Source organism: Hydrogenophaga sp. LT287 (assembly GCF_055702805.1).
Window position 1 is genome coordinate 1 of sequence record NZ_JBVPZC010000024.1, and the last position, 57,415, is coordinate 57,415.

The 57,415-nt window shown below is 62.9% G+C and carries 47 protein-coding genes and 7 tRNA genes; 36 read left to right on the forward strand and 18 right to left on the reverse strand.

Annotated elements, in window-relative coordinates:
* Positions 1-76: 76 nt before the first annotated feature.
* On the forward strand, positions 77-1,039 hold the full coding sequence (locus AC0GNR_RS15080; protein WP_472900628.1) for an IS5 family transposase: 963 nt from the start codon (positions 77-79) through the stop codon (positions 1,037-1,039).
* Positions 1,040-1,358: 319 nt separating this feature from the next.
* Here the strand turns inward: AC0GNR_RS15080 and AC0GNR_RS15085 are convergent, their stop codons facing one another.
* From AC0GNR_RS15085 to apaG, 6 genes are read right to left on the reverse strand one after another with little or no spacing between them, the layout of a single operon-like run.
* The gene (locus AC0GNR_RS15085) at positions 1,359-2,504 is read right to left on the reverse strand and encodes a DNA alkylation repair protein (protein WP_472901732.1); all 1,146 of its coding nucleotides are present in this window, start codon (positions 2,502-2,504) and stop codon (positions 1,359-1,361) included.
* 42 nt (positions 2,505-2,546) lie between these two features.
* Positions 2,547-3,032 carry a CinA family protein gene (locus tag AC0GNR_RS15090; protein ID WP_472901733.1) on the reverse strand — a complete coding sequence of 162 codons (486 nt, stop codon included), beginning with the start codon at positions 3,030-3,032 and terminating at the stop codon, positions 2,547-2,549.
* Between the two features lies 1 nt (position 3,033).
* The gene (locus AC0GNR_RS15095) at positions 3,034-3,585 is read right to left on the reverse strand and encodes a phosphatidylglycerophosphatase A family protein (RefSeq protein ID WP_472901734.1); all 552 of its coding nucleotides are present in this window, start codon (positions 3,583-3,585) and stop codon (positions 3,034-3,036) included.
* A 47-nt stretch (positions 3,586-3,632) separates the two neighbouring features.
* The gene (thiL, locus tag AC0GNR_RS15100) at positions 3,633-4,607 is read right to left on the reverse strand and encodes a thiamine-phosphate kinase (RefSeq protein ID WP_472901735.1); all 975 of its coding nucleotides are present in this window, start codon (positions 4,605-4,607) and stop codon (positions 3,633-3,635) included.
* Positions 4,600-6,666, reverse strand: a complete 2,067-nt coding sequence (locus AC0GNR_RS15105) for a site-specific recombinase (protein ID WP_472901736.1) — start codon at positions 6,664-6,666, stop codon at positions 4,600-4,602. The genes thiL and AC0GNR_RS15105 overlap by 8 nt, the downstream gene beginning before the upstream one ends.
* Positions 6,667-6,705: 39 nt before the next feature.
* Positions 6,706-7,107 carry a Co2+/Mg2+ efflux protein ApaG gene (apaG, locus tag AC0GNR_RS15110; protein WP_472901773.1) on the reverse strand — a complete coding sequence of 134 codons (402 nt, stop codon included), beginning with the start codon at positions 7,105-7,107 and terminating at the stop codon, positions 6,706-6,708.
* Between the two features lie 92 nt (positions 7,108-7,199).
* On the opposite strand from apaG, the gene rpe reads away from it, so the two are divergent.
* Positions 7,200-7,880 (forward strand): ribulose-phosphate 3-epimerase, encoded by a 681-nt coding sequence (rpe, locus tag AC0GNR_RS15115; RefSeq protein WP_472901737.1) that lies wholly within the window; start codon positions 7,200-7,202, stop codon positions 7,878-7,880.
* The gene (gene gph / locus AC0GNR_RS15120) at positions 7,880-8,575 is read left to right on the forward strand and encodes a phosphoglycolate phosphatase (RefSeq protein ID WP_472901738.1); all 696 of its coding nucleotides are present in this window, start codon (positions 7,880-7,882) and stop codon (positions 8,573-8,575) included. The genes rpe and gph overlap by 1 nt, the downstream gene beginning before the upstream one ends.
* Positions 8,576-8,602: 27 nt before the next feature.
* Here the strand turns inward: gph and AC0GNR_RS15125 are convergent, their stop codons facing one another.
* On the reverse strand, positions 8,603-9,214 hold the full coding sequence (locus AC0GNR_RS15125; RefSeq protein ID WP_472901739.1) for a chalcone isomerase family protein: 612 nt from the start codon (positions 9,212-9,214) through the stop codon (positions 8,603-8,605).
* 419 nt (positions 9,215-9,633) lie between these two features.
* Between AC0GNR_RS15125 and trpE the strand changes: the two genes are divergently transcribed.
* The 31 genes from trpE to AC0GNR_RS15280 all read left to right on the forward strand — a co-directional run bounded on the left by trpE (position 9,634) and on the right by AC0GNR_RS15280 (position 40,119).
* Positions 9,634-11,133, forward strand: a complete 1,500-nt coding sequence (trpE, locus tag AC0GNR_RS15130) for an anthranilate synthase component I (RefSeq protein ID WP_472901740.1) — start codon at positions 9,634-9,636, stop codon at positions 11,131-11,133.
* Positions 11,134-11,147: 14 nt separating this feature from the next.
* Positions 11,148-12,953, forward strand: a complete 1,806-nt coding sequence (locus tag AC0GNR_RS15135) for a DUF262 domain-containing protein (protein WP_472901741.1) — start codon at positions 11,148-11,150, stop codon at positions 12,951-12,953.
* Positions 12,950-13,534: an anthranilate synthase component II gene (locus AC0GNR_RS15140; protein WP_472901742.1), complete on the forward strand. Its 585-nt coding sequence runs from the start codon at positions 12,950-12,952 to the stop codon at positions 13,532-13,534. Before AC0GNR_RS15135 ends, AC0GNR_RS15140 begins: the two co-directional genes overlap by 4 nt.
* Before the next feature lie 216 nt (positions 13,535-13,750).
* The gene (ltaE, locus tag AC0GNR_RS15145) at positions 13,751-14,821 is read left to right on the forward strand and encodes a low-specificity L-threonine aldolase (protein WP_472901743.1); all 1,071 of its coding nucleotides are present in this window, start codon (positions 13,751-13,753) and stop codon (positions 14,819-14,821) included.
* 20 nt (positions 14,822-14,841) lie between these two features.
* Complete coding sequence (locus tag AC0GNR_RS15150) at positions 14,842-15,492, forward strand: LysE family translocator (protein ID WP_472901744.1); 651 nt, start codon at positions 14,842-14,844, stop codon at positions 15,490-15,492.
* Positions 15,493-15,508: 16 nt separating this feature from the next.
* Positions 15,509-16,576, forward strand: coding sequence for an anthranilate phosphoribosyltransferase (gene trpD / locus AC0GNR_RS15155; RefSeq protein WP_472901745.1), 1,068 nt, complete (start codon positions 15,509-15,511; stop codon positions 16,574-16,576).
* Positions 16,577-16,590: 14 nt separating this feature from the next.
* Entirely contained in the window at positions 16,591-16,767 is a 177-nt protein-coding gene (locus AC0GNR_RS15160; protein WP_472901746.1) for a hypothetical protein, read from the forward strand.
* On the forward strand, positions 16,764-17,564 hold the full coding sequence (gene trpC, locus AC0GNR_RS15165) for an indole-3-glycerol phosphate synthase TrpC (RefSeq protein ID WP_472901747.1): 801 nt from the start codon (positions 16,764-16,766) through the stop codon (positions 17,562-17,564). The genes AC0GNR_RS15160 and trpC overlap by 4 nt, the downstream gene beginning before the upstream one ends.
* An 11-nt stretch (positions 17,565-17,575) precedes the next feature.
* Complete coding sequence (locus tag AC0GNR_RS15170) at positions 17,576-18,310, forward strand: uracil-DNA glycosylase (RefSeq protein WP_472901748.1); 735 nt, start codon at positions 17,576-17,578, stop codon at positions 18,308-18,310.
* Between the two features lie 68 nt (positions 18,311-18,378).
* Positions 18,379-18,464: transfer RNA gene (locus AC0GNR_RS15175), tRNA-Tyr, on the forward strand.
* A 76-nt stretch (positions 18,465-18,540) separates the two neighbouring features.
* Positions 18,541-18,614, forward strand: a tRNA-Gly gene (locus AC0GNR_RS15180).
* A gap of 78 nt (positions 18,615-18,692) precedes the next feature.
* Positions 18,693-18,767 (forward strand) — tRNA-Thr (locus AC0GNR_RS15185).
* 44 nt (positions 18,768-18,811) lie between these two features.
* Positions 18,812-20,002, forward strand: a complete 1,191-nt coding sequence (gene tuf, locus AC0GNR_RS15190) for an elongation factor Tu (RefSeq protein ID WP_472900126.1) — start codon at positions 18,812-18,814, stop codon at positions 20,000-20,002.
* A 25-nt stretch (positions 20,003-20,027) separates the two neighbouring features.
* A tRNA-Trp gene (locus AC0GNR_RS15195) sits at positions 20,028-20,103 on the forward strand.
* 144 nt (positions 20,104-20,247) lie between these two features.
* Positions 20,248-20,628, forward strand: coding sequence for a preprotein translocase subunit SecE (gene secE, locus AC0GNR_RS15200; RefSeq protein ID WP_472901749.1), 381 nt, complete (start codon positions 20,248-20,250; stop codon positions 20,626-20,628).
* 2 nt (positions 20,629-20,630) lie between these two features.
* Complete coding sequence (nusG, locus tag AC0GNR_RS15205; protein ID WP_472901750.1) at positions 20,631-21,206, forward strand: transcription termination/antitermination protein NusG; 576 nt, start codon at positions 20,631-20,633, stop codon at positions 21,204-21,206.
* A gap of 167 nt (positions 21,207-21,373) precedes the next feature.
* Positions 21,374-21,805 (forward strand): 50S ribosomal protein L11, encoded by a 432-nt coding sequence (gene rplK, locus AC0GNR_RS15210; RefSeq protein WP_304838858.1) that lies wholly within the window; start codon positions 21,374-21,376, stop codon positions 21,803-21,805.
* Positions 21,806-22,501 carry a 50S ribosomal protein L1 gene (gene rplA, locus AC0GNR_RS15215; protein WP_472901751.1) on the forward strand — a complete coding sequence of 232 codons (696 nt, stop codon included), beginning with the start codon at positions 21,806-21,808 and terminating at the stop codon, positions 22,499-22,501.
* Positions 22,502-22,771: 270 nt separating this feature from the next.
* A complete protein-coding gene (gene rplJ, locus AC0GNR_RS15220; protein ID WP_472901752.1) occupies positions 22,772-23,338 on the forward strand; it encodes a 50S ribosomal protein L10 in 567 nt (188 codons plus the stop codon).
* A 41-nt stretch (positions 23,339-23,379) separates the two neighbouring features.
* Complete coding sequence (gene rplL, locus AC0GNR_RS15225; RefSeq protein WP_472901753.1) at positions 23,380-23,754, forward strand: 50S ribosomal protein L7/L12; 375 nt, start codon at positions 23,380-23,382, stop codon at positions 23,752-23,754.
* A gap of 304 nt (positions 23,755-24,058) precedes the next feature.
* The gene (gene rpoB / locus AC0GNR_RS15230) at positions 24,059-28,183 is read left to right on the forward strand and encodes a DNA-directed RNA polymerase subunit beta (protein WP_472901754.1); all 4,125 of its coding nucleotides are present in this window, start codon (positions 24,059-24,061) and stop codon (positions 28,181-28,183) included.
* A gap of 148 nt (positions 28,184-28,331) precedes the next feature.
* On the forward strand, positions 28,332-32,555 hold the full coding sequence (rpoC, locus tag AC0GNR_RS15235) for a DNA-directed RNA polymerase subunit beta' (RefSeq protein WP_472901755.1): 4,224 nt from the start codon (positions 28,332-28,334) through the stop codon (positions 32,553-32,555).
* Positions 32,556-32,721: 166 nt separating this feature from the next.
* On the forward strand, positions 32,722-33,315 hold the full coding sequence (locus tag AC0GNR_RS15240; RefSeq protein WP_472901756.1) for a LemA family protein: 594 nt from the start codon (positions 32,722-32,724) through the stop codon (positions 33,313-33,315).
* A gap of 114 nt (positions 33,316-33,429) precedes the next feature.
* On the forward strand, positions 33,430-34,506 hold the full coding sequence (locus AC0GNR_RS15245; protein WP_472901774.1) for a M48 family metalloprotease: 1,077 nt from the start codon (positions 33,430-33,432) through the stop codon (positions 34,504-34,506).
* 52 nt (positions 34,507-34,558) lie between these two features.
* The gene (gene rsmB / locus AC0GNR_RS15250; RefSeq protein WP_472901757.1) at positions 34,559-36,004 is read left to right on the forward strand and encodes a 16S rRNA (cytosine(967)-C(5))-methyltransferase RsmB; all 1,446 of its coding nucleotides are present in this window, start codon (positions 34,559-34,561) and stop codon (positions 36,002-36,004) included.
* 22 nt (positions 36,005-36,026) lie between these two features.
* Positions 36,027-36,716, forward strand: a complete 690-nt coding sequence (locus tag AC0GNR_RS15255) for a DUF4390 domain-containing protein (RefSeq protein ID WP_472901758.1) — start codon at positions 36,027-36,029, stop codon at positions 36,714-36,716.
* Positions 36,717-36,758: 42 nt separating this feature from the next.
* On the forward strand, positions 36,759-39,008 hold the full coding sequence (locus tag AC0GNR_RS15260) for a sensor histidine kinase (protein ID WP_472901759.1): 2,250 nt from the start codon (positions 36,759-36,761) through the stop codon (positions 39,006-39,008).
* A 30-nt stretch (positions 39,009-39,038) separates the two neighbouring features.
* Positions 39,039-39,731, forward strand: a complete 693-nt coding sequence (locus AC0GNR_RS15265; protein ID WP_472901760.1) for a response regulator — start codon at positions 39,039-39,041, stop codon at positions 39,729-39,731.
* Between the two features lie 54 nt (positions 39,732-39,785).
* Positions 39,786-39,861, forward strand: a tRNA-Phe gene (locus AC0GNR_RS15270).
* A 100-nt stretch (positions 39,862-39,961) separates the two neighbouring features.
* A tRNA-Gly gene (locus tag AC0GNR_RS15275) sits at positions 39,962-40,037 on the forward strand.
* A 7-nt stretch (positions 40,038-40,044) separates the two neighbouring features.
* Positions 40,045-40,119, forward strand: a tRNA-Thr gene (locus tag AC0GNR_RS15280).
* Positions 40,120-40,708: 589 nt separating this feature from the next.
* On the opposite strand, the gene AC0GNR_RS15285 is transcribed toward AC0GNR_RS15280, so the two are convergent.
* The 4 genes from AC0GNR_RS15285 to AC0GNR_RS15300 form a co-directional block, all read right to left on the reverse strand.
* Positions 40,709-41,035, reverse strand: a complete 327-nt coding sequence (locus AC0GNR_RS15285; RefSeq protein ID WP_472901761.1) for a hypothetical protein — start codon at positions 41,033-41,035, stop codon at positions 40,709-40,711.
* A gap of 264 nt (positions 41,036-41,299) precedes the next feature.
* A complete protein-coding gene (locus AC0GNR_RS15290) occupies positions 41,300-42,238 on the reverse strand; it encodes a cytochrome-c peroxidase (protein ID WP_472901775.1) in 939 nt (312 codons plus the stop codon).
* Between the two features lie 298 nt (positions 42,239-42,536).
* The gene (locus AC0GNR_RS15295; protein ID WP_472901762.1) at positions 42,537-43,028 is read right to left on the reverse strand and encodes a hypothetical protein; all 492 of its coding nucleotides are present in this window, start codon (positions 43,026-43,028) and stop codon (positions 42,537-42,539) included.
* Positions 43,025-45,109 carry an ATP-dependent helicase gene (locus tag AC0GNR_RS15300; RefSeq protein ID WP_472901763.1) on the reverse strand — a complete coding sequence of 695 codons (2,085 nt, stop codon included), beginning with the start codon at positions 45,107-45,109 and terminating at the stop codon, positions 43,025-43,027. The genes AC0GNR_RS15295 and AC0GNR_RS15300 overlap by 4 nt, the downstream gene beginning before the upstream one ends.
* A gap of 336 nt (positions 45,110-45,445) precedes the next feature.
* On the opposite strand from AC0GNR_RS15300, the gene AC0GNR_RS15305 reads away from it, so the two are divergent.
* A complete protein-coding gene (locus AC0GNR_RS15305; RefSeq protein WP_472901764.1) occupies positions 45,446-46,108 on the forward strand; it encodes a DUF2202 domain-containing protein in 663 nt (220 codons plus the stop codon).
* A 114-nt stretch (positions 46,109-46,222) separates the two neighbouring features.
* Positions 46,223-47,464 carry an SO2930 family diheme c-type cytochrome gene (locus AC0GNR_RS15310; RefSeq protein ID WP_472901765.1) on the forward strand — a complete coding sequence of 414 codons (1,242 nt, stop codon included), beginning with the start codon at positions 46,223-46,225 and terminating at the stop codon, positions 47,462-47,464.
* Positions 47,465-47,486: 22 nt separating this feature from the next.
* On the opposite strand, the gene mrtJ is transcribed toward AC0GNR_RS15310, so the two are convergent.
* From mrtJ to AC0GNR_RS15345, 7 genes are all read right to left on the reverse strand, one after another.
* On the reverse strand, positions 47,487-47,984 hold the full coding sequence (gene mrtJ, locus AC0GNR_RS15315; protein ID WP_472901766.1) for a JDVT-CTERM system glutamic-type intramembrane protease MrtJ: 498 nt from the start codon (positions 47,982-47,984) through the stop codon (positions 47,487-47,489).
* Between the two features lie 175 nt (positions 47,985-48,159).
* Entirely contained in the window at positions 48,160-51,393 is a 3,234-nt protein-coding gene (locus AC0GNR_RS15320) for an LVIVD repeat-containing protein (RefSeq protein WP_472901767.1), read from the reverse strand.
* A 379-nt stretch (positions 51,394-51,772) separates the two neighbouring features.
* Positions 51,773-53,335, reverse strand: coding sequence for a choice-of-anchor F family protein (locus AC0GNR_RS15325; RefSeq protein WP_472901768.1), 1,563 nt, complete (start codon positions 53,333-53,335; stop codon positions 51,773-51,775).
* 230 nt (positions 53,336-53,565) lie between these two features.
* Entirely contained in the window at positions 53,566-55,914 is a 2,349-nt protein-coding gene (locus AC0GNR_RS15330) for a choice-of-anchor O protein (protein WP_472901769.1), read from the reverse strand.
* A gap of 368 nt (positions 55,915-56,282) precedes the next feature.
* A complete protein-coding gene (locus AC0GNR_RS15335; RefSeq protein WP_472901770.1) occupies positions 56,283-56,573 on the reverse strand; it encodes an RNA-binding protein in 291 nt (96 codons plus the stop codon).
* Between the two features lie 39 nt (positions 56,574-56,612).
* Positions 56,613-57,053, reverse strand: coding sequence for an Hsp20/alpha crystallin family protein (locus AC0GNR_RS15340; protein WP_472901771.1), 441 nt, complete (start codon positions 57,051-57,053; stop codon positions 56,613-56,615).
* 26 nt (positions 57,054-57,079) lie between these two features.
* A complete protein-coding gene (locus tag AC0GNR_RS15345; RefSeq protein WP_472901772.1) occupies positions 57,080-57,355 on the reverse strand; it encodes a hypothetical protein in 276 nt (91 codons plus the stop codon).
* Positions 57,356-57,415: the final 60 nt, after the last annotated feature.

Genomic DNA, 57,415 nt, shown 5'->3' on the forward strand with positions numbered 1-57,415 from the left:
GGCAACGCTGATTAAGTACTGCTCGAGCGTGGTGTTTACCTGTACCGTTGCAGTACAGACGAACAGGCAGATGAAGATGAAACAGCAAACCCTTGCCATGGCCGCCGATCAAGCTGAAGGTTTTGAGCCTTACCGCAGGCCGACCAGGCGCGATACCTTCCTGGCCACGATGCAGCAGATCGTGCCCTGGCAGGCGTTGTGCGCGGTGATCGAGCCTCACTACCCCAAGGCCGGCAACGGGCGTCCACCGATCGGGCTCGAGCGTATGCTGCGCATGTACTTCGTGCAGCACTGGTTCAACCTGGCCGATGAGGCCTGCGAGGATGCGCTACTCGACAGCACCGCGCTGCGGCGCTTTGTCGGCATAGACCTCGGGCGCGAGCGCGTGCCCGATGCGACCACGCTGCTGAAGTTTCGCCGCTTGCTGGAGACGCACCAACTGGGCGAGGCCTTGTTTGCCAAAGTGGGAGAGGTGCTGCAGGCGCAGGGCATGAAGGTCGGTACCGGCACCATCGTGGACGCCACCATCATCGGCGCACCGAGCTCGACCAAAAACGCAGACAAGCAACGTGACCCCGAGATGCACCAGACCAAGAAGGGTCAGCAGTGGTATTTCGGGATGAAGATGCACATCGGCGTGGACAGTCGCAGCGGGCTGGCGCACAGCGCCGTGGTGACAGCGGCCAACATGCACGACAAACACCCGCTGCCCGATTTGCTGCACGGCAACGAGCAGCGCGTGTACGGCGACAGCGCCTACGCTAGCCAGAAGACGCTGATCGCTTCCAGGGCGCCCAAGGCCAAAGACTTCACCAACCAGCGCGTGCGCAAGGGCGGTGAAGTCGATGAAGCCGAACGCTCGAAGAACCGCAACAAGTCCAGAATCCGGGCGCGGGTCGAACACGTCTTTGCAGTGGTCAAGCGGCTGTGGGGCTTTGCCAAGGTGCGCTACCGGGGGCTGGCCAAGAACGCCACGCGCTCGTTCGTGGCGCTGGGATTGGCCAACATCTACCTGGCGCGTCAGCGCCTCATGGGATGAGTGCGTCTGCAGCGCACGCCAAACGCGTGCACAAGGTCGAAATGGCCCTGAAACGGTACGAAATCCACTTGATTTGACCTTGCTTCTCGCATGGCGCAATCAGGAGGCAACGGGTCGCTGGATCGACCGCTTGTTCAGCGTTGCCTTAGGTGTTACACGGCGCGTGTTAGGCGGTGCAGGGCCAAAACGCGGGCGCACAGCCCCCGTACCGAGCGCAGGTGTGGCAAAACAGCATCAGCTTGTGCGAAATGTCGCAATTGCTGGTGGGGCCAGCGCCCCGTGTCCCAGCGGCTCGGGTCCCCGCCGCAACGTCCCGGCTTCAGGGCAGCAGTTCAAAGGTGGCGCTGGCGCACAGGTACCCGTTGATCTGCAGGTCGAGCCGGTGCGGGCCGGGGTAGAGCTGGCGGGTGGTGACGGGGCGCAGGCTGTGGCGTTTGTCCAGCGTTCGTGTGGCGCCGGGTTCCAGCACCAGCTTCCAGCCCTTGAACACCTTGGGGCTGGTGCTGCCGTTGGCGCGCACGTGGTGCACCGCGTAGTCCACCACCAGCGGCTGCGGCGCTGTTGCGGTAGAACGCAGCGTCACATGCAAGCCCACGTCTTCCCCCACGCGGGCGTGGTCGGTAGACAGGCTCAGCACGGCGTCACCCACCAAGCCCTGCCCCAGCCCCCAGGCCTGCAGGGTGGGCGCATGGCCTTGCTTGATGAGGCTGCGGCTGGCGTGGCGCAGCAGGGCGGTGCGCTCGGCGCTGGCACCTGGCTGGTGTTCACGCACCCAATCGGTCACCAGCTCGGGGTGGTCTTTGGCAATGTCGTTGAGGTGGTTGGCCACGCTGCGGCGCACGTAGGCGCTGGCGTCGTCTTGCAGCGCACGCAGCAGGGGCAGCGTGGGTGTGGGGTCGGCCACCAGCGCTTGCAACCGCAGGCCCCAGGGCAGGCGCGGGCGCGAGCCTTCGCTCACCAGCCGGCGCACATGCGCGCTGGGGTCGTTCACCCAGGTACCGAGGGTGGCCAGCGTGGTGTCGGGGTGTTGCTGGATGAACGGGCGAAGCGCGAATTCAGCTGAGAAGCGCTGCGTCAGCGCGTGCAGGCAGGCCAGCGCGCGGGGCACGTCGGCCATGCCTTGGCGGACCACAAATTCGCCCATGGACCAGACCACCCAGCCCGAAAGCCCGCTGTCACTTTGCACCCCGCTCAGACCGCTGGGCTCGCCCGCGGCATCGAGCGGTGTCGGGTCCGCCAGGCTGGCCTCCAGCACGGCGGCTGCGTCGGCAAAGTTGGCGGGCAGTGTGGCTTGCAGCGCGTCAGCCAGGTGCATGGCCCGGGCCTTGAATTCGAGCGCGTCCAGGCCGTGGTTCGCTTGCCGCTCAAATTGCTGGCGATCAAACGCGGGCCAGGCGCGGTGCAGATGCTCGCTGGCGCGTTCCACCGTGCGGTTGTTGATGAAATTTTTAAAGGGTTCGGCCATAGGGCGCCAGGTCTTTGCGATCGTGATCGGCCGGGGGCTGGCTCAAGGGTGTGCCAGCCGTTGCAACAAACCGGCCAGCGCGTGCGCCACCGTGGCCTGGCGCACGGCCGAGCGATCGCCCGCAAAATGCTGGCGTTCGGTGAACACGCCCGTGGGCGTGGCCCAGCCCAGCCACACCGTGCCCACCGGCTTTTCAGCGCTGCCGCCCGTGGGGCCGGCGATGCCGGTCACGGCCACCGACCAGTGCGCGTGGGCGTTGACCACCGCGCCGGCGGCCATGGCTCGCGCCACCGGCTCGCTCACCGCGCCGTGGGCCTCGATCAACGCGGCCGGCACGCCCAGCATCTCGCACTTGGCAGCGTTGGAATAGGTGACAAAACCACGCTCGAACCAGTCGCTGGAGCCGCTGAGGTCGGTGCAGGCGCCGGCGATGAGCCCGCCCGTGCAGCTCTCGGCGGTGGCCATGAACTGGCCTCGGGCTTTGAGCGCGGTGGCGAGTCGTGCGACCAGTTCGGGGATGGTGGACATGTCAGTATCTCCAGAGGGCAATGACCAGCAGCGTGCAGAGCGCCGCCGCAAAGTCGTCGAGCAAGATGCCAAAGCCACCGCGCGGGCCGAAGCCTTTGAAGGTCTGGTCAGCCCAGGCCATGGGGCCAAACTTCACCGCGTCAAAAAATCGAAACAGCGCAAACGCGGCCAACTGGCCCCAGAAACCGGTGGGCGACACCAGCCACAGCACCAGCCAGAACGCGACCACCTCGTCCCACACGATGTGGCCTGAATCGGCCACGCGCATGTGTTGCGCCGTGACGGTGCAGGCCCACCAGCCCACCAGCGTGCCCAGGCCGATCAGGGTGGCCCAGGCGGGGTCTGACATGAACGGCTGCAACACCACAAACGCTGCCCAGGCCCAGAGCGTGCCAGCGGTGCCGGGGGCGAAGCGGGACAAGCCCGACCCCGCGCCGAGCGCAATGAAGTGGGCCGGGTGGGCCAGCACGAAAGCCCAGGTGGGCCGGACCATGGGCGCCCTGGCCGCGCCAGGCTGTGCCGGCGTGCCGGTGGGGGTGTCGGGTTCAAGCATGCCTGTGATTATGGCGAGGTGGCCACGGTCGCCAGCGGCTCGGCTCGTCAGGCGAAGTGGTCAAAACCGCGCGACACCAGCGCCACCGGTTGCCCGGCCGCGTCCAGCAGCCGCAGGCCAGGCGCCGCCGTGATCTGCCCGATGCGCTGCACCGGTGTCTGGCTGGCCTGGGCGGCGGCTTCAATGGCGGTGCGGTCGGCGGGGGCGGCCGTGAACAGCAGTTCGTAATCGTCGCCGCCGTTGACCAGGCAGTCGAGCTGCAGCGCTGGCGGCAGGGTTTGCAGGTCGGGGGCCACGGGCAGGCGGGGCAGTTCAATGTGGGCGCCTACGCCGCTGGCTTGCAGCAGGTGGCCCAAGTCGCCAGCCAGGCCGTCGCTCAGGTCCAGCGCGGCATGGGCCAGGCCGGCCAGCGCCTGGCCCAGAGCCACGCGCGGCGTTGGGCGCTCGAGCCGCTCGCGCAGCCGGGGCAGGGCGCCGGCGGCGGTGTGTTGCAGCGCCCAGGGTGTGCCCAGCAGCAGCTCCAGCGCCAGCCGGGCTTCGCCGGTGCGCCCGCTCAGGTACAGGTCGTCGCCCGGTTGGGCCGCACCGCGCCGCAAGGCTTGACCGGGCCGCAGTTCGCCCAACACGGTGATGCAGATGTTGAGCGGGCCGCGGGTGGTGTCGCCGCCCACCAGCGGGCAGGCGTGCGCGTCGGCCAGGGCAAACAGGCCTTGCGCAAACGCGCTGAGCCAGGCGTCGTTGGCACTGGGCAAGGCCAGCGCCAACGTGAAGCCCAGCGGGCGGGCGCCCATGGCGGCCAGGTCGCTCAGATTCACGGCCAGCGACTTGTGGCCGAGCGAGGCCGGGTTCATGCCGGCAAAGAAGTGGCGCCCTTCCACGAGCATGTCGCAAGAGACGGCCAGCTGGTGGCCAGGCGCTGGCTGCAGCAGGGCGCAGTCGTCGCCAATGCCGAGCGCCACCTGCTCGGGCAGTGCCACACCCGGGCGCTGAAAGTGGCGCCGAATGAGTTCGAACTCACCCATGCTGCGCGGGGGTGGTGGCGGGTGGTACGTGGTCGTCCGCTGCGGGCGCAGGCAGGTCGCTGTCGGGTTCGTCGGGCAGCGGGCGCGGGGGCAGCAAGAAGCTCAGCGGCGCGATGCGGATGCGCCGCCAGATGGCCGCCCGGATGCGCTGGCGGTTGACTTCGCTGATGCTTTGCGCGCGCAGCGCCAGGCGAAACGCCAGGTAGAAGCTCACCGCCAGGTTGATCGGGCCCACCAGCGCGATGCCGGCCACGGCCCACCAGAAGGCGGGCTCGGTCAAAACCCCCAGGCCCAGCGCAGCGGCCGCGGCGGCGGCCTGCCCGGCCGACAGCGTGACGTGGCGCACGTCCAGTCCCAGCCCAAAAAAGGCGGCAAAGGCCGGCACCAGGCCGAGCATGAAACCCAGCGAAATATTGGCCGCCAGGCCCGACACGTTGCTGCGCAAAAACGTGGCCCAGCGAGCAGCGCGGGCCGGCCCCAGCACGCGGGTGAAGCGCGGGTTGTGCCGCACGGCCGAGTCCAGCTTGTGAAACACAAACCAGTTTTCGACCCAGCCCGCCACGATGCTGGACGCAAACAGCAGCACGCCCGTGAGCGCGGCGAACAGCAGGGTGGGGCCCAGCAGGTGCAGGTCGTGCAGCACATGCTGCGCTTTGTCGACGCTGATCATGGACGCGTCGGTGGCGAACTGCAGCCCCAGGCTGATCAGCAGCACCACCGGCATCACCAGGCCCACGTTGCCCACAATGGACGCTATTTGCGAGCGAAACAGGTTGGCCACTTCGTCCACAAAGCGGCGCACCGCACCCGGCTCTCGAATGTCTTTGAGCTTGGCCACCATGGCCGGGGCGGTGACCGCGGGTTGCTTGGTGGCCACGGTCAGGTGCAGCAGCTGGATCAGCACGAAAAAGAACGCGTAGTTCAGGCCCGCAGCAAAGCCCGCCCAGAACGCCGACAAACCCAGCGCATAGAGCGAAAACTTGACCCAGGTGGTGAGGCCAATCACCGCGCCGCCGCCCGCGGCCTTGCCCAGCATCTGGCGGTATTCGGCGGCGTCGCGGGTGATGTAGTGTTCGCCGCTTTCGGCGCTGCGTTCGGCCACTTTGGCCGCCGTCAGCTGCGAGCTGCTGGCAATGAGCGCGCGGATGCTGCGGTTGTCTTGCCCTACCTGCGCCAGGTCGGCCAGCAAGGCGGCGGTGGCGCGCTCGGGCTGCTCGGACTGCAGGCAGTCCAGCAGTTCCTTGATGCGCACAATGCGTTCGCGCAGCTGGCGCAGCCGAAACACAATGCCCACCGACACACCGTGCGCCTCCAGGTGCGAGTACACGGTGTAGGCGGCGTGGCGGCAGGCGTCGAGCTGGTCGCGCAGCTGCGCGGCCGCTGCCAGCGCCTGGGGGCTGTGTGGGCCGTGGTGCTGCACCGCCAGACGCAGTACTTCAAAAGACGAGGGCAGCTCATGAAACGGCCGCCCGGCCTGTGCCTCGGCCGACATGCGCACCCGGATTTCAGACGCAAAGCCGGTGGCGCTGACCTGGCTCACGCAGAAAATGAGCGCGTCCATGAGCGCGGTTTGCCAGAAACCGGCCGCTGCGGGGTTCGCGCCGTTGTGCGCCGCCTCGCCGGGCGCGATCAACAGCCGGCGCAGGCGCTCCAGCGTGGCGGTGTCCAGCGCCTTGAGCCACAGCACGTCAAACCGCGTGGGCAGCAGCAAGCCAAACAGTTCGGCCAGATCGGTGGTTTCGGGTGTGCCGGGCAGCACCTTGCGGCGCAAGCGGTGCGCCAGTTCGCTCAAAAACGCGGTGCGCGGGGCAAAACCGTAGTCGGCCAGCAGGGGCGTGGCGTCCACGCTGCCCACAAAGGTTCGCCACCAGGCGTGCCAGTCCGTTTGCCATTCGGGGCGGGCTTGCACCGCGTCCAGAAACAGGCGCACGCGCGCCACGCTGGCTTGGGGGTCTTGGGCGTCGCCGCGCACCCAGTGCAGCAGCTCGATCAGCCACAAATGGCGCTGCGCCAGCGGTGCTTTGGCGTCTAGCGCGTCAATCAGCTGGGTCAGTTCCATGCGGTGGGGGTGTGGGGGCGCTCCGAAGAGCGAGGGCCGTCAGTGCAGCACGCGGGCCGGGCCTTCACCCGTGCCTGACGCGTTGGCATGCAGCGCGAATTCGGGCACTGGGGCTTCGAAGCGTTCACCGTCTTCGGCCACGCAAAAAAAGCTGCCGCGCATGGTGCCATTGGGGGTGTGCAGTCGGGTGCCGCTGGTGTATTGAAACGATTCCCCCGGGCGCAGCAGCGGCTGGTTGCCCACCACGCCCAGGCCCTTCACCTCGTCGGTGTGGCCGCGCGCGTCGCCAACGACCCAGTGGCGCGCGATCAGCTGCGCCGTCACGTCGCCGGTGTTGGTGATCGTGATGGTGTAGGCAAAGGCGTACAAGTCCTCCTCGGGCGACGACTGCTCGCTGAGGTACTGGGGCTCGACTTCACAGGTGAACTGGTATTTCGACATGGTCGGCATGTTACCGCGCCGCAGCAAGACCTTGTCAGGCCTGCGAAAATGCGCGCTGTCGCCATTTCAACGCCACCCAAGCCACCCACGTCATGTCCCACACCTACCGCATTGCCCCGTCCATCCTGTCTGCCGACTTTGCCCGCTTGGGTGAAGAGGTGAAAAACGTCATCGCTGCGGGCGCCGACTGGATCCACTTCGACGTGATGGACAACCACTACGTGCCCAACCTGACCTTTGGACCCATGGTGTGCCAGGCGCTCAAGCCCCACGCCAAGAAGCCCGACGGCACGCCGGTGCCGATCGACGTGCACCTGATGATCCAGCCGGTGGACGCGCTGGCGGGTGCCTTCATTGACGCGGGCGCCGACCTGGTGAGTTTTCACCCGGATGCCAGCGCCCACGTGCACCGCAGCGTGCAGGCGATCAAGGCCAAGGGCTGCAAGGCCGGTCTCACCTTCAACCCGGCCCAGCCGCTGGACGTGCTGGACTACCTGATCGACGACATCGACCTGATTTTGATCATGAGCGTGAACCCGGGCTTTGGCGGCCAGAGTTTTATTGACTCGGCGCTGCGAAAGATTGAAGCCGCCCGCAAACGCATCGAAGCCAGCGGCAAGGACATCCGCCTGGAGGTGGACGGCGGCATCAAGGCCGACAACATCCGCCGCGTGGCCGATGCCGGTGCCGACACGTTTGTGGCCGGCAGCGCCATTTTTGGCAAGCCGGACTACAAGCGCGTGATCGACGACATGCGCCAGGCCCTGGCCTGATGTTGTCCAACATCCAAGCCGTGATCGTCGACCTGGACGGCACGATGGTCGATACCCTGGGCGACTTCGAGGTGGCGCTCAACCGCACCATGGCCGACCTGGGCCTGCCCGGCGTGGACCGTGCGGCTGTCGAGCGCACGGTGGGCAAGGGCTCGGAGCACCTGATCCGCAGTTTGCTGGCCGAGCAATTGCGCCGGCCCGAGGTGATCGGCTGCGGCGAAGCGTGCCCGGCCATGAGCGTGGACGCGCTCTTTGATCGCGCCTGGCGCCAGTACCAGCACCACTACCTGAGCATCAACGGCCAGTTTTCTGATGTGTTCGCGGGCGTGGAAGAGGGCTTGCGCGCCATGCAGGCGGCTGGCCTCGGCATGGCGTGTCTGACCAACAAGCCTTTGGCGTTTGCGCAAGACCTGCTCAAGGCCAAGGGGCTGGACGGCTTTTTCAGCCAGGTGTTTGGCGGTGACAGTTTCGAGCGCAAAAAACCCGACCCGTTGCCCCTGCTCAAAACCTGCGAAGCGCTGGGCTCGCTGCCCGCACGCACCGTGATGGTGGGTGACTCGCAAAACGATGCCCTGGCGGCCCGGGCCGCCGGTTGCCCGGTGGTGCTGGTCACCTACGGCTACAACCACGCCCAGCCAATTGCCGACGCGCCACACGATCGCTTGATCGGTTCGCTGGCCGATTTGCTGAGCTGACCGCTGACCGCGCAGCGTGGAGGCTCTTCAGGGCTTCTTGCCGCCCAGCAGCGCGTCTCTCAGCTGCCAGTCGGCCGGCTTCGGCCCGAGCCAGATGCGCATCAGCGCGTTGAAAAACTCCGGCTCCTTGAACGGCTCGCCTTCAACCTGGCCCTTCACGGTGAGCACCGTGCCGGTGCCGGGCACCCAGTCCAGCACAAAGGTTTCGCCTTCTTTGAGTCGCTTGTGGTCGGTGAACACCTGGCTCATGCGCATCACGCCCGGGATCAGCTTGGAAAAAGCCGAGCGGTCCATGTTGTCTTCCATGCCGCGTGAAAACAGTTTGCCGAGTTCGCCCGAATCGATGTCGCGCAGCATGGTGATGGTCAGGCGCTTGGGGCCGGGAGCGGCCAACACGCCGTCGGTGGTGGTGGCTTTCTGGCTCAGGTACAGGCCGGCGGTGTACACCTTGAACACCGCCTTGTAGCGCACCCCGGCGCCGTTGAGCTGCAGGGTGCTGCCGTGGGCGGTGATGCGGTCTTCCAGCTGCACGCCGCTCACCTCCACCGTGGCGGCGTCTCCGGCACCGGGTGCCCAAGCCAGACACAGCGCCAGCAGCGGGGCCAGCAGCGAGAAACGGGGTGTGTTGGGGTGTGTCATCGTCGTGGGGTCTGCCGAGAAGCAGCCGGAAAGTTGCATAAAAACGAACGGTCGTTCGTAAAACTGCATTTTGACCAGCCGGGCCCCTGAAATCAACAGGGTTTTGCCGGGGGGCGCTGCGGGTGGCCTGAAAGCCGTCGTCATGTGCGCGGCAGCTTTGCTACACTTTCAACCCATGTTCAACACACGCACAACCCTCACGGGCAATCTGCCGAGCCGCAATGGCCGGGGAGCCTGGCCCTGGCGCAAGCCAGCGTAAACGTGCACTTCCCCCCGGCGGTGCGCAGGTTCCGGTCTGCACCATGGACCCCCGCCCGCGCCACCCCACTCCCCGAACCCGGCAGCGCGCCTGACCGGGCACCCCAGAAAAACGGTTTCCCCCGCTGCGGCGCAGCAAGAGGCCGATGGAGCGTCTGAACATGATCACCGAACTTGAATTCAAAAGCCTGGCCAGCCAGGGCTACAACCGCATCCCGCTGATGGCCGAAGCGTTTGCGGACCTCGAAACCCCGCTGTCGCTGTACCTCAAGCTCGCCCATGGGCGCGGAGACGGCAAACACAGCTTTCTGCTCGAATCGGTGGTTGGCGGCGAGCGCTTTGGCCGTTACAGCTTCATCGGCCTGCCGGCGCGCACGCTGCTGCGGGCCAGCGGCTTCGGCGCCGAGGCCAAAACCGAGGTGGTGCGCGACGGCGCCGTGGTGGAAACGAACCACGGCAACCCGCTGGACTTCATCGCCGCCTACCAGCAGCGCTTCAAGGTGGCGCTGCGGCCCGGCCTGCCGCGTTTCTGCGGCGGCCTGGCGGGCTACTTCGGCTACGACGCGGTGCGTTACATCGAGAAAAAGCTCGAAGCCAGTTGCCCGCCCGACACCCTGGGCTGCCCCGACATCCTGCTGCTGCAGTGCGAAGAGCTGGCCGTCATCGACAACCTCTCGGGCAAGCTCTACCTGATCGTCTACGCCGACCCGGCCCAGCCCGAGGCCTACGCCAATGCCAAGAAGCGGGTGCGCGAGCTGAAAGAGGCGCTGAAATACTCGGTGAGCGCGCCGGTGGTCAAACCCAGCCAGAGCTACCCGGCCGAGCGCGACTTTGCCAAGGCCGACTACATCGCCGCCGTGGAGCGCGCCAAAGAGCTGATCGCCGGCGGCGACTTCATGCAGGTGCAGGTGGGCCAGCGCATCAAGAAGCGCTACACCGAAAGCCCGCTCAGCCTGTACCGCGCGCTGCGTTCGCTGAACCCCAGCCCGTACATGTATTACTACCACTTCGGTGACTTCCATGTGGTGGGCGCCTCGCCTGAGATTCTGGTGCGCCAGGAGCAGGTGGACGAGGGCCAAAAGGTCATCATCCGCCCGCTCGCCGGTACCCGCCCGCGCGGCGCCACGCCCGAGAAGGACAAGGCGACTGAGATCGAGCTGGTGAACGACCCGAAAGAGCGCGCCGAACATGTGATGCTGATCGACCTGGCGCGCAACGACATTGGCCGCATCGCCAAAATCGGCAGCGTGAAGGTGACCGAGGCCTTTGCGGTGGAGCGCTACAGCCACGTGATGCACATCGTGAGCAACGTGGAGGGCACGCTGCTGGACGGTATGAGCAACATGGATGTGCTGAAAGCCACCTTCCCGGCGGGCACGCTGACCGGTGCGCCCAAGGTGCATGCCATGGAGATCATTGACCAGCTGGAGCCGACCAAGCGCGGCCTGTACGGCGGTGCCTGCGGTTACCTGAGCTACGCCGGCGACATGGACGTGGCCATCGCCATCCGCACTGGCATCATCAAAGACCAGATGCTCTACGTGCAGGCCGCCGCTGGTGTGGTGGCCGACTCCATTCCTGAAATGGAATGGAGAGAGACCGAGCACAAGGCGCGCGCGCTGCTGCGTGCGGCCGAGCTGGTGGAAGAAGGCCTGGAATAAATCAGGAGGGAAGTATGCAGATCGAAGTCAAACACCCAACGGTCGAAGAAGTCTTCAAGGAGTCTTTCTACGAAATCCCCGCTTTTCAAAGGGAGTATGTCTGGAAGGCCCCACAGGTCAGTTCATTGCTGAACGATGCGTTCGATGCCTTGTTTGATGAAAACGGATCTGCCACAACCGGCGAATACTTCATTGGTAGCATTGTGGCGTATCTGGATTCGGATAGAGTCTTTCAGCTGATTGATGGACAGCAGCGCATCACAACCTTGTTTCTTGTGTTGTGCGCCATACGTGACAGACGCAAGGCACTGAACGACGTCGAATCCATCGGGTTTCTTGAAGGCATGATCAAGGATCAGTATCAAAAGCTTGACGGAACAACGGGTGCCCGGCTTCGCTTGAGGCCGTTGTATGAGGATGCCGGGGATGTGCTTGATGCTCTGGCGCACGGGAAGGCAGCAGCACTTGGCGACGGACAGCGTTTGCCAAACTCCGCACGCAATATGTTGCAGGCATACGAAACTGCATCGGAGTTTCTGCTGGAGCAGTTTCAAAGCGATGTGAATGCTATTCGAAAGTTTCAGGCGCACATGACCAAGCGCGTAAGGCTGGTGCGCATACAAACGTTGGGCATCAGTGACGCGCTGAGGATATTTGAAACGATCAACGACAGGGGTGTGGGTCTCAATGCGTTGGACCTGCTCAAAAACCTGTTGTTTATGCAGGTTCCCAAGGACGAGTTCGACAAGCTGACAACTGTCTGGAAGGAGATGGTGCATACCATTGAGAAGACCGGGCGTGGTGAAAAACCGCTGCGTTTTCTGCGGTACTTCGTGTTGGCTAATTTTCCTGAAGCGCGCAAAAAAAACAAGCCGCTCACGGAAGATGATTTGTACGAGTGGTTGTCTGAGCACAAAGAGAAAATTGGAATTATCAGTGAGCCGATTGCGTTCGCGAAGCGATTGCAAGTGTCTGCCATGGCATACAAGCGCTTCGTTGCAGAGCCTGACGTTCCGCTGTCCAGTATCTACGCCCTGTCGGGCCGAGCGCGGCAGCATTTGATCGTGCTGTTGGCCTGTCAGGAGTTGACAGCGGAGGCGCTGCGTGTGGTCACGGGGCATCTGGAGCGTTTGTTTGTGACATATGTGTTGGCGCAAGAGCCGACCAAGGTCTTGGACGCCATATTTGCTGACATTGCGCCCAAGTTGGGGGGCTGGATCGTACAAAACAAAACCAATCCGGAATTTGATAGTCTGTTGGACGCTTGGATGCAAGTCTGGATCAACAAGGAAATCCAGCGACTCTCTCCCCGGGTTTCTGCGTCTTTGGATCGGTTGGGCTTGGAGCGGAAGCTGACTTGCCGGTTCCTGCTGTGCCGCCTAGCGCAGTACCTTGAGTCCTTGGCAGGCTCGCCGCTTGGTGAGGCACGCGTGGCCCATTTCACAAAGTTTGAAGTCGAGCATGTGTTGCCGAACAATCCCACGGTGGCATTGCGCGAGTCATTCGACAAAGTGGCTGACTATGATCGCTACAAGTCACTGATGGGAAACCTCACATTGCTGGAAAAGCCGATCAATGCGTCTTTGGGGCGCGATTATTTTTCTGTCAAACAAGCGGCGTATGGCAACTCCGGTTTGTTCATGACAAAGTCCTTGGCTAAGTCCCAGGCTGTTGGAGTCAATACCAGCTATGTCAAAGCCTCGCAATGGCTGAGTCAGCACGATGACTGGAACAGTCAGGCCATCGATCTCCGACAACAGGAGTTGAAGCGATTGACCTTGAGGTTGCTTTCAATTGAGGAACCAGGAGTGACGGTATGAAGGTTTTGATGGTCGATAACTACGACTCCTTCACCTACAACATCGTGCAGTACTTCGGTGAACTCGGTGCTGACGTGACCGTGGTGCGCAACGATGAGATCACGGTGGACGAGATCCAGCGTCGGCTCGATGCCGGCCAGATCGACCGCCTGGTGATTTCCCCCGGCCCCTGCTCGCCGGCTGAGGCGGGTATTTCGGTGGCAGCCATCCAGCACTTCGCGGGCCAGTTGCCGATCCTGGGCGTGTGCTTGGGCCACCAGAGTATCGGCGCAGCCTTCGGCGGCAAGATCATCCGTGCGCAGGAGCTCATGCACGGCAAGACTTCTCAGATCACCACCACGCAGGAAGGCGTGTTCGCCAACCTGCCGGAGCAGTTCACGGTCAATCGCTACCACTCGCTGGCCATCGAGCGCGAGACCTGCCCCGACTGCCTGAAGGTCACGGCCTGGACGCCCGATGGCGAGATCATGGGCGTGAAGCACAAGACGCTGGCGATTGAAGGCGTGCAGTTTCACCCCGAGAGCATCCTGACCGAGCATGGGCACGCGATGCTGAAAAACTTCCTGGAGCAGAAGATATGAAGCACCCCCTGCGCCGCTTCGCTCGCCTTGCAGGCCGCGACATCGCCAGAGGCGATGCCTCCTGGTTCTGTCCAAGCCTGCGCAGGCAGGCTTGGGAGCCGCGGTCCTCGGCCCCCTCTCTCGCCTGCGGCGGGAGGGGGACGGCACCAGCGGCCTGGCAAAGCCAGTTCCGCGGTGCCACTGGCCAAGTACTTGGTGATCCTGAAAGGACAGTTGATGTTGGTTGATCTCAGAAGCGACACCGTCACGCAACCCACCGCCGCCATGCGCGCCGCCATGATGGCGGCACCCCTGGGCGACGATGTGTTTGGCGACGACCCCACGGTCAATGCGCTGCAGGAGCGCATCGCCGCCATCACCGGCAAAGAAGCCGCGCTGTTCATGCCCTCTGGCACGCAGAGCAACCTGTGCGGCATCCTGGCACACTGCGGCCGGGGCGACGAATACATCGTCGGCCAGTTGGCACACACCTACCGCTACGAGGGTGGTGGCGCGGCGGTGTTTGGCAGCGTGCAGCCACAACCGCTGACGCAAGACGCGCAGGGCTGCATGGCGCTGGCCGACATCGCGGCCGCCATCAAGCCCGACGACCCGCACTTCGCGCGCACCCGCCTGCTGTGTCTGGAGAACACCTGGAACGGCCATGTGATGCCTGACGACTACCTGCGGGACGCCACGGCACTGGGGCGTGAGCGTGGGCTGGCCACGCACCTGGACGGCGCGCGGGTGTTCAACGCCGCGGTGGCCTCGGCTGCTGCCGGGCAGGCCGCGTTCAGCCGCTTGCGCGAAATTGCCGACCATTTCGACAGCTTGTCGGTCTGCTTCAGCAAGGGCCTGGGCGCGCCGGTGGGTTCGGCTTTGTGCGGCTCGCAGGAGCTGATTAACCGCGCCCGCCGCATCCGCAAGATGGCCGGTGGCGGGCTGCGCCAGGCCGGTCTGCTGGCCGCCTGTGCCCTGCACGCGCTGGACCACCATGTGGAGCGGCTGGCAGATGACCACGCCAACGCGCGGCGCCTGGCCGAGGGTCTACGAGGCATCGATGGTCTGATGGTGAAGTCGGCTGAAACCAACATCGTGTTTGTGGATGTGGCCGGCGCCCGCGGGCCCGCGCTGCTCGACTTTCTGAAAGCGAATGGCGTGCTGGCCACAGGCCTGATCGGCTTGCGCTTCGTCACCCACCTCGACGTGGACGCGGCCGGCATCGATCACACCATCGCCACTGTGCGGCGCTTCTTCGCCGAAGCGCCGGCTGAGACCGCCAGTGCCATGCGCACCGGCCCCTACTGAACACCTGACAGGCGCGTTGCATGCCAGATACCCCGCAACTCCTGATGTTCATCGCGGCGGGCTGGTTGCTCAACCTCACGCCCGGTCCCGACGTGCTCTACATCGTGAGCACCGCGCTCAAGAGCGGGGTGCGCGCCGGCATGGTGGCCGCGTCGGGCATCGTCAGCGGCTGCTTCGTGCACGTTTTTGCGGCAGCGCTCGGCGTGGGCGCGCTGCTCGCCACCTCGGCCACGGCGTTCACCGTGCTCAAGTGGGCGGGCGCCGCCTACCTAGTGTGGATGGGCGTGAAGCTGCTGCTGGCCAAAGGCGGTTCGCCGGTGGTGCCGGCGGCCGGCGCAGCGGTGCGTGAACCGGCCGATCTGGGTCGTATCTTTCGCCGGGGTTTCCTCACCAACGTGCTCAATCCCAAGGTGGCGCTGTTTTTCCTGGCGTTCGTGCCGCAGTTCATCGCGCCTGGCACGCCCGACAAGGTCACCACCTTCCTGCTGCTGGGCCTGCTGTTCAACCTCAATTCGCTGCCGATCAACTTTGGCTACGCCTGGCTCGCTGGCTGGGCTTCGCAACGCGTAGGCGCTGTGCAGCGCACCTTGCACTGGCTGGACCGTGCCGCCGGCGCCCTGTTTATCGGCTTTGGCCTCAAGCTGGCCATGTCGGACAATCCCGCTCAATAAGTCAATGGAGTCACCCATGCCCCACAGCCACAAGATCACCCCGCAGGAAGCCTTGCAACGCACCATCGAGCACCGCGAGATTTTTCACGACGAGATGCTGCACCTGATGCGCATGATCATGAGCGGTGAGATGTCGCCGGTGATGATGGCGGCCTTCATCACCGGCCTGCGCGTCAAAAAGGAAACCATCGGCGAGATCACCGCTGCCGCGCAGGTGATGCGCGAGTTTTCCACCAAGGTGCACGTGGCCGACAAGACCCACCTGGTGGACATCGTGGGCACGGGTGGCGACGGTTCACACACCTTCAACATTTCGACCTGCTCCATGTTTGTGGCGGCAGCGGCGGGTGCCAAGGTCAGCAAACATGGCGGGCGCAGCGTCAGCAGCAAGAGCGGCAGCGCCGACGTGCTGGAAAGCCTGGGCGTCAACATCAACCTCACGCCCGATCAAATTGCGCGTTGCATCGAACAGGTGGGCGTGGGCTTCATGTTCGCGCCCAACCACCACCCCGCCATGAAAAATGTGGCGCCGGTGCGCCACGAGCTGGGCATGAAGACCATCTTCAACATCCTGGGTCCGCTCACCAACCCGGCCTCGGCGCCCAACATCCTGATGGGTGTGTTCCACCCCGATCTCGTGGGTATTCAGGTGCGTGCGTTGCAGCGCCTGGGCGCTGAGCACGCGGTGGTGGTGTATGGCCGCGACGGCATGGACGAGGTGAGTCTGGGCGCGGCCACCATGGTGGGTGAGCTGAAAAACGGTGAGATCACGGAATACGAAATCCACCCCGAAGACTTTGGCCTCACCATGGCCAGCAACCGCACCCTGCGCGTAGAAACGCCCGACGATTCCAAGGCGATGCTGATGGGCGTGCTGGAGGCCCAGGATGCGCCCGCCATTCGCGCCGCGCGCGACATCGTGGCGCTCAACGCGGGCGTGGCGCTCTACGCGGCCAACGTCTGCGACGACATGGCGCAGGGCATTGCGCAGGCCCGCCGCGCCATTGAGTCCGGCGCGGCGGCCCGCAAGCTCGCCGAGTTGACCGCATTCAGCCAGCTGAACACGGCCAGCGTGGGCCCCTGAGTGGCGCAGGCACCATGCCCGTCTGGCTACAAAACGAAGGCGCCTGGATCGCGATCGGCATCTCACTGCTGTTCGTGGTGGCGGGCTGGGTCATGCACCGCCTGTTTCTGCGGATCCTGAAAAACCCGGTGCCCCCGCCTGCCAGCCCGCCGAATCTGACCGAAAAACCCAACGCAGAGAACCCAAAATGAGCGACATCCTCCAGAAAATCGTGGCTGTGAAGCACGAAGAGATCGCCGCTGCACAGCGAAAAAAACCGCTGGATGTGGTGCGCTTCGACGCCGAGAGCCGCGTGCTCACGCGCGACTTTGAAGGCGCCTTGCGGGCCAAGATCGCCGCTGGCCAGGCGGCCGTCATTGCCGAGATAAAAAAAGCGAGCCCCAGCATGGGCGTGATCCGCGAAGACTTCATCCCCGCCGACATTGCTCAAAGCTACGCCGCAGGCGATGGGCAAGTCAGCGCAGCCTGTCTGTCGGTGCTCACCGATCGACAGTTTTTCCAGGGCAGCCCCGACTACCTCAAACAAGCCCGTGCCAGCTGCGACCTGCCCGTGTTGCGCAAAGACTTCATGGTCGACCCCTACCAGGTCTACGAGGCCCGCGTGATGGGAGCCGACGCCATCCTGCTGATCGCCGCCTGCCTGGATGACGCGCAAATGGCCGACCTGGAGGCGCTGGCCCTCAGCATGAACATGGCGGTGCTGGTGGAGGTGCACGACCGCGAAGAACTGCAGCGCGCGCTCAAGCTCAAGACCCGCCTGCTGGGTATCAACAACCGTAATCTGCGCACGTTCGACGTGACGCTGAAGACCACGCTGGACATGCTCAACGATGTGCCCGCCGACCGTTTGCTGATCACCGAGTCTGGCATCGTGTCGCGCGCCGATGTTCAAACCATGCGCAGCGCGGGCGTGCACGCCTTTCTGGTGGGCGAGACCTTCATGCGCGCCCCCGAGCCCGGCCTGGCGCTGGCCGAGCTGTTCTCCTGAGCTGGAAGCCCATGCAGGCTGTGCTCAACCTGGATGGCGCAACCGATGCCGCACCCAGCCCGGCAGGCCATGACCTGATCGATGCTGGCCTACAGCCCGGCTGGGCGTCCATCATCGAGGTTTTTCGCCATTCGGTTGAAGGTGTCCGTTTGCAGACTTTTTTGCAGCAGCGGCGTGCCGCGCGTGCGGTGATCTATCCGCCGCAACCCTTGCGCGCGCTCACACTCACAGCGCCCGATGCGGTGCGGGTGGTCATTCTGGGTCAAGACCCGTACCACGGGCATGGACAGGCCGAGGGTCTGGCCTTTTCCGTGGCACCCGACGTCAAGCCACCGCCCAGTTTGCGCAATATATTCAAAGAACTGCAGCGCGATCTGGGGCTGCCTCTGCCCATAAACGGTTCCCTGGTGCGATGGTCAGAGCAGGGCGTGCTCCTGCTCAACACCTGCCTCACGGTGGAGGATGGCCAACCGGCCAGCCATGCCGGCCAGGGGTGGGAAGCGCTCACCGATGCGGTGATTCGCCATTGCAGCGACGGTGGCCCGCCCAAGGTCTTCCTGCTGTGGGGTGCCCACGCGCAAAAGAAAGCAGGCCTCATCGATGTCAGCCGCCACGCCGTGTTGATGGCCAACCACCCATCGCCCCTGTCGGCCAACCGCGGCCCCGCGCCTTTCATAGGATGCGGTCACTTTGGGCGGGTCAACCAGTGGCTCATCAGGCAAAAAAGGACACCCATTCGGTGGTGACTCTGCGACATTGCTCAGAAGACTGGTGCAACTCGTGAAAACCATGGCATAATTCTGGGCTGCGCTACGGAGGGGTGGCCGAGTGGTTAAAGGCAGCAGACTGTAAATCTGCCCGCTAACGCGTACGCTGGTTCGAATCCAGCCTCCTCCACCAGCAGTTGATGTGATCTAGGAGCGATTGGGATGTCGCGCTCAGGGTTGTCCGGACTATGTGGTTCTGGTTTCTTTGTGCGGGAGTAGTTCAATGGTAGAACCCCAGCCTTCCAAGCTGATGACGCGGGTTCGATTCCCGTCTCCCGCTCCAGATTGTGTTGACGGCTGGTTCGTTTTTACAGGCGATGCAGTAAATTTTCTGAGGTGTCCAGTTGATCTGGGTGCCTTGGCCCTTGTGGCTCAGTGGTAGAGCACTCCCTTGGTAAGGGAGAGGTCGCGGGTCCGATTCCCGCCAAGGGCACCATATTTGTTCTGGTGTTTCGGCAATTTTGATTTTGGAGCTGAAAAATGGCAAAAGAGAAATTTGAGCGGACCAAGCCGCACGTCAACGTTGGCACCATTGGTCACGTTGACCACGGTAAAACCACCCTGACTGCGGCCATCACCACCGTGCTGTCGGCCAAGTATGGCGGCTCCGCCAAGGCCTACGACCAGATCGATGCGGCTCCGGAAGAGAAGGCCCGCGGTATCACCATCAACACCGCCCACGTGGAATACGAAACGGCCAACCGCCATTACGCCCACGTTGACTGCCCCGGCCACGCTGACTATGTGAAAAACATGATCACCGGCGCCGCACAGATGGACGGCGCTATTCTGGTGTGCTCGGCCGCTGACGGCCCCATGCCCCAGACCCGCGAGCACATCCTGCTGGCCCGCCAGGTGGGCGTGCCTTACATCATTGTGTTCCTGAACAAGTGCGACATGGTCGACGACGCCGAGCTGCTCGAGCTGGTGGAAATGGAAGTGCGCGAGCTGCTCGACAAGTACGAGTTCCCTGGCGATGCCACCCCCATCATCCACGGCTCTGCCAAGCTCGCCCTCGAAGGCGACAAGGGTCCCCTGGGTGAAGAGGCCATCATGAAGCTGGCTGAAGCGCTGGACACCTACATCCCAACGCCAGACCGCGCTGTGGACGGTGCCTTCCTGATGCCCGTGGAAGACGTGTTCTCCATCTCCGGTCGCGGCACCGTGGTGACCGGTCGCATCGAGCGCGGTATCGTCAAAGTCGGCGAAGAAATCGAAATCGTTGGTATCGCCGACACCCAGAAGACCACCTGCACCGGCGTGGAAATGTTCCGCAAGCTGCTGGACCAGGGTCAGGCTGGCGACAACGTCGGTATCCTGTTGCGCGGTACCAAGCGCGAAGACGTGCAGCGCGGCCAGGTGCTGTGCAAGCCCGGCACGATCAAGCCACACACCCACTTCACCGGCGAGATCTATGTCTTGTCCAAAGACGAGGGTGGCCGTCACACGCCGTTCTTCAACAACTACCGTCCACAGTTCTACTTCCGCACGACCGACGTGACCGGCTCCATCGAGCTGCCAGAAGGCAAAGAGATGGTGATGCCTGGTGACAACGTGTCGATCACCGTGAAGCTGATCAACCCCATCGCCATGGAAGAAGGCCTGCGCTTCGCCATTCGCGAAGGTGGTCGTACCGTTGGCGCCGGTGTGGTTGCCAAGATCATTGCCTGATTGCCCATAGCGGGGTATAGCCAGTAGGGGTATAGCTCAATTGGCAGAGCGTCGGTCTCCAAAACCGAAGGTTGTAGGTTCGATTCCTACTGCCCCTGCCACCAAACAGGATCAAGCAGTCGCCTGACGCCTCTGTTTTGTGGTTAACAAGCCCACCGAAGTCGTTGTGACCTCTGGTGGGCTTGCGTGTCTCAAGCTTCTGGCTTCGGTGGCGCGAAATTTTGTAATGCATTGTCTGGATTCTCATGGCCACTTCCGAAGTTCAAACCGTCAACACCAGTGCCGACAAGGCCAAACTGGCCGTCGCTGTTGCGTTGTTGCTCGGTGGCTTTGTTGCGTTCTATCTTCTGTCTGCCCAAGGTTCGCTTGTGCAGTGGGGCGCGCTGATCGCTGCAATGATCGCCTCGGTGGTGGTTTTTGGCGTTTCGGAGTCGGGCAAGCAGTTGCTGGCTTTTGGCCGCGATGCATGGCGTGAAACCAAGAAGGTGGTCTGGCCTGCCCGCAAAGAGGCGATCCAGATGACGGCCTATGTGTTTGCGTTTGTCTTTGTGATGGCGCTGTTCCTCTGGTTGACCGACAAGACCCTGGAATGGGTGTTTTACGACCTGATCTTGGGCTGGAGATAATAATGAGCGATCAACAAAGCCCTGTGACCGACGGCGTTGCAGCAGAAGGCATGCGCTGGTATGTGGTGCATGCCTATTCGGGCATGGAAAAAGCCGCTGAGCGCAACATTATCGAGCGCATCAACCGCGCTGGCATGCAAGACAAATTTGGCCGCATTTTGGTGCCCACCGAAGAGGTGGTCGAGATGAAAAACGGCCAACGCCGCACCACGGAACGCAAGTTCTTCCCCGGCTATGTGCTGGTGGAAATGGTGATGGACGACGACACCTGGCACTTGGTGAAGCACACCAACAAGGTGACCGGCTTTGTGGGTGGTGCCAAGAACCGTCCTGCTCCGATTTCTGAAGAAGACGTTCAGAAGATCGTCAACCAGATGCAGGAAGGCACCGACAAGCCCCGCCACAAGGTGGAGTTTGTGGTGGGCGAATACGTGCGCGTCAAGGAAGGCCCGTTCACCGACTTCAATGGCACGGTGGAAGAGGTTAACTACGAAAAGAACAAGATGCGCGTGTCGGTGACCATTTTTGGTCGTGCAACGCCCGTCGAGCTGGAATTCAGCCAGGTGGAGAAGACCTGAGTCTTCCGCTGAAAGAGCGGACATTTTTTAAACTGCCGTGGCGTTAGGCCGTGGCAGCAGCAACCGCAAGGGTCGGCCCGAAGCGGTTGTTGGTATTTTTGTGATTCGGGCCGAAAGCCGCGAGGAGGCTGCAGTTTGCAGCCGCTTGGACTCGCAGGAGCAAAACCATGGCGAAAAAAATCGTCGGTTTCATCAAGCTGCAAGTGCCAGCTGGTAAGGCCAACCCTTCCCCACCAATCGGTCCAGCGCTGGGTCAGCGCGGACTGAACATCATGGAATTCTGTAAGGCGTTCAACGCCCAGACCCAAGGCGTTGAGCCCGGTCTGCCGTTGCCCGTGGTCATCACGGCCTTTGCAGACAAGAGCTTCACCTTCATCATCAAGACGCCGCCTGCGACGACCCTGATCAAGAAGGCTATCAAGCTGGACAAGGGTTCGCCTGTGCCCAACAAGCAGAAGGTTGGCAAGATCACCCGTGCTCAGCTCGAAGAGATCGCCAAGGTCAAGATGAAAGACATGACCGCTGCCGATGTGGACGCCGCTGTGCGCACCATCGCCGGTTCGGCCCGCTCGATGGGCGTGATTGTGGAGGGTGTGTAAATGTCCAAGCTGACCAAAAAACAGAAAGCCTTTGCCGGCAAGGTTGACAGCATGAAGCTGTACGCGCTGACCGACGCGCTGGCCATCATCAAAGACTGCGCCAACGCCAAGTTTGACGAGTCCATCGACGTGGCGATCCAGCTCGGCGTGGACGCCAAGAAGTCGGACCAGGTGGTGCGTGGCGCCGTCGTGATGCCCAACGGCACCGGCAAGACCAAGCGCGTGGCTGTGTTCGCCCAAGGCGCCAAGGCCGAAGAAGCCAAAGCCGCCGGTGCTGACATCGTCGGTATGGACGATCTGGCCGCCGACATCAAGGCTGGCAAGATGGACTTCGACGTGGTCATCGCTTCGCCTGACGCCATGCGCGTTGTGGGTACCCTGGGTCAGATCCTGGGCCCACGTGGCCTGATGCCCAACCCCAAGGTGGGTACCGTGACGCCTGACGTCGCTCAAGCGGTGCGCAACGCCAAGGCTGGCCAGGTGCAGTTCCGTGTGGACAAAGCCGGTATCGTGCATGGCACCATTGGCCGCCGTTCGTTCGACAGCGACAAGCTCCAGGGCAACCTGGTGGCCTTGCTGGACGCGCTGACCAAAGCCAAGCCAGCTACCAGCAAGGGTGTTTACCTGCGCAAAGTGGCGGTTTCGTCGACCATGGGTGTGGGCGTTCGCGTCGACATGCAATCCATCTCGGCCTGATCGCTTGAAGAAAATTCGGGTGCCCCGTCAACGGACGGGTTGCCTGGGTGTGGTGGGTCTGGGGTTTGGCGGCTTGACTGCCTGGCCCCAGAGCCATCCAAGACCGTTGGTGTTGAACGGTGCCTCCAGGGGCGCGGATTGACTTAATTGTGACAAGCCAACGCAGATGGCGATCCCGCTGCAGATGGAACAAGATTCCCGAAACAGTTGGTCGCTGCAATGAGGCGTGCTGAAGGCCGTTGGGCCGCAAGCACATTTAAGGAGTAGACCTTGAGTCTGAATCGCAGTGAGAAAGAAGCGGTCATTTCCGAAGTGACCAGCCTCGCCGCTAAAGCTCAAACGCTCGTGATGGCGGAATACCGTGGCATCACGGTCGCGAACATGGACAAACTGCGCGTCACAGCCCGCAGCAACGGTGTCAGCCTGAGCGTGTTGAAAAACACCCTGGCCCGCCGTGCCGTGGCTGGTAGCGCATTTGAAGTGGCCGCTGACCAGATGACCGGTCCGTTGATCTATGGCTTCTCTGAAGACGCTGTGGCTGCCGCGAAAGTGGTGGCCGACTTCGCGAAAACCAACGACAAGTTGGTCATTCGCGGTGGCGTTTACGGTGGGAAAGTCCTGGACGTCGAAGGCGTTAAGAAGCTCGCAAGCATCCCTTCGAAAGAAGTGTTGTTGGCACAGCTGTGTGGCTTGCTGATGTCGCCCATGTCGCGTACGGCCGTTGTGCTGGGCGCACTGGCCGCGAAAAAAGGCGAAGGCGCTGCCGCACCGGCAGAAGCTGCTGCAGAACCTGCAGCCGAGACCGCCGCACCGGCAGAAGACGCTGCCGCTGCTTGATGCACGGCACGTTCGTTTAAACCAATTGTTAGGAAATCAAAATGGCATTCGATAAAGACGCATTTTTGACCGCGCTGGACAGCATGACGGTCATGGAACTCAACGACCTGGTGAAAGCCATCGAAGAGAAGTTTGGCGTGAGCGCTGCCGCCATGGCCGCTCCTGCTGCTGCTGGTGGCGGTGCCGCTGCTGCTGCTGAAGAGAAGACCGAGTTCAACGTTGTGCTGCTGGAAGCCGGCGCCAACAAGGTCTCCGTCATCAAGGCCGTTCGCGAAATCACCGGCCTGGGCCTGAAAGAAGCCAAAGACCTGGTCGACGGCGCACCCAAGAACGTGAAAGAAGGCATTGCCAAGGCCGACGCCGAAGCCGCCATGAAGAAACTGGTGGAAGCCGGTGCCAAGGCTGAACTGAAGTAATTCGGTTCCCTTCAGGGGCTGGAGTGCTCGAAAGAGCCTCCAGCCTTTGGTGCTTTCAGAGCACACCCAAAAATCGGCTTCTGAACCGGTTTCTCAACGGCCTGCCGGCTCGTGAAAAACATCCAAGAAGTATTTTTGAGTGTCTTCTGACCCCGACTGCAGAAGACGACTTGGTTCGGGCCTGTGTGCAATGCACAGGCCGTCCGCCAATGGTTGGTAGAGGCCAGCCACCAAGCATGTCACCGAGCGTTTGATGCGCCCGGTAGGCAAGACAGTCGCCGCAGACCTCAAGCCCGGAGATCTCATGGCCTCAGCATCGAATTATTCATACACCGAACGCAAACGCATCCGAAAGAGTTTTGGCACCCGCGAAACTGTCATCGCGATTCCTTACCTCTTGCAGATGCAAAAGGACGCTTACACCGCGTTCTTGCAGGCGGACTCAGCGCCCAAAAAGCGCACCAACGAGGGCCTGCAGGCCGCGTTTGAAGCCGCTTTCCCCATCGTCTCGCACAACGGTTTTGTCGAGATGAAGTTCGTGGAGTACAACCTGGCCAAGCCAGCGTTTGACGTGCGCGAATGCCAGACCCGTGGCCTGACCTTTGCCTCCGCCGTGCGCGCCCGCGTGCAGCTGATCATTTACGACCGCGAGTCGTCGACCAACCAGTCGAAGGTGATCAAGGAAGTGAAAGAGCAGGAGGTCTACATGGGCGAAGTGCCCCTGATGACCGACAAAGGTTCTTTCATCATCAACGGCACCGAGCGCGTCATCGTGTCGCAGCTGCACCGCTCGCCCGGCGTGTTCTTTGAGCACGACAAGGGCAAGACCCACAGTTCCGGCAAGTTGCTGTTCTCGGCACGCATCATTCCTTACCGCGGCTCCTGGCTGGACTTCGAGTTCGACCCGAAAGACATCTTGTTCTTCCGCGTTGACCGCCGCCGCAAGATGCCGGTCACGATCCTGCTGAAAGCCATTGGCCTGACGCCGGAAACCATCCTGGCCAACTTCTTCGTCAACGACCACTTCCGTCTGATGGACAGCGGCGCCCAGATGGCCTTTGTGCCCGAGCGCTTGCGCGGTGAAGTGGCCCGTTTTGACATCACCGACAAGTCGGGCAAAGTGGTGGTGGCCAAGGACAAGCGCATCACCGTGCGCCATACCCGTGAAATGGAACAGTCCGGCACCACGCACATCAGCGTGCCCGAAGACTTCATGATCGGCCGCGTGGTAGCCCGCAACATTGTGGACGCCGACACCGGCGAGATCATTGCCAAGGCCAACGAAGAGCTGACCGAAGCCCTGCTGAAAAAGCTGCGCACCGCGGGTGTGCAGGACCTGCAGTGTCTCTACACCAACGAACTGGACCAGGGCGCCTACATTTCGCAGACCCTGCGCAGCGACGAGACCGCTGACGAGTTCGCCGCCCGTGTGGCCATCTACCGCATGATGCGTCCCGGCGAGCCGCCGACCGAAGACGCGGTGCAGGCGCTGTTCCACCGCCTGTTCTACAACCCGGACACGTACGACCTGTCGCGCGTGGGCCGCATGAAGTTCAACGCCCGTGCCGGCCGCGACGAATCGACCGGCCCCATGGTGCTGTCCAACGAAGACATCCTGGCCGTGGTCAAGATTCTGGTGGACCTGCGCAACGGCCGTGGCGAAGTCGACGATATCGACCACCTGGGCAACCGCCGCGTGCGTTGCGTCGGCGAACTGGCCGAAAACCAGTACCGCACCGGTCTGGCCCGCATCGAGAAGGCCGTGAAAGAGCGTCTGGGCCAGGCCGAGCAAGAGCCGCTGATGCCGCACGACCTGATCAACTCCAAGCCGATTTCCGCGGCCTTGAAAGAGTTCTTCGGCGCCTCGCAGCTGTCGCAGTTCATGGACCAGACCAACCCGCTGGCCGAGATCACCCACAAGCGCCGCGTGTCGGCTCTTGGCCCGGGCGGCCTGACGCGCGAGCGCGCTGGCTTTGAGGTGCGTGACGTGCACGTGACCCACTACGGTCGTGTCTGCCCCATTGAAACGCCTGAAGGTCCAAACATTGGTCTGATCAACTCGCTGGCCTTGTATGCCCGCCTGAACGAGTACGGTTTCATTGAAACCCCGTACCGCCGGGTGGTCGATGCCAAGGTGACGAACCAGATCGACTATTTGTCGGCCATCGAAGAAGGCAAGTACGTCATTGCGCAGGCCAACGCCACGCTGGACGCCGAAGGCCGTCTGACCGGTGACCTGATCTCCGCCCGTGAAAAGGGCGAGTCGATCCTGACCCCGGCCGACACCATCCAGTACATGGACGTGTCGCCGGCGCAGATCGTGTCGGTGGCCGCTTCGCTGGTGCCGTTCCTGGAGCACGACGACGCGAACCGCGCGCTGATGGGTGCCAACATGTCGCGCCAGGCTGTGCCCGTGCTGCGTCCTGAAAAGCCGCTGGTGGGCACCGGTATCGAGCGCGTCGCCGCGATCGACTCCGGCACCGTGGTGACGGCCAAGCGTGGTGGCGTGGTCGACCACGTCGATGCCACCCGCATCGTGATCCGCGTGAATGACGCGGAAGCGGTAGCCGGTGAAGTGGGCGTGGACATCTACAACCTCATCAAGTACCAGCGTTCCAACCAGAACACCAACATCCACCAGCGCCCCATCGTCAAAAAGGGCGACAAGCTGGGCAAGGGTGACGTGATCGCCGACGGCGCTTCGACCGATCTGGGTGAAATCTCGATCGGCCAGAACATGCTGATCGCCTTCATGCCCTGGAACGGCTACAACTTCGAAGACTCGATCCTGATCTCGGAGCGCGTGGTTGCCGAAGACCGCTACACCTCGATCCACATCGAGGAACTGGTGGTCATGGCGCGTGATACCAAGCTGGGCGCGGAAGAAATCACCCGCGACATTCCCAACCTGGCCGAGCTGCAACTCAACCGCCTGGACGACTCCGGCATCATCTACGTGGGCGCTGAAGTGCTGCCTGGCGATGTGCTGGTGGGCAAGGTCACGCCCAAGGGCGAGACCACGCTGACGCCAGAAGAGAAGCTGCTGCGCGCCATCTTTGGTGAAAAAGCCAGCGACGTGAAAGACACCTCGCTGCGCGTGGGCCAGGGCTCGCAAGGCACCGTGATCGACGTGCAGGTCTTCACCCGTGAAGGCATCACGCGCGACAAGCGTGCCCAGCAGATCATTGACGACGAGCTCAAGCGCTACCGCCTGGACCTGAACGACCAGCTGCGCATCGTGGAAGCCGACGCGTTTGACCGTATCGAGAAACTGTTGATCGGCAAGGTCGCCAATGGCGGCCCCAAGAAGCTGTCCAAGGGCACCAAGATCGACAAGGCCTACCTGGACGACGTCGAGAAGTACCACTGGTTTGACATCCGTCCTTCGGAAGACGACGTGGCTGCCCAGCTGGAGTCGATCAAAAACTCCATGGAACAGACGCGCCACAGCTTCGACCTGGCTTTTGAAGAGAAGCGCAAGAAGCTCACCCAAGGCGACGAATTGCCTGCGGGCGTGCTCAAGATGGTCAAGGTGTATCTGGCGGTCAAGCGCCGCCTGCAGCCTGGTGACAAGATGGCCGGCCGCCACGGCAACAAGGGTGTGGTGTCCAAGATCGTTCCGGTCGAAGACATGCCTTACATGGCCGACGGCACCCCTGCCGACATCGTGCTGAACCCGCTGGGCGTGCCTTCGCGCATGAACGTGGGTCAGGTGCTGGAAGTGCATCTGGGCTGGGCCGCCAAAGGCTTGGGCCAGCGCATCGGTGACATGCTGCAGGCCGAGGCCAAAGCCACCGAACTGCGTGCGTTCCTGGACACCATCTACAACCAGGCCGGCAAGAAAGAGACCTTGTCCGAACTGAGCGATACCGATGTGTTCGAGATGGCGCAAAACCTGACCAGTGGCGTACCGTTTGCCACGCCGGTGTTTGATGGTGCCTCGGAAGACGAGATCCGCGCCATGCTCAAGCTGGCGTATCCGGACGACATCGCCGCCAAGAAGGGCCTGACCGAGACCCGCACCCAGGCGCAGCTGTACGACGGCCGCACGGGTGACGCTTTCGAGCGCAAGACCACCGTGGGCTACATGCACTTCCTGAAGCTGCACCACCTGGTTGACGACAAGATGCACGCCCGTTCGACCGGCCCTTACTCCCTGGTCACGCAGCAGCCGCTGGGCGGCAAGGCACAGTTTGGTGGTCAGCGTTTCGGCGAGATGGAAGTGTGGGCGCTGGAAGCCTATGGCGCTTCCTACATCTTGCAGGAAATGCTCACCGTCAAGTCCGACGACGTGCAGGGCCGCACCAAGGTGTACGAAAGCATCGTCAAGGGCGAGCACTCGATCGAAGCGGGCATGCCCGAGTCGTTCAACGTGCTGGTCAAGGAAATCCGCTCGCTGGGTATCGACATCGAACTGGAGAGAAGCTGATTACAAACCCACCCCCGCGCCGCACTTGCGGCACGTCACCCCCTCAAGGGGGCAACACCTGCGGTCCGGCAAAGCCGGTTCCGCGGTGTTCTGGGTTTAGGTCACTTCGCTCCTCTTTCGTTGTCTCTGTTTCTTTAAGGAAATTCACATGAAATCCTTGCTCGACCTGTTCAAGCAGTTCACGCCCGACGAGCATTTCGATGCCATTCGCATCGGCTTGGCGTCGCCCGAGAAAATCCGTTCGTGGTCTTTTGGCGAAGTCAAAAAGCCCGAAACCATCAACTACCGCACCTTCAAGCCTGAGCGTGACGGCCTGTTTTGCGCCAAGATTTTTGGTCCCATCAAGGACTACGAATGTCTGTGCGGCAAGTACAAGCGCCTGAAGCACCGCGGTGTCATCTGCGAGAAGTGCGGCGTTGAAGTCACGCAAACCAAAGTGCGCCGTGACCGCATGGGTCACATCGACCTGGCCGCACCTTGCGCCCACATCTGGTTCTTGAAGTCGCTGCCTTCGCGCCTGGGTCTGATCTTGGACATGACGCTGCGCGACATCGAGCGCGTGCTGTACTTTGAAGCGTATGTGATCGTTGATCCAGGCATGACCCCGCTGAAGAAATTCGCGATCATGACCGAGGACGACTACGACGCCAAGCGCAAGGAATTCGGCGACGAATTCATTGCCAAGATGGGCGCCGAAGGCATCAAGGAATTGCTGCAGGCCATCGACCTCGAAATCGAGATCGACAAGCTGCGCAACGACCTGACCGGCTCCGAACTCAAGATCAAGAAGAACGCCAAGCGCCTGAAAGTGCTGGAAGCCTTCAAGAAGTCGGGCATCAAGCCCGAGTGGATGGTGCTCGACGTGCTGCCGGTGTTGCCGCCGGACCTGCGTCCGCTGGTGCCCCTGGACGGTGGCCGCTTTGCCACTTCCGACCTGAACGACCTGTACCGCCGCGTCATCAACCGCAACAGCCGCCTGCGTCGCCTGCTGGAGTTGAAGGCCCCTGAAATCATCGCGCGCAACGAAAAGCGCATGTTGCAGGAAGCTGTGGACTCGTTGCTCGACAACGGCCGCCGCGGCAAGGCCATGACGGGCGCCAACAAGCGCGCGCTCAAGTCGCTGGCCGACATGATCAAGGGCAAGAGTGGTCGTTTCCGCCAGAACTTGCTGGGCAAGCGCGTCGACTACTCGGGCCGTTCGGTCATCGTGGTCGGCCCAACGCTCAAGCTGCACCAGTGCGGCTTGCCCAAGCTGATGGCCCTCGAATTGTTCAAGCCCTTCATCTTTGCCCAGCTGGAGCAGCGTGGCATTGCCACCACCATCAAGGCTGCCAAGAAAGAAGTGGAAGCCGGCACGCCCGTGGTGTGGGACATCCTGGAAGAGGTGATCAAAGAGCACCCGGTGATGCTGAACCGCGCACCGACGCTGCACCGCCTGGGTATCCAGGCGTTTGAGCCCATCCTGATCGAAGGCAAGGCCATTCAGCTGCACCCGCTCGTTTGCGCGGCCTTCAACGCCGACTTCGACGGTGACCAGATGGCTGTTCACGTGCCGCTGTCGGTGGAGGCGCAGATCGAAGCCCGCACCCTGATGCTGGCGTCGAACAACATCTTGTTTCCGGCCTCTGGCGAGCCCTCCATCGTGCCGTCGCAAGACGTGGTGCTGGGCTTGTACTACGCCACCCGCGACCGCATCAACGCCAAGGGCGAGGGCATGATCTTTGCCGATCTGGCCGAGCTGCAACGCGCGCTGGACAACGGCGCGGTGGAGATCACCGCCAAGATCAGCGTGCGACTGCAGCAGTACACGCTGGACAAGGCCACGGGCGAATTCACGCCGTTCATTTCCCTGGTGGACACCACCGTGGGCCGTGCGCTGCTGTCCGAGATCCTGCCCAAGGGCCTGCCCTTCGACGTGCTGAACAAGCCGCTGAAGAAAAAGGAAATCTCCAAGCTGATCAACACCGCGTTCCGCAAGTGCGGTCTGAAAGAAACCGTCGTGTTCGCCGACAAGCTGTTGCAAAACGGTTTCCGTCTGGCCACGCGTGCGGGTATTTCGATCGCGGTGGACGACATGCTGGTGCCCAAAGAGAAGCCCGCCATCATCGAGCGCTCCGAGAAGGAAGTGAAAGAGATCGCCCAGCAGTACGCTTCCGGTCTGGTGACCGCAGGCGAGCGCTACAACAAGGTGGTGGACATCTGGGGCAAGGCCGGTGACGAAATCTCCAAGGTGATGATGGCCCAGCTGGCCAAGCAAAAAACCACCGACCGCCACGGCAACGAGGTGGACCAGGAGTCGTTCAACTCGATCTACATGATGGCCGACTCGGGCGCCCGCGGTTCTGCAGCGCAGATTCGCCAGCTCGCCGGCATGCGCGGCCTGATGGCCAAGCCCGACGGCTCCATCATTGAAACCCCCATCACGGCGAACTTCCGTGAAGGTCTGAACGTGTTGCAGTACTTCATCTCGACGCACGGCGCCCGCAAGGGCTTGGCCGACACGGCGTTGAAGACGGCCAACTCGGGCTACCTGACGCGCCGTCTGGTGGACGTGACGCAAGACTTGGTGGTCAACCACCAGGACTGCGGCACCACCAATGGCACGGTGATGCGCGCCATTGTTGAAGGTGGTGAAGTGATCGAGTCGCTGCGCGACCGCATCTTGGGCCGTACCACGGCCGAGGAAGTGATTCACCCAGAGACCCGCGCCGTCATGGTGCCGGCTGGCCAGATGATGGACGAAGACATGCTGGACGAGCTCGAAGCCGCCGGTGTGGACGAAGTCAAGGTTCGCACCGCGCTGACCTGCGAAACCCGCTTTGGTATTTGCGCCAAGTGCTATGGCCGCGATCTGGGCCGTGGTGGCCTGGTGAACATCGGTGAAGCCGTGGGTGTGATCGCTGCACAGTCGATCGGTGAGCCGGGTACCCAGCTGACCATGCGCACCTTCCACATCGGTGGTGCCGCGTCGCGTGCGGCGGTGGCCTCCAGCGTGGAAGCCAAGTCCACCGGTTCGATCGGTTTCAACGCCACCATGCGTTACGTGACCAACACCAAAGGCGAACTGGTGGTGATTTCCCGTTCCGGCGAAATCATCATCCACGACGACATTGGTCGCGAGCGTGAGCGCCACAAGGTGCCTTACGGTGCCATCCTCGCCGTCAAGGCCGACCAGGCCATCAAGGCCGGCGCCGTGCTGGCCAACTGGGACCCGCTGACCCGACCCATCATCACGGAGTTCGCCGGTCAGGTGAAGTTCGAGAACGTGGAAGAAGGCCTCACCGTGGCCAAGCAGGTCAACGACGTGACCGGTTTGTCCTCGCTGGTGGTGATCGATCCGAAGCATCGCGGTTCGACCAAGGTGGTGCGTCCGCTGGTCAAGCTGCTGGACGCGCAGAGCAACGAAGTGAAGATCCCCGGCACCGACCACTCGGTGACGGTGGGCTTCCCTATCGGCTCCCTGCTCGAAGTGCGCGACGGCCAGGAAGTGGGCCCAGGCCACGTGCTGGCCCGCATCCCGGTCGAAGGCCAGAAGACGCGCGACATCACCGGCGGTCTGCCGCGTGTGGCCGAGCTGTTTGAAGCCCGCTCGCCGAAAGACAAGGGCATGCTGGCCGAGATGACCGGTACCGTGTCGTTCGGCAAGGAAACCAAAGGCAAGGTTCGCCTGCAGATCACCGATCCCGAAGGCAAGGTCTGGGACGATCTCATCCCCAAGGAAAAGAACATCCTGGTGCACGAAGGCCAGGTGGTCAACAAGGGCGAGAGCGTGGTGGACGGCCCGGCCGATCCGCAGGACATCTTGCGTCTGCTGGGTATCGAAGCCCTGTCGCGCTACATCGTGGACGAAGTGCAGGACGTTTACCGTTTGCAGGGTGTGAAGATCAACGACAAGCACATCGAGGTGATCGTTCGCCAGATGCTGCGCCGCGTGATCGTCGACGCCGTGGGTGATTCCACCTACATTGCTGGCGAGCAGGTGGAGCGCTCGGAGATCCTGAACACCAACGACGCCCTGCGCGCCGAAGGCAAGATCCCCGCGACCTACAGCAACGTGTTGCTGGGTATCACCAAGGCTTCCCTGTCGACCGACTCGTTCATCTCCGCGGCTTCCTTCCAGGAAACCACCCGCGTGCTGACCGAAGCGGCCATCATGGGCAAGCGCGATGAGCTGCGTGGCCTGAAGGAAAACGTGATCGTGGGTCGTCTGATCCCGGCCGGTACCGGTATGGCTTACCACGAGGCACGCAAGGTCAAGGAAAAGATGGACGACGAAGAGCGCCGCGCCATTTCCGAAGCCGACGCCCTGTCGCTGGCGGCCGACCAGGCTGACCACGCCGAGGTGTCCAGCGGCAGCGATGCCGCTGAATAAAGCGGCCATGGCGGACAGGCTCACCGCCTGACCCTCAAAAGCCCCCGACCATCCGGTCGGGGGCTTTTTTTATGCCTTTGGCTGGTTTGCATCACGCAGCGGTCGCAAGGCCCTGGGGTATATTGCCCTCGCTTGCGAAACGACCGACCCTGAAGGAGTTGCCCTCATGTCTGCTGCGCTGTGGATCTTTCTGGCCCTGGGCCTGCTGGTGTTTTTCTGGGCGGTGGGCGCTTACAACCGCCTTGTGCGGCTGAAAAATGCCATCGCCAACGCCTTTGGGCAGATCGACGTGCAGCTCAAGCGCCGGTACGACCTGATCCCCAACCTTGTGGAGGTGGCGCGCAAATACCTGGCCCATGAGGCGCAGACGTTGGAGGCGGTGATCGCCGCGCGCAACCAGGCCCGTGCCGCCGAGCAAACCGCTGCGGGCAGCCCGCTCAATGCGGGTGCGCTGGGCGCGTTGGCGGGTGCCGAGCAGCTGCTTGGCGGTGCGTTGGGCCGCTTGTTTGCCGTGGCTGAGGCCTACCCCGATCTGAAAGCCGACCAGACCATGCGCGAATTGAGCGAAGAGCTGGCGAGCACCGAAAACCGCATCGGCTTTGCCCGCCAGGCGTACAACGACCACGTGCTCGAATTCAACGACGCCGCCGCCCAGTTCCCGACCCTCATCGTGGCCCGGCTGTTCAACTTCACGGCGCAGGCGATGCTGGCGTCCACCAGCAACGAAGCCGAGCGCCAGGTGGTGAAGGTTGTTTTCTGATCTGTGCCCGGGCCGGGCTGCGCCCGTCACCCCCTCGGGGGAGGCACTGGCCCTCTGGCAAAGCGGGCTCGGCGGTGTCCTCGGGCATGTCACCGTCTGCCCTGAGGGGTTGTGGTGCTGATATTTGAGTCGCAGCGCGAAGCACGGGGCGAAACGCGCAAGCTGTTGCTCGCGTTTGTGCTCACGGTGCTGCTGTTGGTGGTGGCCATTAACGCGGCCCTGGCCGTGGCCTGGGGCCTGACCTGGGGCTTCTGGACACCCGGCGAGATGCGGTTTCCCCGCCACTTCTTTGCCGTCAACACTGGCGTGGTGTTGCTGTTTGTGTTGGGTGGCTGGTGGGTGGAAACCTCGCGCCTGGCCGACGGCGGCGGCCAGCGTCTGGCCGAGCAAATGGGTGCTCGCCCGGTGCAGCCATCAAGCGACTTTGACGAGCAACGCTTTCGCAACATCGTGGAAGAAATGGCCGTGTCCTCCGGCATGAAGCGCCCGCAGGCCATGGTGCTTGCACGCGACCCGAGCATCAATGCCTTTGCGGCGGGCTGGGACGAAGATGACGCGGTGGTAGCCGTGACGCGGGGCGCGCTGGAGTTGTTGTCGCGCGATGAACTGCAGGGCCTGGTGGCCCATGAATTCAGCCACATCCGAGAAGGCGATACGCGGCTCAACATGCGGCTTATTGGCATGGTGTTTGGTCTGGAAATGCTCTACCGCATGGGCCAGCATCTGTTTGAGCCCGATGTGAAAGACCGCCGCATGGCTGCGGCTTTGCTGGGCCTGGCCATCATGGCTGCGGGTTGGCTGGGTTGGCTGGCGGGGCACGCGCTGCAGGCCGCTGTGTCGCGCCAGCGCGAATACCTGGCCGACGCGCGAGCCGTGCAATGGACCCGCAGCCGCGATGGACTGGGTGGCGTGTTGCGCAAGATTCTGAGCCAGCAGCGCGATGGCGTGGTCACCAGCCGCATTGGCTCCATGGTGCAACACCTGCTGCTGGTGTCCAACGAAACCGGCCCGGTGGCCCATTGGCTCGACTCGCACCCCACCCTGGAACAGCGCATACGCCGCATTTACGGCCGCGCCATGGGCCCTTTGCCCCTGACGCGGGACGACGAAAAACCCCAGCCTGACGCTGCGGCTCAAGCCTCCACCGCCGCCGCGCCAGCAGCGGAAGGCCCGGGCTGGACGCTGATTTGAAGCCGGGTTTGTCTGGCGCTGCGCGTTTGCGCCACACTCCGGGGTCTCCAACATGGAATTGCCCGTGACCGCTTCAGCCCGCCCCCAAGCTTCTACCCAGTACAGGCCACGTCCTGACTCACCCACAGCGCCACGGCTCGCGCCCAGTCTGGCAGCCCAGCTGCGCCACACCGCACGCTGTGTGCTGGCGGTGGAGCAGGGTCGTTCGCTCAGTGAAGTGATGCCCTTGGTCAGCGCCGAGCTGCGCCCGGGTGTGCAGGCGCTCACCTTTCATGTGTTGCGCCAATTGGGTACCGCCCGCGCGGTGGTGGGCCAGCTGGTGCAGCGCAAGCCCGACCCTGCGGTGATGGCGCTGCTGTGCAGCGCTGTGGCCCTGCTGCTGGATGGGGTGGACGCGACCCAGGGCGCCGCAGCAGCCAGCGCATCTGGCGCACGACCCGCCGGGCCGCACTACGAACCCCACACCGTGGTCAACCAGGCGGTGGACGCTGCGCGGCAAGACCACAGCACCCAGCGCCAGGCGGCGTTTGTCAACGCTTGCCTGCGCCGCTTCTTGCGCGAGCGCGAAGCGCTGATGAGCGCTGTGGCCAGCTTGCCCGTGGCGCGCTGGAACCACCCGACCTGGTGGATTGAGCGCTTGCAGCGCGACCACCCCGAGCATTGGGCCGCCATTCTGGAGGCCAACAACCAGCCCGGGCCCATGGCCCTGCGCGTCAACCGCCGCAAAACCACCCGCGCCAGCTACCTGCAGGCACTGCAGGCCTTGGGCGTTGCATCCACCCCGGTGGGCACCGATGGCCTGGTGCTGGATGCCCCCCAGCCGGTGGAACGCCTCCCTGCATTTGCGCTGGGTCACGCTTCGGTGCAAGACGCCGCAGCGCAAATGGCCGCTTCGCTCTTGCTACAAGGACGAGAGTGGGCGCTCACAGACCGCGTGCTGGACGCCTGCGCAGCCCCGGGCGGCAAAACCGCGCATGTGCTGGAATGGGCCGATCTGGATCTGCTGGCGCTGGACGTGGACGCCCGCCGCTGCGAACGCATCCACGACAACTTGCAGCGCCTGGGCCTGCGGGCCGAGGTGCGTTGCGCCGACGCCGCCCGCCCCGCCGACTGGTGGGACGGCCGGGCGTTTGACGCCATCTTGCTCGACGCACCCTGCACCGCCTCGGGCATTGTGCGGCGCCACCCCGACGTGCGCTGGTTGCGCCGCGCGTCGGACGTAGACCAGTTGGTGGCCATCCAGCGGGCCCTGCTGGAAGCGCTCTGGCCCTTGGTGAAACCGGGCGGTCGCCTGGTGTATTGCACCTGCTCGGTGTTCCGTGCCGAAGGCGCCGATCAGGTCGCAGCGTTCCTTGAGCGCCACACTGACGCGGTTCATCGGCCCTCTGTGGGCCATTTGCTGCCCGGTTTGGCCGCCCCGGCGGGGGAGTTCAACGACAATCCACCAGGTGGATACGACGGCTTCTTTTACGCACGCATCGACAAGGCCCAGCCTTGATCGGCCGCCGTTTGGCGCGCGCGTGAGCCGCTTGTTGCGCGGGTTGCGCGCCGTCTTGGCTGCGGTTGGCTTGGCCTGGCTCGCCCTCACGCCGGCCCAAGCCTACGAGCCTGAAATTTTGCAAATGAGCGTGCAGCGCTCCCACGAAGCGGTGTACCTGTCGGCCCGGCTCAAGCTGGAACCGGGTGCCGCCGTGGAAGACGCCCTGATGAAAGGGGTGCCGCTGTATTTCGCCTGGCAGGCCGATGTGTACCGCCAGCGCTGGTATTGGTCGGACAAACGGGTGTCCACCGCGCTGCGCACCTTGCGCCTGGCCTACCAGCCCCTGACGCGCCGCTGGCGGCTGAGCCTGTCCAACGATGTGAGTGGTGTCGCCGGGGCCGGTCTGCAATACGCGTTGCACCAAAATTTTGACAGCCTCGCCGAGGCCCTGGCGGGCATTGGCCGGGTGTCGCGCTGGAAGGTGTCCGACGCCAACCGCCTGCAAGCCGACGACAAACACCGTGTGGAATGGCGCTTTCGGCTTGACCTGTCCTTGCTCCCCCGCCCGTTCCAGATTGGCATGAGCAACCAGCCTGAATGGGACATTGCCGTGCAAAAAGTGCTGCGGGTACCCACGCAGGCCGAACCTGAGCCCCAGCCCGACAGCGCCCCCGATATTCGTCCTGACGATGCGTTGGTCGAGTCGGTGGCCGCAGAACCCGGGCGCTGACGCTTGCCGGCGTTGACCGACCCGAACCCGACCTTCGCGCCCTTGAGCCCCGTCGAAACCCCCTCATCTCGCAAGAAAACCGCTGCCGTGCGCTGGGCGGTGGTGGTGGGTCTGGTGTTCATGACCGGGCTGGGCATGGTGTTGCTGTTCCTGCTGACCCTGGCCACCCGCAACCGGGTTTTTTACGAGCAAAACTTCGCCTGGCTGGTGGGCATCAATGTGGCGGTGGCGGCCGTGCTGGTGGGCATCATTTTGTGGCTGGCGGTGCGGTTGGCGGTGCGCTTCAAAAAGGGCAAGTTTGGCAGCCGCCTGCTGATCAAGCTGGCCGGCATCATCGGGCTGGTGGGCATTCTGCCCGGCCTGTTGATCTACACCGTGTCTTACCAGTTCGTGTCGCGCTCCATTGAGAGCTGGTTCGACGTGCGGGTCGAGTCGGCGCTGAGTGCCGGCCTGAGCCTGGGCCGCACCACGCTGGACACCCTGAGCGCCGACCTGAGCAGCAAGACCCGCATGGCCGCAGAAGGCCTGGCGCGTGTGCCCGACGCTTCTGCCGTGCTGGCGCTGGAGCGTTTGCGCGAGCAGCTGTCTGCCACCGACGTGGTGCTCTGGAATGCAGCCGGACAGGCACTTGCGAGCGCGGGCACCTCGCGCTTTGAAATTTCACCCAGCAGTCCGGGCCCGGCACAACTGCGTAACGTGCGCGCGGCCCGCGTGGTGGCGCAAATTGAAGGACTCGAAGAGGGCAGCGATGGTGCGCTGGAAGCCGCTCAGGCCGCCGGGCAGGCCAGCATCAAGGTGCTGGCGCTGGTGAACGCGCCGGCCTTTGGTTTCAACGCCGAGCCGCGCTACTTGCAGGTCATTGCACCGCTGCCTGCTGCGCTGGTGGCCGACGCCCTGGCCGTGCAGGTGGCCAACCGCGAGTACCAGGAACGGGCCCTGGCCCGGGAGGGCCTGCGCCGCATGTACATCGGCACGCTCACGCTGGCGCTGTTTCTGGCGGTGTTTGGGGCTGTGCTGCTGGCTGTGCTGCTGGGCAACCAGCTGGTGCGCCCGCTCCTGGTGCTGGCTGAAGGCATGCGCGAAGTGGCCGCCGGCAACCTGGCACCCAAGACCGCGCTTGCCGCGCGCGACGAACTCGCAGGCCTCACCCGCACCTTTGCCCACATGACGCAAGACCTGGCCGATGCCCGCAACGCCGTGCAGCACAGCATGGCCCAGGTGGATGCCGCGCGCGACAGCTTGCAGACCATTCTGGACAACCTCACCGCTGGCGTGGTGGTGCTGGACGAGCACGCCCGGGTGCTCAGCGTGAACCCCGGAGCCGCGCGCATATTGCGCACCCCGCTGGGGCTGCACCTGGGCAAACCATTTGCCGAGGTGCCCGGGCTTGAGCCCTTCGCGGCCGGCGTGTTGCAGCAGTTTGATCGGTTTTTGTCAGACGACACCCCCCACGAGGGCGGCTACTGGCAACAGTCGTTCGAGCTCAATGCCAACGGCACCACCCCGTTTGACGAAGGCATCACCCTCATTGCCAGGGGCGCCTTGCTCCCCAACAACGACCGCCTGCTGGTGTTCGACGACGTGTCTGAAATGGTGTCGGCACAGCGCGCCCAAGCCTGGGGCGAGGTGGCGCGCCGCCTGGCCCACGAAATCAAGAACCCGCTCACACCCATCCAGCTCTCGGCCGAGCGCCTGGCCATGAAGCTCGACGGCAAAGTGCAGCCGTCCGAGCAAGCCATCCTCACCAAATCGGTCAAAACCATTGTGGACCAGGTGGACGCCATGAAGCGACTCGTCAACGAGTTCCGCGACTACGCGCGCCTGCCTGCCGCCCAGCTGGCCCCCACCGATCTCAACGCGCTGGTGCGCGATATTCTGTCGCTGTACGACAGTGCCACCGTGCCCGTGCGCTTTGAGTTGGCCGACGACTGCCCGCTCGCCATGGCCGACGCCCAGCAGGTGCGCCAGATGGTGCACAACCTGGTGCAAAACGCCCAGGACGCGGTGGTCGGGCACCCGGGGGCCGAGGTGTTGCTGCGCACCCGCCGCTCCGACTCCGGCCAATGGGTGCGCCTGTCCGTGGTTGACCAAGGTCCCGGCTTTGCCGAACACATCCTCAAGCGGGCGTTCGAGCCCTACGTCACCACCAAGGTCAAAGGCACGGGTCTGGGGCTGGCGGTGGTCAAGAAAATCATGGACGAACACGGTGGTCGGGTTGACCTTTCCAACCGCGTCGTCGACGGCAAAGTGGTGGGTGCTCAAGTGTCGTTATCATTCGCAGTGGTTAATTGACAACATCGACAGAGGGAAGCACACCGCGCCATGGCAACTATTTTGGTCGTAGACGATGAACTGGGCATTCGGGATTTGCTCTCCGAGATCCTGAACGACGAGGGCCACACCGTCGAACTTGCTGAAAACGCCGCGCAGGCCCGTGCCGTGCGTGCCTTGCTGCGCCCCGATTTGGTGTTGCTGGACATCTGGATGCCCGACACCGACGGCGTGAGCTTGCTCAAGGAATGGGCCAGCAGCGGCTTGCTGTCCATGCCCGTGATCATGATGAGCGGCCACGCCACCATCGACACCGCTGTAGAAGCTACCCGCATCGGCGCCACCGCGTTCCTTGAAAAGCCCATCACCCTGGCCAAACTGCTGAAGGCGGTTGACCAGGGGCTGAATAAAACCATGCTCAAAACCGGCGCAGTTTTGACGCCGCCCAAAAACGGTTCCATCCCGGCCGTTGAACTCACCGTGGAATCGGCCATGACCGGCGGCACCTTGCCCGAGATGGTCATGGACATTGGGCCGCAGTCCCTGCAGTCGTTCAACCTGGAAGGCCCATTGCGCGAAGCCCGCGACGAGTTTGAAAAGGCCTACTTTGAATTCCACCTGGCCAAAGAGTCTGGCTCCATGACCCGTGTGGCCGAAAAGACCGGGTTGGAGCGCACCCACCTGTACCGAAAACTCAAACAGCTGGGTGTCGATCTGGCCCGCAGCAAGCGCAACGCGCTCTGATCGGCATTTGCGCCAGAAACCCCGTTAAAAGGTGCTATACTCTCGCTTCTGTTTGGCCCGGTAGCTCAGTTGGTAGAGCAGCGGATTGAAAATCCGCGTGTCGATGGTTCGATTCCGTCCCAGGCCACCAAACATTCAGAAAGCCCAGCTCCAAAGGCTGGGCTTTTCTTTGACAGACCTCCGTGAATGCACTTGTGCAACCCTGGATGGCTCGGTCAAAGAACCGGTTTGCGGGATTAGCTCAGTTGGTAGAGCGATACCTTGCCAAGGTATAGGTCGAGAGTTCGAGTCTCTTATCCCGCTCCATATCGCTGCCCATGTGGCTCAGTGGTAGAGCACTCCCTTGGTAAGGGAGAGGTCGCGGGTCCGATTCCCGCCATGGGCACCAAAAGCGCCCAACGCCTTCAGAAGCCCGTTCGTTGCAGCGGGCTTTTTGCTTTCTGTGGTTTCACCCCAGTCGCTAGTGTCCACTCTCACCCAGATGATTTTTCCAGGAATGGACGTTCGCATGCCTGGCCGCTGAGTTGGCATGTGCCTTCTGCGGAAAGCCAGTGGTGGGCGTGCCCCACGCAGCCGGTTTGGCAGACGACCGGGTGGACGGATTCCGGGCCCGCGCGGGTGGTTGCACCCTGGGCTCGAAGCGCTTTGCGCTTTGCAGCGGTTGGTTGGCCCGCCGACGAGCGCGGCACCAAGCCCCAGAGCACTGCCGTGCGGGTCACAACCAGCTGCCCGCGAAGCCGCAACACCTCACCGCTCAGGGCTTGCAGGCGGGCTTCTTTGTCTGCCAGCAAGGCTGACACGCTCGATTGCAAGCGCCCCATGTGGCGCACCAGAACAGCGTGCTCTTGCGCCACGCTCACGGGCACTGGGTTGTGTGGTTTGGGTCTACCGGGTGACTGGCCAGTTTCATCGCGGCGGTTGCCGAGGCATTGCACTGCGGCCTGGGAACTGGGCTGTGGGACCATGCTGGGCATTTCTCAATGCACCTGCGAGGCCGCAGCGTGCCACAGCCGGGTTTCTGGCAACAGGTGGTTGTCATGAGCCAGCACGGTGGTTGCGGCTGGTTCTGCCAGGGCTTCCCAGTGCTGGTGCATACGTTGCGCCACGGTGCGGAAGTTGGGTGTGAGGTCTGGGTTCTGCCCCAGAAAATACAGGTTGGAGCGAATCTTTTTGGCCATGAGCATGCGTTGTCGGGCGCAGGCGCTCTGTGCGTGACCGGTCATGAGCGCCAGCGTGCCGGCCAGCATGGCTTCGGCGCAGGGCATGACAAATTCTTCATCGTGGGGTTTGGTGTCGGGGTTCATGGCAGTCTCCAGGCGGTGGGTGGACAGCACGGCAAGGCGTGCGGGATGCTGGCTTCCTGTGGGTGTGCGGCTGCAATGGCGAATTCAGGTGCCTGGCATGGTGAATATTAAATGAGAACCATTCTCATGCAATAGGTTTTTCACCATCTTTTACAAATGGCCGCCGCCATCGATGCGGCGATCGCTGCGATCGCCCATAAAAAAACCGGCCGAGTGGCCGGTTGGTGGCATCCCGTTGGGACGGGATGCGTTTGGAACGAACGCTCAGTTGAACGGACGTGGCACAGGGGTTTTGTCGGTGGAAGGCGGCAACACGGGCAGGGCGAACTGAGGTTGCTGACCGGTCAAGGTCTTCAGGAACGCCACGATCTTGGCGTTTTCGTCCTTCGTGTACTCACGGCCCAGTTGCAGCTTGCCCATCAGGTCGACAGCCACGGTCAGGGTGGGGGCTTCGCCGTCGTGGAAGTAGGGGTAGGTCAGTTCCACGTTGCGTAAGGTAGGCACCTTGAAGTTCAGGCGGTCGGCGTCTTTGCCGGTCACTTCCTGGCGGCCTTGGGCGGTGCTGGCCGTTTTGTAGGGTTGCACCAGACCCATTTTCTGGAACGAGGTACCGCCCAGGTTAGGACCGTTGTGGCAGGCCACACAGCCACTTTCTTTGAACAGCTGGTAGCCGGCCAGTTCGTCCTTGCTCAGGGCGCGTTCGTCGCCATCCAGCCAGCGGTCGAAGCGCGAGTTGGGCGTGACCAGCGTTTCTTCAAAAGCGGCAATGGCGGTGGTCACTTCGTCGATGCTCAGCTTGTCGCTTTTGAAGACGGATTTGAACTCGTTCACGTAGCCGGGGATCGACTTCAGGGTGTCAATGGCCAGCTCGTGCGTGAAGGCCATTTCGCCGGGGTTGGCGATCGGGCCGCCGGCCTGGTCTTTCAGGGTGGCGGCGCGGCCATCCCAGAACTGCGCCAGGTTCAGGCTGGAGTTGAGCACGGTGGGCGAATTGATGGGGCCCTGAGACCAGTTGTGGCCGATGGAGGTCTTGAGGTTGTCAGAACCGCCCATGCTCAGGTTGTGGCACGAGTTGCAGGAGATGAAGCCAGACTTTGACAGGCGGGGATCAAAGAACAGTTTTTTGCCCAGTTCCACCATGGCTGGGTCCATGTTGCGTGGCGCGGGGATGGTCTGCACGGGTTCGTCGCGCTTCTGGGCCATGGCCGTGCCGGCCGACAAGAAGGTGGCGGCGGCCAATGCGCACAGAGTCCAGGTGAATATTCTTGAGGTTTTCATGATCGACTCGCTGTAGGGAAATGACATGTCAGCAAGGCAGGGGATGGCGGGGTATTTCCCGTAAATCCATTTCGCTGACAGGGTCAATGTATGCGGGTTGACCCTAATGGTTTTTGACCCTTGTCAAAGTGGCGAACGATCTGGATAGTTTTTGACTATGGTTCAAATAGCCAACGTCAGACGCTGATTTGCGAAACATCAATGCGCAGCAAGTGCGCTGATGTCATTGCCAGCCAATGCTCTTGCGCAACAAAAACTGTAGCGGCGCTGATGCTTGGCCCAGGCTCTCGGCCAGGCGGCGGGTGCCGCGAATGGTCTGGCCGCAGTCCTGCGGCACGCCCGCCCACACCGCGTCTATGGCGATGCCGTCGGCGGATTCGTCCAGGTTGAATTCGCCGTCGATCACATCGCCCGAGACCAGGGCTTGAACGGGGACGCCCTCGGCGGTGCGCTGAATGTGGCCGCGGACGCTGCCGGGGTATTCGGGATGGCGCTCAAACCGCAGCGTGCCGGTGGACGTGGGCGCAGATGCGCTGCCCTCGGGCCGCCACAGCGTGAGCTGCCACGTGCCGTACAGGTGGGCTGGGGTCATGGCAGACGCTTCGGTGCAGACCAGTGCCGGCGCCGTGGTGGTGGGCTGCTGGCCCCAGGCGCTGGGCGCCAGCAGCAGGCACAGCAGGGCGCTCCATGGGGTACCGAGCTTCAAGCGTTTCATGGCGTTTCGGCCGCCTTGGCGGCGGCTGTTTCGGTGGCGCGCTGGGCAAACTCGGCCCGCAGCGCACGCAGTTTCTCGCGCGGGTCTTCTTTCACCGTGTTTTGGTCCAGCCCCATTTCTTGAATGAAGCGGCTGGCCTGACCCGGAATGCTTTCGCGGCCTTTCTTTCTGCGCTTGAGCCAGCTCACGGCCAGGGTGCGCTGGGCCCGGGTGATCCCCACGTACATCAGGCGCCGCTCTTCTTGCAGGCGCTGGGCCATGCTCTCGGTGGTGGCGTCGCTCTGGCCGGGCTCTTCTTCCATCTTGAAGGGCAGCAAGCCTTCATTCACGCCCACCAGCATCACATGGGGCCATTCAAGGCCTTTGGATGCGTGCAGAGTGGAAAGGGTGACCATGTTTTCGTCTTGCTCGCGCTCGCTCAGGGTCGAAAGCAGCGCAATGGTCTGCACCACTTCCAGCAGGGTTTTGCGCTCGGTTTCGGTTTTCACGCCGCCGTCGTCTTCTACCTTGCCGCCGCAGCGCCCGGCCACCCAGTCGCAGAAGTCCATCACGTTGGTCCAGCGCGCGGCCGCCACTTTTTCGTTGTCTTCGCTCTCGTACAGGTGCTTTTCGTAGTCGATGTCTTTGAGCCACTCGGTGAGAAACGCACGCCCGGCCTCATGCCCCACGGTGTGTTTGGCGCGGTATTCCAGGTCGTTCACGGCGCGGCCAAATTCGTGCAGCGTGGCCACCGCGCGCGCGGGCAGGGTGGCGCCCAGCGAATGGGAAAACAGCGCTTCAAACAGGCTGAGCTTGTACTGCGTGGCAAAGTTGCCCAGCTGTTGCAAGGTGGTGTGGCCAATGCCGCGCTTGGGCGTGGTGGCCGAGCGCAGAAACGCCGGGTCGTCGTTGTTGTTGGTGATCAGGCGCAGCCAGCCGCACAGGTCGCGTATTTCGGCTTTGTCAAAAAAGCTTTGCCCGCCCGATACCTTGTAGGGAATTTGTGCGCGCCGCAGCGACTGCTCAAACGGCCGCGCCATGTGGTTGGCGCGGTACAAGATGGCGAAGTCGCGCCATTCTTTGTGGGGCGACGAGGCCTGCAGGCTCTGGATGCGCGCCACCGCGCGCTCGGCCTCGTGCTCTTCGTTGTCGGCGTCCACCACGCGCACCGGCTCGCCTTCGCCCAGGTCGCTCCACAGCGTTTTCGGGAACAGCTTGGGGTTGGGCCCAATCACGTTGTTGGCCGCCCGCAAAATGGCGCTGGTGGAGCGGTAGTTTTGCTCCAGCTTGATGACTTTCAGCTCGGGAAAGTCTTGCGGCAGGCGCTTCAGGTTGTCCAGCGTGGCGCCGCGCCAGCCGTAAATGCTCTGGTCGTCGTCGCCCACGGCGGTGAAGCGGGCGCGTTCACCCACCAGCAGCTTCAGCAGCTCGTATTGGGTGGCGTTGGTGTCCTGGTATTCGTCCACCAGCACATGGCCCATCTTTTTCTGCCAGCGCTCGCGCACATCCAGGTGTTCGGTCAGCAGCTTCAGTGGCAGGCTGATCAGGTCGTCAAAGTCCACGCTCTGGTAGGCGGTCAGGCGCTCTTCGTAGCGCGCCATGATGGTGGCGGTCACGCGCTCGTCGTCGTCTTTGGCCAGCGCCAGCGCCTGGGCCGAATTCAGGCCCGCGCTTTTCCACGCGCTGATGGCCCACTGCCACTGGCGTGCGGCGGCCGTGTCCGTGCTGCCGCCGCAGTCTTTCAGCAGGCTGGTGATGTCGTCCGTGTCCAGAATGGAAAACTGCTTTTTCAGCCCCAGCGCTGCACCGTCTTCGCGCAGCAGGCGCACACCCAGCGCATGAAACGTGCAAATGAGCACCTTGCGGGCTTCGCGCCCCACCAGCTGTTTGGCGCGCTCGCGCATTTCGCTGGCGGCTTTGTTGGTGAAGGTGATGGCGGCAATGCGGTCGGCTGCCAGGCCCGCCTGAATGAGGCGGCCAATCTTGTGCGTGATCACCCGCGTTTTGCCCGACCCGGCCCCAGCCAGCACCAGACACGGCCCGCCCAGGTGGTTCACGGCGTCAAGCTGGGCGAGGTTCAGGCCGGAGGCGTTGGCTGACATGGAAATAAGCGGGGCGGTGCGCAAAAAAACAGAGGGGTTGGGTGGTGCGCAATGACAGTGAAGTACGCCCGAAGAGCGTGAATGATACCGGCGTGCCCCGCGCAGTGTGCGGGTGGTTTCTGTGGGTTGCCGCCGCTGTTCTGGCCGGTTCAATATGCCGTTTTCTTATGTTGGCTGCTCTGTAAAGAACGTAAGCGCAGGTACGTGAGGCGCGTTTGCCGTGACATGGGCTTACAACCCCGGCCCCGCGTTTGATTTTTGTCACTTGAGACCCGGCGTGGCGTCCTTACTCTGCCTTCATGCGCGGCGCTGTCTTGCCGCAACGAAGGACGAACGATGCAACGAAAGCAATTTTTACGCTTGATGGGTGCCACCCTGGGTGGTGTGGTGTTGACGGCCTGTGGCGGGGGCGACGAAGAGCTGGCCAGCACGCTGGATGCCCCAGCGGCCAGCACCACGGTGTCGAGCGCAGAAGACCTGTCGGCCGAGGAAATCGCCGGCCTCATGTACATGCGCGAAGAAGAAAAGCTGGCGCACGATGTGTATGTGGCCCTGTTCAATGTGTGGGGCGCCAACGTGTTCAGCCAGATTGCGCTGAGCGAGGCCGAACACACCGAGGCCATTCGCCGGCTGATAGAGGCCCACGGCCTGGAAGACCCGGCCGCTACCAACCCCGCTGGTGTGTTTGAAAACGACGACCTGCAAGCGCTTTACGACAAGCTCGTGGCCATGGGCCAGGTGAGCCTGATCGACGCGCTGAAGGTGGGTTGCCTGATTGAAGAAAAAGACATTCAGGACATTACTGACAAGAAGGCCGAGGTGCTGGACGAGCCCGACATCGTGCAGGTGTACGACAACCTGCTGTGCGGTTCACGCAACCACCTGCGCGCGTTCAACGCCACCCTGCTCGACCAGGGCGTGAGCTACGAAGCCACGGTGCTCACACAAGCCGAGTGGGATGCCATTGCCTCTTCTGCGCAGGAAACCTGTGGCGGGTGAATGGGGGTGTAGCCCACTTTCTGTGTGGCTTGAGATCGCTCAATGCAGCCGCCCTGGGGTTGGCAGAAACTGACTTTTAGAACGCAGCGGTATGGACGCTGCTTAAAGGTGCCTATGCGATTTCAGAAAAAACCCGGCCGCGCTCCGCGCACGGGCAGGCGGGCGGGCGGCTGGTGGTTGGCCGCTTGTGTGGTGTTGGCCGGTTGTGGTGGCGGCGGCACGGCAACCACGGTGCTGGAGCCAGCGCCGTTGCCTGGCGATGGGGCGGCGGTGCCCGCACCCACCGACTTGCCGCTGTTCACCGCCGCATCGGCCCCCGCCAAACTCTCGGCCTGGCGTCACCTGCTGAGCGACGGGCAAACCCTGAGCCTGTCACCCAAAGTGCTGCCTTACGGCCTGAACACGCCGCTGTTTTCCGACTACGCGCACAAGTTCCGCACCCTTTGGCTGCCAGCCGGTACGCAGATGGACTACACGGCCAGCGGGCCGCTGCAGTTCCCGGTGGGCGCCATTGTCACCAAGAGCTTTTTCTACCCAGTTGCCACGGCCCAGGCCGCCGGTGCCATCGGTGCGCTGAAGGTCGATCAGGTCGAAGGCGGTGAAACCGTCGACCTGGCGGCCAACCGCATGCTGGAGACCCGCCTGATGGTGCGCGAGCCCACAGGCCGCTGGGGCGCCGTGACCTACGTGTGGGACGCCGACCAGCAAGACGCCACCCTGGTGCGCAGCGGGCAAAACATCGCCATTGACCTGGTGGACGCACAAGGCGCGCGCACCCCGTTCACCTACGCCGTGCCCACCGATGCGCAGTGTGTCACCTGCCACACCACCAACATCAGCACCGGTACGTTTGAGCCCATTGGCCCGCAGGCCAACAACATGAACCGAAGCTACGCCTTTGCCGCCGGCAACCTCAACCAGCTGGACCACCTGGCCGCCTTGCAGATGCTGGCGGGCTACACCGCGCCCGCGCCCCAGCTGACGGTGTGGAACGACCCCAGCGCCAGCCTGAACGACTGCACCCGCGCCTACCTGGACGTGAACTGTGCGTCGTGCCACAACAGTGCCGGGCGTTCGGGCAACACCGGTTTGTGGCTGGGTGTGGGTGTCACCGAGCCGCTGCGCGTGGGCATTTGCAAACCCCCGGAGGGTGGCCAGCAAAACCGCCCGTTCAGCTTTGACGTGACCCCCGGCAACGCCGACGCCTCGTTTCTGCACCACCGCTTGACGAACTACCGGCTCAACAGCGAACCCCCGCGCGTGGCCATGCCCGAGCTGGGCCGCCATGTGTTCCACGCCGAAGGCAATGCCCTGGTGCGCGACTGGATCAACGCCATGGCACCGGGTTGCCCTTGATGTGCTGAGCCGCTGAGGTGCTTCAACCGGCTGCCACCAGCCAGGCGGTAAGGCCAAAGCCCGCGTTGTAAACCGCGTGCACGCCCACGGCCGGCCACACGCTGGCAAAGCGTTCGCGCAAGTGCCCCAGCACCAGCGAAGGCACCGCCACCGCCAGCGCCCAGGCCAGTGGCTGCGCACGCAAATGCAGCAGCACAAAAGCCACCGTCACCAGCACATTGGCCCAGGTGAGCGGGCCTAAGCGCCGCGGCTGCCCCTGGCGTGACAGCCAGGCCAGCGCCTGCCCCTGCAAGATGCCGCGAAACACCAGCTCTTCCAGCAGCGGCTGCACCAGCACCAACGAAGCCCAGCCCCACAGACCCAGCGGCACCCGCATGTGCGGCCCGGCCCACACCGCCAGCGCCAGCCACACCGGCACGGCCGCCAGCAGCGCCAGCGCCAGGTGGGCGTCGGGCGGCCAGGCGCGCAGCGGTGGTTGCGGCCTTGTCAGGCCGGACTCAACAGCGAAAGGGGGGCGCATCTCGGGCGGTGTGTTGTGCGGGTGTGGTGAGGGCGGCGGGTACCGGGTGTCCATCTTCCCATGCTTCCCGTGCGGGTGAGGCCGGTGAGCGTGTCATGAAAAAGGCGCCGCCTGTTGCCAGACGGCGCCTTGTTGGGTGCTCAGGCGTCTGCAGTTGCAGACCCTGGCTGCGGGCTTACTTCAGCACGCTCAAGCCGCCAGCACCTGCCGCCACATAGACGCGGCCGTTGTGAATCGCGGTGGCCGCTGCACCACCCACGACACCCTTGATGGCCACGATGGATGGCTTGGCCACATCGGTCCAGTCCAGCTTGACCACACCGGATTCGCCGTAACCCACATAGAACAGGAGGCGCGGTGTGGGGCTGGTGGTGCGAACCCCAGCAGCGTTGATGTACGGCGTGTTGGCCGGGAAGAACTGCGGTGTCATGTACAACGCGCCACCGCCTTCGTCGGCATACGGCGTCAGGCCCTCGGCATCCACATACTTTTGCAGCTTGAGGTAGCCCGCAGCGGTGGGCCGGCATTCGCCCACGCCACCCTGCTTGGCGCTCAGCTTGGTCACGTCGGTGAGGGTGGCGCAAACCTCAGGCGTCGGGTTGATGACAGGACGCTCTTCGGTGGCAGGACGGATCAGGTCTGCCATGCGGTAGGCCACCAAACCAAAGCTGTCGTAGCTGAAGTAAGCGATGTCTCCGACGATGTGGACGTCCACGCTCTTGCCGTCGGCGGAACCAAACGCGTTGTCGTCGTCGGACTTCACCGGCTCAAAGGTCTTGAGCAGCTTGCTCTGGGTCGGGTCTTCAAGGTCCACCGTCAGGTCCGCCTGCGAGCCACTGGCCAGGAATGCCGTCATGTCCACCACCGAAATGCCGTAAGCGCCTGATGCGACCACCGCATAGGTCTTGCCGTTGGCACTGTCCGTCCACAGCTTGACCGTAGCCGCGCGGCCCAGAGGCGGCTTGCCCTTGCTGCCTGCGTTGTCGGAATCACCAATGTTGCCCACCACATGGTTCACGAGCGCTGCTGGGTCTGCCGTTGTGTCGTACACCGTCAAGCCGTTGTCGCCGTCGGCCACGATCGCGTACTTGCCATAGAAGGCCACGCCATAGGCATGGTCTTGGCCCGTCACTTCAACGGGACCCGTTTTGCCTGCATCCGTGCCGTGTTCGTAGATGCCGCCGAAGGCGTTCAGCAGGGCTGGTGCACCCGCAGCTGCTGTGCCATCCAGCACCTTGGACACGTCCACCCGGCGCACGCCCAGGCTCTGGCTCATCACATAGGCCTTGGTCGGGTCGGTGCCGAAGCCCACCTTGAAGGCGTGCGGTGTCGGCAACACGTCGCTGCCCGGCGTGGGGTACTCGCTTTGCAGCGTGTTGGCCACCAGGTGCAGGTCGTCAATCGGGGTCAGACCGTCGGCAATGCGCCAGACGCTCATGCCGTGTGGACCGTCTGCAAAGTACAGGTGGTTGCCCGACACCGTGACGCCTTCACCGTGGCCGATGGCGATCGGCTGCGTGGCCGAGCCGTCTTCAGCTGCGCCGATTTCGTTGGTGCTCACCAGGTTCACGGGAACAGCGAAGCGTTGGGCCACTGGCGTGGTCGAGGCTTGGTCCAGCACGGTGAAGTCCACGAAGCTCACACCACCGGCACCGGAAGACTGCACGGCGTCCACCGTACCTGCCGCAGCGGTACTCATGGTGGGCATCAGGAACAGCGAACCACCGTGGCCGTTGATCTCCCCTGTGGAGAGCAGCATCGGCGCAGCGTACTGGCCGCTGGTTTCGTTGGGCACCAGAAAGGCTGGCAGCGATTCATCACCGACCGGCACCGGGTGCATGTCGTAAGAAGTGACGAATTCGTAGTCAGGCCAGTAGACGCGTTCGTCTGTGTTGTTGTTCCAGCTGCCATCCGTGCCGGTGCCACCAGCGTTTTTCCAGTTGGTTTTCGGGTCTTGGGCACCGCCCACCACCACCAGGCCAGCAAAGTGGTCGGTGTAGTAAGCCTTGTAGTTGCCACTTCCCTCGGCGTCAGGCACCACGCGCACGTCCATCACGCCAGCTTCTTTGAGCATGCCGGAACCGAAGTGCGACAGGATGCCTTTCTTGTCGGTATTGATCGGAGGCTCATCCGGGCCGTGGGCCGGGGCTGCGGGCACGTAGCCGGCGTAGACCGGTTTTGTCGACGCAGACGCATTCGTCACATCCACCGCAACCAAGCCACCCAGTGAGTAGGCGATGTAGGCCATTGTCTTGGTGCCGTCGCCGTCGGGCAGATCCACCAACTCCACCGATCGCGCGTTGTAGTAGTACTTGCCGTAGCGGTCGAACTCGGCCCAGGGGTAGAAGACGCGGTCGTTCTTGTTGCCCAACTCTTCGGCGGCCTGCACATACGTTGGCATGCCGTCTGCAGGGTCAACCACACCGTCTTCGGCAGGGTCCACACCACCGGCGACTACGCCGGCTGCGAGGCTGTCGTCAGGGCAACCAATTTTGCGTTTCGGATAACCGAACCAGTCTTCCTGCCGTCCGCCACCGCCGGTGTAGGCGCAGTCGGTGTACAGGTTGTAGGCGCTGAGCGCGCTCAGGTCGGCCGGGTTGTAAATGGCGACACCCAGGAACCCCAGCGCTGCGTACAGCTTGCCGTTGTGCTCCTTCAGGCTCAGCGGGCCACCCCAAGGGTTTTCGCCCGCGTACTTCAGTGTCCAGACCCCGCTGCTGGGCGTGAGCGCACCGTCGCCACCGGCTTCGATCAGTGCCGACAGCGCGATTTTCTGGATGCCAAAGGCCGTGTTGGCAATGAACAGCTGGTCGTCGGTGGCGTTGTCCGTGGTGGGCGTGGTCTGATCGTCAAACACCAGCACATCGTTCACTGGGCCACCCGTGTGGCCAGTGGCGGCTTCCTCGGTGAAGACCGTGCCGCCGCCATCCGAATAGGTGAATTCCGGCGTGTCGTAGTTCACCGTCATGGTCCGTACCAAGACCGGTGCCGTCGGGTTGGTGATGTCCACCACTGCAATGCCCTTGCCGCCCATGGACAGCAGGGCGTAGTCCGTACCCGCATCGCCGTAGTCTTTGACCACGGTGATGTTCTGGATGTAGCCCGGCACCGTGATCTCGGCCACCGCGTCCTTGCTCATGCCGATCTTGGTCACCGCAAAGCGGTTGGCCATGCTGTAGAGCGTGTAATCGATGGTGCCGTCGCTGTACAACTCCACCGCCTGCGTGCCGCCACCCACTTGCGCGGCCAGCGTGTCAATGTTGGCCTCGATCAGGCTGGACGGTACCGGCGCGTCCAGCGAATCGGAATCGCCGCAACCGCTGGCGATGAGCGCCAGCGCGGCCGCAACGGCCATGCTGGCAGTGCGCAGCGGCAGGCTGTGCCTGCGCTGCTTGGTGTGATTTTTCATAAAACCCTCCTTGGGTAAATGGACTGTCAACAAAGTTCAGGTCGCTCAAAAAAGCCCTGCAGAGCCACCACTCCCCAGCTCGAAAAAGCGCCCCTTGTGTTTGATTTTGGGCACCGCAGCCCGCTGCCGATTGACTGGGCTCAATGGCTGGCGCGAAAGGCCTGCACTGGGTTTTGGTGTCTATTTAAAGAAGCTCGCAGTGCGTTTTTGCTGTGCGTTGGCGGCTGGTCATCGCGGGCGAACAAGCCGCGCTGTTTTGCTTGTTGCGGGGCCATACAAACCCCTGTCGAAAAAAAACGCCACCCGGTTGGGGTGGCGTTTTCAGGCGGTTGCAGTTCAAGCACCGGAGCGTTTCAGCCCTGGCGCAACACACCCTGGCTCAGTGGCGGCGAGCGCGGCGCAGACCCCAGCCCACCAGGCCAAGCGCGGCCAGCAGGGGCAGCACCGGGTCCACCGGGCGCTGGCTGGTGGCAGCGGAGCAGCCACCGCCGTCGTCGGTGACGGCTGGCACTGGATCTACTGGGTCAACTGGAACCACAGCCTCTGGCACCCAGGGCGGCGTCACACCGGCATCTCCCTCTGCTTCCAGTGGGGTAATGCGCAGCGTGAACTCACCCGTTTGCGTACCACTGTCATAGCCTGGGAAACCGCTGATGTCACCCACTTCGATGAAGTAATTGAGGTTCAGGTTCGCCAAGTCTTCGATCGGCCCGTCCAGGTAGCCGGGGCGGCGCTCAAGCGTGGTGGGACTAGCTGCAATCAAGACGGCCATCTCGTCGTTGGTCTTGGTGCCGCTGTTGTCAGCCATCACGTACAACTCCTGGGCAGGATCCCAAGTGCCATACAGCGTGCCGCCAGTGGTAGTGCTGATATTGCCATCGTCGCTCCAGACAGTCGCCGGATTCGCCAGCAAGGCATCCACTGCGGCCTGGTCCAGGGTTTCTTCGGTCCGAGCGCCCGTGGCGTCATCGATCACATAGCTGATCCACTTGCTGCCGTCGTTCCAAGCCTTCACCACCGCATCGGATGCCGGGTTACCGTCGTCGTCAAAGAAGACGCCGGTGGGCACCCAGTTGATAGGTAGCCACTTGCCGAACAGCCCTTCATAGTCACCGTTCAGCAACATGCTGCCAAACGTGACCGTACCGGTCTTGAGCGCAGTTTGGTCCACCGTGAAGCCAGCACGTTCGCTACTGAAGAACCCCCAGTAGTGTTTGTCGTCAGCGGGGCCATAGAAGAGGCCACCAGGAAACTCAGCCATGCCTGTTGCAGTCAGGTCGTTGTCCACCTCGGCGTCACCCTCTTCACGCAATGCAATGCGCAAGCTGCTGGTGTCGGTTGCAGGAACGAATGCACCGCCAACGTTGTGGCCCAGTTCCACCTTGAAGCCAGACATGCGCTTGCCCGTGTGGTTGTTCAGTTTGCCGATCATGCGGTAGACGTTGCGGGCTGTGTCCTGATCATTGGCCAATAGCGCGTCGTTCTTGTCATAAATCGGGTAGGCGGCATCCTCGTTTTTGACGGTGAACACCATATCGATCGGACCGAACCCGGTCGCGTTCATCTTGTAGCGCTTGTGCGTCTGGAAAGTGTCGTTGCACTGCTTGTCGCCGCCGATGGTCAACGCCTCGGTGCGTGGCGCCATGACGCAGTCCGCAATGATCTGCTGGGCAGGGTTGCCATAAACCGGCGTGTTGTTGTAAACGATGATGCCGGGGTCAACAGCCTTGACCGCATCCCATCCGATCTCGCCGTAGCTCACGGCGCCGACATCCGCATAGGGGCGGTCGTAAATGGTGCGGACTGTGCCCGTCTGCGGGCCAAAGTTGGCCTCGGTGTTGATGCGCTGGATTTCGCCAGCCATCAGCGGTGCAACAAGCATCGCGATCGCCAGGCCTATCCCGCCGGACCGCAAAGCCCTGGGCTGTGTGTGTTTCGTCATTTCAAATCTCCCAAAAAAGTCAAATCCAAGCCCTTGCACCCACGTGAAAAGGCCGCGCCAAAAATTACTCCCACCCCTATCGATCTCCAGATGAAGTTTTCTACAGGGGGGGTGCTGCTCAATTGAGTAGACGCAATGGATCCAAAGAAAATCGCCGCTCAAGGCCTGAGGCCCCGCGGCGATGTCGGTTGGGAGGGCCGGGACGTGAGGTCCCGGCCCTTGGGGTGCGCTCAGTGGCGGCGAGCGCGGCGCAGGCCCCAGCCCAGCAGGCCGAGTGCGGCCAACAGCGGCAGCATCGGGTCAACCGGACGCTGGCCGTCGGCTGCGGTACAACCGCCGCCGCTGCTGGTCGCGACGGGTGGGTTCACGGGGTCAGCCACTTCCACCTCCAATATGTCGGCGCTGCGGAAAGCTGCTGCCGACCCGGTCGCGTTTTCGGTGTTGAACGTGCCGTAAACGCGCTTGCCGTCTGGGCGGGCCACCAGCTGCGCTTCGAAGGCATAGTCTTCGTCGTCAAACAGGCTGCCCCGCTCGTTCGAGAATTCCACGGAAGGCGCAAAACTCAGGCCACTGTCCCGGCTTGCCGTGAGGTAGATGCCCAGGTCTTCAGGGCCGTTCGGGTCGAAGGGCGACACATTGGTCTGCGAGCCATAGGCCACGAAGATCATGTTTTTCGCCTGGCACAGCGTTGGGTCCAGCGTCGTCGGGTCGGCTGGATTCCCCGTCGGGCAGCCCACCGGCTGACTCGGTGGCGTACCAAAGAAGCGCGGCTCACGCACGTTGATGCGCTTGTCCGTGATGTTGGTGATGTTGTAAGGCAGCGCCCAACTTCCGGTACTGGTCACTGAGTCAAAGGTGTACTTGCGCACCCAGAAGTTGTAGTTGTCCAGTTGGGCCCACAGCTTCACCAGGTCGTTGGTGTAGTTGTAGCCAATCCAGAGCTCGTCACCCCGCAGCACGCCGCGGTGGGCCAGCGCATTTTCGGCGCTGTTGACCTCCGTGTCGTCGCCCAGACCACTGTCTGTAGCGCTCAGGAAGGGCGCCCGGCTGCTGATGTTCTCTGGCAGCGCATTGCTCAAGGCAATGGCTTCGGTGTAGACCGACGTCGCGCAATTGACGGCCACTGCTGGCTGCATGTTGGCAGGTGCCAAACCACCCATGCCACGGCGCACCACGATGTCCGACGGACCACCTGCGTCTTCGATGCCTTCCTTCCAGAAGACGGCAATGTTGACACCACCGGGTGATGCGATGCTGCCTTCCTGCGTCAGGAAGCGCACGCGGCGGGCGTTCTTCAGCGGGTTGCTGATGAGGCAGCCTGCCTGATACGCGCCAGCATCAGGCGTCAGTGGTGTGGTGCCGTCGTTGAACGTCGCGCCTGGCAGGGGCGGGGTGTTGTAAGGGAAGTTCAGGTAGCGCACGAACTTGCCCGAAGCAAAACCTTCTGAGCCCTTGGTCTCTTCCCAGGCCAGCACGGTGGTGGAGCCCACCATCGCGATGTTGGGACGGGATGCGCCGGCGTTGCCTTTTTCGACCCGCTGATTGACCAGACTGCCGTCCTCGCCGAGAGCGGTCTTGCCGTCCAGGTTGGTGCCGTCAGCTGCGAACACATGGGAAATCTGCCCGGACAGCCCGTAGCCGCCATCCCAGTTGTCGGTCAGGCGACGAGCCGACTGCAGCACGAAGTCGTTGGCGGGCGTGCTTGGGACAGACAAGTCCACATCGGCATACGCGTACCAGACGTCGGTGCCGCCGGTCACATTGGCCCCCGAAGCGCCGTCGCCAGGACCGTCGGCATCACCAGGCTGCAGACCCTCAGGGTCTTCCTGCCAGGAAATGTTGATCTTGCCCGTCTTAGCGACGGAGTTGAAACTGCCGCTGCTGGCGTCTTGCTTGGCATCGCGCTGGCCATTGCTCAGTTGTACAGGCGGCTTCCAGTTCTTGCCGTTGTCTACCGAGGCGGCCGTCCAGGTGCAAGAGAAGGGGATGATGCGGCTGTCGCGGTCCAGGTAGCGGATGGCGCGCTGGTTGGGGTTCTGCGCGTTGTCTGCTGCGGCAACGCCGTCGCTCAAATCACCGTCGGGGCAGTACTTGCTGGTCCAGGTCAGCACCATCACCGGGCCGCTGGTCTTGATGTTGGGCTTGTCGATGTCGCCATAAAACGCGGCGCGGGTGGTGCCACCAGCCTGCCACGCGGTCTGGATGCTCGACTTGTCAGCCGACCTGGACACGTTGACTGGTGCAGACCACTCGCTCTCGGCGTCGCAGGTGACGCGCGGGGTGGTGGTCGTGTCCGTTTCGGGTGTGGGCTTGCAGGTGCGAACAAAGATGTCGCGCGCTTTGCGCTCTTCCTGAGCCTTGGTGTCGTAGACCGTGGGTGCAGCGTCAAAAGTATCGCCGTAGGCCATGACCAAGGTGCCATCTGCGCCGGCGCGCTGGATCTTGGGTTTGTGGCCGCTGCCCCCTTCACTGATGATTTGCTCCTCTTTGAGCTGGATTTGCAGTTGGGTTGCCGCATACGCGACCCCCGCCACAGCCACCGCACCCAGCACCCCGAGGTGCTTGCGTTTCAATTTCATACCAACCTCCAAAAAAATGGCCTGAGCTACAAATAACATCCGCTCACCAGTGTTAAAAAAAGACCGGTTTTTCAATTGAGTTCGCTCAATCCAGACGCAGTTTGGTTATGCCCTTCGGTATGGGGTGTATTGACATTTTTCAATGCTTCGGCCATGCGGTAGCCACAGCCGCCCATAGGGGCTGAGCAGACGGCGCGATGCCGTAGGGGTGTTTGTTTTTGGGGTGTGCAGACTATGGGCTTCACAGCCAATCGTTGCGGCTTCAGGTGCAATGCCTGGGTGTTGGGTGTTTATTTCAATGCATCAAAACGATGCATTGAAATAAAGAATGCTTTCCAGGTGTTGGAGTAGCCTGGAGTTTTAATCAATCAATGCGGCACAGATACCAGCAAGGTTGAAAAACCGAACAAATGGCATTTCAATTTTCGGGCCGCAACAATGGCGTCGGCCGTGTCTTCGTAATTCACCAGAAAAATTTGCGTGTCCGACGGACCTTGGCGCGGGTTGTCCAGTGGTGTGATCTCGCCCACCTTGCCGTAGCGGCTCGCAATCTGGAGCAGTTCGCCCAGCATCGCGGCTTTGGATGGCATTTGGCCCAGTGCCTGAATTTCGGGTGCGCAAGCGGGCAGGTGGCCCTCGGGCTGTGTGCTCATCAACATGGGGTACCTCGTTTCAAAAAACCCTTGCGGGCCGCTAGGTCAAGACACTTTCACCTGCCGGGCACTGCCGCCGGGTTTTTTGGGTAGGGTCAGCTCCAGCACGCCTTCGGTGTACTTGGCGCTGGCCGCGTTTTCGTCCACGTCGTGCGACACCGTGAAACTGCGCGACACGCTGCCGTAGTAGCGCTCGCTGCGAATCACTTTTTCGCCTTCTTTCTCCTCTTTTTCCTTCTTCACCTCGGCGCTGATGGACACCAGATTGCCGTCTACCGACACCTTGATGTCTTCCTTGTTGACGCCAGGAATCTCGGCCTTGACCGTGTAGGCCTGCTCGTCCTCGGTCATGTCCAGCCGCATTTGCGGCGCCGTGTCAGAAGACCCGTACACCGGCCGCAGAGCGAAGCCTTTAAAGAACTCGTCCCCAAAAGGGTCCATGCGGGCCAGTTCGTTGAACGGGTTGAAACGGGTGATGCTGGTCATGACGAAGTCTCCAAGGGGTGTGGCAGTCAAGCGGCGGTTTGAAATTCCAGGGGGCGGCGGCTTTGTGGCCGTGGCAGGTGTGCGGTGGTGTTCACCCACGCGCGCCGGGGTTTCGACACACCGCCGGTGGGTTGGTTTTCATGGGGCGTTTGCGAAAGCTTCGCCCGCATGCCACCCGATGGACCCACGCGTGCCGGCGGGTTGCCGCTTTGGTGGCCTTGAATACCCCAGGCGGCTGCCGTTAACGCCACCACGGCACCGGCGGTCGCTTGTAGGCTGGTGTGTTTGATCGGTTGGTTCATGGCCTGTTGCTGTTTGGGGCTGGACTGGGCGCTGATGGAGATGCCTAGGTGCGGTCGCTT

Excerpts from the sequence above, each read along its gene's own strand:
- AC0GNR_RS15080 (WP_472900628.1), top strand. The coding sequence starts at position 77 with ATGAAACAGCAAACCCTTGCCATGGCCGCCGATCAAGCTGAAGGTTTT.
- AC0GNR_RS15085 (WP_472901732.1), bottom strand. The coding sequence starts at position 2,504 with ATGGCCGAACCCTTTAAAAATTTCATCAACAACCGCACGGTGGAACGC.
- AC0GNR_RS15090 (WP_472901733.1), bottom strand. The coding sequence starts at position 3,032 with ATGTCCACCATCCCCGAACTGGTCGCACGACTCGCCACCGCGCTCAAA.
- AC0GNR_RS15095 (WP_472901734.1), bottom strand. The coding sequence starts at position 3,585 with ATGCTTGAACCCGACACCCCCACCGGCACGCCGGCACAGCCTGGCGCG.
- thiL (WP_472901735.1), bottom strand. The coding sequence starts at position 4,607 with ATGGGTGAGTTCGAACTCATTCGGCGCCACTTTCAGCGCCCGGGTGTG.
- AC0GNR_RS15105 (WP_472901736.1), bottom strand. The coding sequence starts at position 6,666 with ATGGAACTGACCCAGCTGATTGACGCGCTAGACGCCAAAGCACCGCTG.
- apaG (WP_472901773.1), bottom strand. The coding sequence starts at position 7,107 with ATGTCGAAATACCAGTTCACCTGTGAAGTCGAGCCCCAGTACCTCAGC.
- rpe (WP_472901737.1), top strand. The coding sequence starts at position 7,200 with ATGTCCCACACCTACCGCATTGCCCCGTCCATCCTGTCTGCCGACTTT.
- gph (WP_472901738.1), top strand. The coding sequence starts at position 7,880 with ATGTTGTCCAACATCCAAGCCGTGATCGTCGACCTGGACGGCACGATG.
- AC0GNR_RS15125 (WP_472901739.1), bottom strand. The coding sequence starts at position 9,214 with ATGACACACCCCAACACACCCCGTTTCTCGCTGCTGGCCCCGCTGCTG.
- trpE (WP_472901740.1), top strand. The coding sequence starts at position 9,634 with ATGATCACCGAACTTGAATTCAAAAGCCTGGCCAGCCAGGGCTACAAC.
- AC0GNR_RS15135 (WP_472901741.1), top strand. The coding sequence starts at position 11,148 with ATGCAGATCGAAGTCAAACACCCAACGGTCGAAGAAGTCTTCAAGGAG.
- AC0GNR_RS15140 (WP_472901742.1), top strand. The coding sequence starts at position 12,950 with ATGAAGGTTTTGATGGTCGATAACTACGACTCCTTCACCTACAACATC.
- ltaE (WP_472901743.1), top strand. The coding sequence starts at position 13,751 with ATGTTGGTTGATCTCAGAAGCGACACCGTCACGCAACCCACCGCCGCC.
- AC0GNR_RS15150 (WP_472901744.1), top strand. The coding sequence starts at position 14,842 with ATGCCAGATACCCCGCAACTCCTGATGTTCATCGCGGCGGGCTGGTTG.
- trpD (WP_472901745.1), top strand. The coding sequence starts at position 15,509 with ATGCCCCACAGCCACAAGATCACCCCGCAGGAAGCCTTGCAACGCACC.
- AC0GNR_RS15160 (WP_472901746.1), top strand. The coding sequence starts at position 16,591 with ATGCCCGTCTGGCTACAAAACGAAGGCGCCTGGATCGCGATCGGCATC.
- trpC (WP_472901747.1), top strand. The coding sequence starts at position 16,764 with ATGAGCGACATCCTCCAGAAAATCGTGGCTGTGAAGCACGAAGAGATC.
- AC0GNR_RS15170 (WP_472901748.1), top strand. The coding sequence starts at position 17,576 with ATGCAGGCTGTGCTCAACCTGGATGGCGCAACCGATGCCGCACCCAGC.
- tuf (WP_472900126.1), top strand. The coding sequence starts at position 18,812 with ATGGCAAAAGAGAAATTTGAGCGGACCAAGCCGCACGTCAACGTTGGC.
- secE (WP_472901749.1), top strand. The coding sequence starts at position 20,248 with ATGGCCACTTCCGAAGTTCAAACCGTCAACACCAGTGCCGACAAGGCC.
- nusG (WP_472901750.1), top strand. The coding sequence starts at position 20,631 with ATGAGCGATCAACAAAGCCCTGTGACCGACGGCGTTGCAGCAGAAGGC.
- rplK (WP_304838858.1), top strand. The coding sequence starts at position 21,374 with ATGGCGAAAAAAATCGTCGGTTTCATCAAGCTGCAAGTGCCAGCTGGT.
- rplA (WP_472901751.1), top strand. The coding sequence starts at position 21,806 with ATGTCCAAGCTGACCAAAAAACAGAAAGCCTTTGCCGGCAAGGTTGAC.
- rplL (WP_472901753.1), top strand. The coding sequence starts at position 23,380 with ATGGCATTCGATAAAGACGCATTTTTGACCGCGCTGGACAGCATGACG.
- rpoB (WP_472901754.1), top strand. The coding sequence starts at position 24,059 with ATGGCCTCAGCATCGAATTATTCATACACCGAACGCAAACGCATCCGA.
- rpoC (WP_472901755.1), top strand. The coding sequence starts at position 28,332 with ATGAAATCCTTGCTCGACCTGTTCAAGCAGTTCACGCCCGACGAGCAT.
- AC0GNR_RS15240 (WP_472901756.1), top strand. The coding sequence starts at position 32,722 with ATGTCTGCTGCGCTGTGGATCTTTCTGGCCCTGGGCCTGCTGGTGTTT.
- rsmB (WP_472901757.1), top strand. The coding sequence starts at position 34,559 with ATGGAATTGCCCGTGACCGCTTCAGCCCGCCCCCAAGCTTCTACCCAG.
- AC0GNR_RS15265 (WP_472901760.1), top strand. The coding sequence starts at position 39,039 with ATGGCAACTATTTTGGTCGTAGACGATGAACTGGGCATTCGGGATTTG.
- AC0GNR_RS15285 (WP_472901761.1), bottom strand. The coding sequence starts at position 41,035 with ATGAACCCCGACACCAAACCCCACGATGAAGAATTTGTCATGCCCTGC.
- AC0GNR_RS15290 (WP_472901775.1), bottom strand. The coding sequence starts at position 42,238 with ATGGCCCAGAAGCGCGACGAACCCGTGCAGACCATCCCCGCGCCACGC.
- AC0GNR_RS15295 (WP_472901762.1), bottom strand. The coding sequence starts at position 43,028 with ATGAAACGCTTGAAGCTCGGTACCCCATGGAGCGCCCTGCTGTGCCTG.
- AC0GNR_RS15300 (WP_472901763.1), bottom strand. The coding sequence starts at position 45,109 with ATGTCAGCCAACGCCTCCGGCCTGAACCTCGCCCAGCTTGACGCCGTG.
- AC0GNR_RS15305 (WP_472901764.1), top strand. The coding sequence starts at position 45,446 with ATGCAACGAAAGCAATTTTTACGCTTGATGGGTGCCACCCTGGGTGGT.
- AC0GNR_RS15310 (WP_472901765.1), top strand. The coding sequence starts at position 46,223 with ATGCGATTTCAGAAAAAACCCGGCCGCGCTCCGCGCACGGGCAGGCGG.
- mrtJ (WP_472901766.1), bottom strand. The coding sequence starts at position 47,984 with ATGCGCCCCCCTTTCGCTGTTGAGTCCGGCCTGACAAGGCCGCAACCA.
- AC0GNR_RS15320 (WP_472901767.1), bottom strand. The coding sequence starts at position 51,393 with ATGAAAAATCACACCAAGCAGCGCAGGCACAGCCTGCCGCTGCGCACT.
- AC0GNR_RS15325 (WP_472901768.1), bottom strand. The coding sequence starts at position 53,335 with ATGACGAAACACACACAGCCCAGGGCTTTGCGGTCCGGCGGGATAGGC.
- AC0GNR_RS15330 (WP_472901769.1), bottom strand. The coding sequence starts at position 55,914 with ATGAAATTGAAACGCAAGCACCTCGGGGTGCTGGGTGCGGTGGCTGTG.
- AC0GNR_RS15335 (WP_472901770.1), bottom strand. The coding sequence starts at position 56,573 with ATGTTGATGAGCACACAGCCCGAGGGCCACCTGCCCGCTTGCGCACCC.
- AC0GNR_RS15340 (WP_472901771.1), bottom strand. The coding sequence starts at position 57,053 with ATGACCAGCATCACCCGTTTCAACCCGTTCAACGAACTGGCCCGCATG.
- AC0GNR_RS15345 (WP_472901772.1), bottom strand. The coding sequence starts at position 57,355 with ATGAACCAACCGATCAAACACACCAGCCTACAAGCGACCGCCGGTGCC.